The 57,671-nt window shown below is 40.7% G+C and carries 59 protein-coding genes (1 of these 59 running past the window's edge); 35 read left to right on the top strand and 24 right to left on the bottom strand.

The window, feature by feature from the left end; translation table 11 throughout:
- Window positions 1–581: the 5' portion of a glycine--tRNA ligase subunit alpha gene (glyQ, locus tag PVK71_RS05800; protein WP_060993456.1), read on the bottom strand. The gene continues 352 nt to the left of window position 1, outside the view; only the first 581 of its 933 coding nucleotides appear in the window; it begins with the start codon at window positions 579–581; the stop codon falls past the left edge of the window.
- 218 nt (window positions 582–799) lie between these two features.
- Between glyQ and PVK71_RS05795 the strand changes: the two genes are divergently transcribed.
- Window positions 800–2,047: a valine--pyruvate transaminase gene (locus tag PVK71_RS05795; RefSeq protein WP_274420102.1), complete on the top strand. Its 1,248-nt coding sequence runs from the start codon at window positions 800–802 to the stop codon at window positions 2,045–2,047.
- A 187-nt stretch (window positions 2,048–2,234) separates the two neighbouring features.
- On the opposite strand, the gene PVK71_RS05790 is transcribed toward PVK71_RS05795, so the two are convergent.
- The 5 genes from PVK71_RS05790 to dnaA all read right to left on the bottom strand — a co-directional run bounded on the left by PVK71_RS05790 (window position 2,235) and on the right by dnaA (window position 9,164).
- A complete protein-coding gene (locus PVK71_RS05790) occupies window positions 2,235–2,669 on the bottom strand; it encodes an Hsp20 family protein (protein WP_130045771.1) in 435 nt (144 codons plus the stop codon).
- A 425-nt stretch (window positions 2,670–3,094) separates the two neighbouring features.
- Window positions 3,095–5,512 carry a DNA topoisomerase (ATP-hydrolyzing) subunit B gene (gene gyrB / locus PVK71_RS05785; protein ID WP_274420105.1) on the bottom strand — a complete coding sequence of 806 codons (2,418 nt, stop codon included), beginning with the start codon at window positions 5,510–5,512 and terminating at the stop codon, window positions 3,095–3,097.
- Between the two features lie 17 nt (window positions 5,513–5,529).
- Window positions 5,530–6,609 carry a DNA replication/repair protein RecF gene (recF, locus tag PVK71_RS05780; RefSeq protein ID WP_274420107.1) on the bottom strand — a complete coding sequence of 360 codons (1,080 nt, stop codon included), beginning with the start codon at window positions 6,607–6,609 and terminating at the stop codon, window positions 5,530–5,532.
- 13 nt (window positions 6,610–6,622) lie between these two features.
- Window positions 6,623–7,723 carry a DNA polymerase III subunit beta gene (gene dnaN, locus PVK71_RS05775; RefSeq protein WP_274420110.1) on the bottom strand — a complete coding sequence of 367 codons (1,101 nt, stop codon included), beginning with the start codon at window positions 7,721–7,723 and terminating at the stop codon, window positions 6,623–6,625.
- Window positions 7,724–7,754: 31 nt separating this feature from the next.
- Entirely contained in the window at window positions 7,755–9,164 is a 1,410-nt protein-coding gene (gene dnaA, locus PVK71_RS05770) for a chromosomal replication initiator protein DnaA (RefSeq protein ID WP_274420112.1), read from the bottom strand.
- Window positions 9,165–9,458: 294 nt separating this feature from the next.
- On the opposite strand from dnaA, the gene PVK71_RS05765 reads away from it, so the two are divergent.
- The 23 genes from PVK71_RS05765 to glmU all read left to right on the top strand — a co-directional run bounded on the left by PVK71_RS05765 (window position 9,459) and on the right by glmU (window position 29,586).
- Window positions 9,459–10,211 carry an amino acid ABC transporter substrate-binding protein gene (locus PVK71_RS05765; RefSeq protein ID WP_274420114.1) on the top strand — a complete coding sequence of 251 codons (753 nt, stop codon included), beginning with the start codon at window positions 9,459–9,461 and terminating at the stop codon, window positions 10,209–10,211.
- Window positions 10,212–10,345: 134 nt separating this feature from the next.
- Entirely contained in the window at window positions 10,346–11,017 is a 672-nt protein-coding gene (locus PVK71_RS05760; protein WP_130048477.1) for an amino acid ABC transporter permease, read from the top strand.
- A complete protein-coding gene (locus PVK71_RS05755; protein ID WP_274420117.1) occupies window positions 11,014–11,751 on the top strand; it encodes an amino acid ABC transporter ATP-binding protein in 738 nt (245 codons plus the stop codon). The genes PVK71_RS05760 and PVK71_RS05755 overlap by 4 nt, the downstream gene beginning before the upstream one ends.
- A gap of 187 nt (window positions 11,752–11,938) precedes the next feature.
- Window positions 11,939–12,073, top strand: a complete 135-nt coding sequence (gene rpmH / locus PVK71_RS05750) for a 50S ribosomal protein L34 (protein WP_005416778.1) — start codon at window positions 11,939–11,941, stop codon at window positions 12,071–12,073.
- A 15-nt stretch (window positions 12,074–12,088) separates the two neighbouring features.
- Window positions 12,089–12,442, top strand: coding sequence for a ribonuclease P protein component (gene rnpA / locus PVK71_RS05745; protein ID WP_130045763.1), 354 nt, complete (start codon window positions 12,089–12,091; stop codon window positions 12,440–12,442).
- A complete protein-coding gene (gene yidD, locus PVK71_RS05740; protein ID WP_130045762.1) occupies window positions 12,409–12,666 on the top strand; it encodes a membrane protein insertion efficiency factor YidD in 258 nt (85 codons plus the stop codon). Before rnpA ends, yidD begins: the two co-directional genes overlap by 34 nt.
- Before the next feature lie 2 nt (window positions 12,667–12,668).
- On the top strand, window positions 12,669–14,294 hold the full coding sequence (gene yidC / locus PVK71_RS05735; RefSeq protein ID WP_274420122.1) for a membrane protein insertase YidC: 1,626 nt from the start codon (window positions 12,669–12,671) through the stop codon (window positions 14,292–14,294).
- Between the two features lie 98 nt (window positions 14,295–14,392).
- Window positions 14,393–15,760 carry a tRNA uridine-5-carboxymethylaminomethyl(34) synthesis GTPase MnmE gene (mnmE, locus tag PVK71_RS05730; RefSeq protein WP_274420124.1) on the top strand — a complete coding sequence of 456 codons (1,368 nt, stop codon included), beginning with the start codon at window positions 14,393–14,395 and terminating at the stop codon, window positions 15,758–15,760.
- Window positions 15,761–15,819: 59 nt separating this feature from the next.
- Window positions 15,820–16,254, top strand: coding sequence for an FMN-binding protein MioC (gene mioC / locus PVK71_RS05725; protein ID WP_274420125.1), 435 nt, complete (start codon window positions 15,820–15,822; stop codon window positions 16,252–16,254).
- Between the two features lie 423 nt (window positions 16,255–16,677).
- Window positions 16,678–18,567, top strand: coding sequence for a tRNA uridine-5-carboxymethylaminomethyl(34) synthesis enzyme MnmG (mnmG, locus tag PVK71_RS05720; protein WP_274420127.1), 1,890 nt, complete (start codon window positions 16,678–16,680; stop codon window positions 18,565–18,567).
- Between the two features lies 1 nt (window position 18,568).
- The gene (gene rsmG, locus PVK71_RS05715) at window positions 18,569–19,201 is read left to right on the top strand and encodes a 16S rRNA (guanine(527)-N(7))-methyltransferase RsmG (RefSeq protein WP_130048471.1); all 633 of its coding nucleotides are present in this window, start codon (window positions 18,569–18,571) and stop codon (window positions 19,199–19,201) included.
- Between the two features lie 15 nt (window positions 19,202–19,216).
- Window positions 19,217–20,014: a ParA family protein gene (locus PVK71_RS05710; RefSeq protein ID WP_274420130.1), complete on the top strand. Its 798-nt coding sequence runs from the start codon at window positions 19,217–19,219 to the stop codon at window positions 20,012–20,014.
- Window positions 20,007–20,891: a ParB/RepB/Spo0J family partition protein gene (locus tag PVK71_RS05705; RefSeq protein ID WP_274420132.1), complete on the top strand. Its 885-nt coding sequence runs from the start codon at window positions 20,007–20,009 to the stop codon at window positions 20,889–20,891. The genes PVK71_RS05710 and PVK71_RS05705 overlap by 8 nt, the downstream gene beginning before the upstream one ends.
- A 188-nt stretch (window positions 20,892–21,079) precedes the next feature.
- Entirely contained in the window at window positions 21,080–21,469 is a 390-nt protein-coding gene (locus PVK71_RS05700) for a F0F1 ATP synthase subunit I (protein WP_130045754.1), read from the top strand.
- An 8-nt stretch (window positions 21,470–21,477) separates the two neighbouring features.
- The gene (gene atpB / locus PVK71_RS05695; protein ID WP_130045753.1) at window positions 21,478–22,275 is read left to right on the top strand and encodes a F0F1 ATP synthase subunit A; all 798 of its coding nucleotides are present in this window, start codon (window positions 21,478–21,480) and stop codon (window positions 22,273–22,275) included.
- A gap of 47 nt (window positions 22,276–22,322) precedes the next feature.
- Window positions 22,323–22,580 carry a F0F1 ATP synthase subunit C gene (gene atpE / locus PVK71_RS05690; protein ID WP_004411110.1) on the top strand — a complete coding sequence of 86 codons (258 nt, stop codon included), beginning with the start codon at window positions 22,323–22,325 and terminating at the stop codon, window positions 22,578–22,580.
- A gap of 55 nt (window positions 22,581–22,635) precedes the next feature.
- Entirely contained in the window at window positions 22,636–23,106 is a 471-nt protein-coding gene (gene atpF, locus PVK71_RS05685; RefSeq protein WP_274420136.1) for a F0F1 ATP synthase subunit B, read from the top strand.
- A 17-nt stretch (window positions 23,107–23,123) separates the two neighbouring features.
- Window positions 23,124–23,657, top strand: coding sequence for a F0F1 ATP synthase subunit delta (gene atpH, locus PVK71_RS05680; RefSeq protein WP_130048468.1), 534 nt, complete (start codon window positions 23,124–23,126; stop codon window positions 23,655–23,657).
- A gap of 13 nt (window positions 23,658–23,670) precedes the next feature.
- Entirely contained in the window at window positions 23,671–25,212 is a 1,542-nt protein-coding gene (atpA, locus tag PVK71_RS05675) for a F0F1 ATP synthase subunit alpha (RefSeq protein WP_130045751.1), read from the top strand.
- 45 nt (window positions 25,213–25,257) lie between these two features.
- Window positions 25,258–26,124, top strand: a complete 867-nt coding sequence (gene atpG, locus PVK71_RS05670; RefSeq protein ID WP_130045750.1) for a F0F1 ATP synthase subunit gamma — start codon at window positions 25,258–25,260, stop codon at window positions 26,122–26,124.
- A gap of 34 nt (window positions 26,125–26,158) precedes the next feature.
- On the top strand, window positions 26,159–27,562 hold the full coding sequence (gene atpD / locus PVK71_RS05665; protein ID WP_130045749.1) for a F0F1 ATP synthase subunit beta: 1,404 nt from the start codon (window positions 26,159–26,161) through the stop codon (window positions 27,560–27,562).
- 18 nt (window positions 27,563–27,580) lie between these two features.
- Window positions 27,581–28,003, top strand: coding sequence for a F0F1 ATP synthase subunit epsilon (locus PVK71_RS05660; RefSeq protein WP_130045748.1), 423 nt, complete (start codon window positions 27,581–27,583; stop codon window positions 28,001–28,003).
- A gap of 221 nt (window positions 28,004–28,224) precedes the next feature.
- Window positions 28,225–29,586, top strand: a complete 1,362-nt coding sequence (gene glmU / locus PVK71_RS05655; protein ID WP_274420144.1) for a bifunctional UDP-N-acetylglucosamine diphosphorylase/glucosamine-1-phosphate N-acetyltransferase GlmU — start codon at window positions 28,225–28,227, stop codon at window positions 29,584–29,586.
- 128 nt (window positions 29,587–29,714) lie between these two features.
- On the opposite strand, the gene cspE is transcribed toward glmU, so the two are convergent.
- The 5 genes from cspE to ilvG form a co-directional block, all read right to left on the bottom strand.
- A complete protein-coding gene (cspE, locus tag PVK71_RS05650; protein WP_005421580.1) occupies window positions 29,715–29,924 on the bottom strand; it encodes a transcription antiterminator/RNA stability regulator CspE in 210 nt (69 codons plus the stop codon).
- Between the two features lie 277 nt (window positions 29,925–30,201).
- Window positions 30,202–31,734: a threonine ammonia-lyase, biosynthetic gene (gene ilvA / locus PVK71_RS05645; protein ID WP_274420148.1), complete on the bottom strand. Its 1,533-nt coding sequence runs from the start codon at window positions 31,732–31,734 to the stop codon at window positions 30,202–30,204.
- 5 nt (window positions 31,735–31,739) lie between these two features.
- Window positions 31,740–33,596: a dihydroxy-acid dehydratase gene (gene ilvD / locus PVK71_RS05640; RefSeq protein ID WP_274420151.1), complete on the bottom strand. Its 1,857-nt coding sequence runs from the start codon at window positions 33,594–33,596 to the stop codon at window positions 31,740–31,742.
- Between the two features lie 27 nt (window positions 33,597–33,623).
- A complete protein-coding gene (gene ilvM, locus PVK71_RS05635) occupies window positions 33,624–33,869 on the bottom strand; it encodes an acetolactate synthase 2 small subunit (RefSeq protein ID WP_061030392.1) in 246 nt (81 codons plus the stop codon).
- Window positions 33,869–35,515 (bottom strand): acetolactate synthase 2 catalytic subunit, encoded by a 1,647-nt coding sequence (gene ilvG, locus PVK71_RS05630; protein WP_130045743.1) that lies wholly within the window; start codon window positions 35,513–35,515, stop codon window positions 33,869–33,871. Before ilvG ends, ilvM begins: the two co-directional genes overlap by 1 nt.
- 405 nt (window positions 35,516–35,920) lie before the next feature.
- On the opposite strand from ilvG, the gene PVK71_RS05625 reads away from it, so the two are divergent.
- Both PVK71_RS05625 and PVK71_RS05620 read left to right on the top strand, forming a co-directional pair.
- A complete protein-coding gene (locus PVK71_RS05625; protein ID WP_274420155.1) occupies window positions 35,921–37,447 on the top strand; it encodes a YifB family Mg chelatase-like AAA ATPase in 1,527 nt (508 codons plus the stop codon).
- A 98-nt stretch (window positions 37,448–37,545) separates the two neighbouring features.
- Window positions 37,546–38,409, top strand: coding sequence for an acyltransferase (locus PVK71_RS05620; RefSeq protein ID WP_207216144.1), 864 nt, complete (start codon window positions 37,546–37,548; stop codon window positions 38,407–38,409).
- A 36-nt stretch (window positions 38,410–38,445) separates the two neighbouring features.
- Here the strand turns inward: PVK71_RS05620 and PVK71_RS05615 are convergent, their stop codons facing one another.
- The 5 genes from PVK71_RS05615 to PVK71_RS05595 form a co-directional block, all read right to left on the bottom strand.
- A complete protein-coding gene (locus PVK71_RS05615) occupies window positions 38,446–39,045 on the bottom strand; it encodes a thiol:disulfide interchange protein DsbA/DsbL (RefSeq protein WP_208846113.1) in 600 nt (199 codons plus the stop codon).
- A 44-nt stretch (window positions 39,046–39,089) separates the two neighbouring features.
- On the bottom strand, window positions 39,090–40,073 hold the full coding sequence (locus PVK71_RS05610; RefSeq protein WP_274420158.1) for a serine/threonine protein kinase: 984 nt from the start codon (window positions 40,071–40,073) through the stop codon (window positions 39,090–39,092).
- 57 nt (window positions 40,074–40,130) lie between these two features.
- Window positions 40,131–41,549: a cytochrome c oxidase accessory protein CcoG gene (gene ccoG, locus PVK71_RS05605; protein ID WP_274420160.1), complete on the bottom strand. Its 1,419-nt coding sequence runs from the start codon at window positions 41,547–41,549 to the stop codon at window positions 40,131–40,133.
- Between the two features lie 210 nt (window positions 41,550–41,759).
- On the bottom strand, window positions 41,760–42,023 hold the full coding sequence (locus PVK71_RS05600; RefSeq protein ID WP_130045738.1) for a YihD family protein: 264 nt from the start codon (window positions 42,021–42,023) through the stop codon (window positions 41,760–41,762).
- Between the two features lie 127 nt (window positions 42,024–42,150).
- Entirely contained in the window at window positions 42,151–42,318 is a 168-nt protein-coding gene (locus PVK71_RS05595; RefSeq protein ID WP_130045737.1) for a hypothetical protein, read from the bottom strand.
- A gap of 241 nt (window positions 42,319–42,559) precedes the next feature.
- On the opposite strand from PVK71_RS05595, the gene PVK71_RS05590 reads away from it, so the two are divergent.
- The gene (locus tag PVK71_RS05590; RefSeq protein ID WP_274420163.1) at window positions 42,560–43,348 is read left to right on the top strand and encodes a sporulation protein; all 789 of its coding nucleotides are present in this window, start codon (window positions 42,560–42,562) and stop codon (window positions 43,346–43,348) included.
- Window positions 43,349–43,469: 121 nt separating this feature from the next.
- Complete coding sequence (gene trhA, locus PVK71_RS05585; RefSeq protein WP_274420165.1) at window positions 43,470–44,117, top strand: PAQR family membrane homeostasis protein TrhA; 648 nt, start codon at window positions 43,470–43,472, stop codon at window positions 44,115–44,117.
- 78 nt (window positions 44,118–44,195) lie between these two features.
- Here the strand turns inward: trhA and PVK71_RS05580 are convergent, their stop codons facing one another.
- The 5 genes from PVK71_RS05580 to def all read right to left on the bottom strand — a co-directional run bounded on the left by PVK71_RS05580 (window position 44,196) and on the right by def (window position 49,952).
- Window positions 44,196–45,641, bottom strand: a complete 1,446-nt coding sequence (locus PVK71_RS05580) for a TrkH family potassium uptake protein (RefSeq protein WP_274420167.1) — start codon at window positions 45,639–45,641, stop codon at window positions 44,196–44,198.
- Between the two features lie 2 nt (window positions 45,642–45,643).
- Window positions 45,644–47,020 carry a Trk system potassium transporter TrkA gene (trkA, locus tag PVK71_RS05575; RefSeq protein ID WP_130045733.1) on the bottom strand — a complete coding sequence of 459 codons (1,377 nt, stop codon included), beginning with the start codon at window positions 47,018–47,020 and terminating at the stop codon, window positions 45,644–45,646.
- A 24-nt stretch (window positions 47,021–47,044) separates the two neighbouring features.
- On the bottom strand, window positions 47,045–48,325 hold the full coding sequence (gene rsmB / locus PVK71_RS05570) for a 16S rRNA (cytosine(967)-C(5))-methyltransferase RsmB (protein WP_274420169.1): 1,281 nt from the start codon (window positions 48,323–48,325) through the stop codon (window positions 47,045–47,047).
- A gap of 104 nt (window positions 48,326–48,429) precedes the next feature.
- Window positions 48,430–49,377: a methionyl-tRNA formyltransferase gene (gene fmt, locus PVK71_RS05565; RefSeq protein WP_274420171.1), complete on the bottom strand. Its 948-nt coding sequence runs from the start codon at window positions 49,375–49,377 to the stop codon at window positions 48,430–48,432.
- Between the two features lie 65 nt (window positions 49,378–49,442).
- Window positions 49,443–49,952, bottom strand: coding sequence for a peptide deformylase (gene def / locus PVK71_RS05560; RefSeq protein WP_122033472.1), 510 nt, complete (start codon window positions 49,950–49,952; stop codon window positions 49,443–49,445).
- A gap of 117 nt (window positions 49,953–50,069) precedes the next feature.
- Here def and PVK71_RS05555 point away from each other — a divergent pair, with 117 nt between their 5' ends.
- The 4 genes from PVK71_RS05555 to PVK71_RS05540 are packed head-to-tail and all read left to right on the top strand — an operon-like array spanning window position 50,070 to window position 53,304.
- A complete protein-coding gene (locus PVK71_RS05555) occupies window positions 50,070–51,140 on the top strand; it encodes a LysM peptidoglycan-binding domain-containing protein (RefSeq protein WP_274420174.1) in 1,071 nt (356 codons plus the stop codon).
- 14 nt (window positions 51,141–51,154) lie between these two features.
- On the top strand, window positions 51,155–52,258 hold the full coding sequence (dprA, locus tag PVK71_RS05550) for a DNA-processing protein DprA (RefSeq protein WP_274420192.1): 1,104 nt from the start codon (window positions 51,155–51,157) through the stop codon (window positions 52,256–52,258).
- Between the two features lie 2 nt (window positions 52,259–52,260).
- Window positions 52,261–52,734: a DUF494 family protein gene (locus PVK71_RS05545; RefSeq protein WP_130045727.1), complete on the top strand. Its 474-nt coding sequence runs from the start codon at window positions 52,261–52,263 to the stop codon at window positions 52,732–52,734.
- Window positions 52,735–52,743: 9 nt separating this feature from the next.
- Window positions 52,744–53,304, top strand: a complete 561-nt coding sequence (locus PVK71_RS05540) for a DNA topoisomerase family protein (RefSeq protein WP_274420177.1) — start codon at window positions 52,744–52,746, stop codon at window positions 53,302–53,304.
- Window positions 53,305–53,350: 46 nt separating this feature from the next.
- Here the strand turns inward: PVK71_RS05540 and PVK71_RS05535 are convergent, their stop codons facing one another.
- Window positions 53,351–54,463, bottom strand: coding sequence for a 5-(carboxyamino)imidazole ribonucleotide synthase (locus PVK71_RS05535; protein ID WP_274420179.1), 1,113 nt, complete (start codon window positions 54,461–54,463; stop codon window positions 53,351–53,353).
- A 2-nt stretch (window positions 54,464–54,465) separates the two neighbouring features.
- The gene (gene purE / locus PVK71_RS05530) at window positions 54,466–54,951 is read right to left on the bottom strand and encodes a 5-(carboxyamino)imidazole ribonucleotide mutase (RefSeq protein ID WP_005421516.1); all 486 of its coding nucleotides are present in this window, start codon (window positions 54,949–54,951) and stop codon (window positions 54,466–54,468) included.
- Between the two features lie 199 nt (window positions 54,952–55,150).
- On the opposite strand from purE, the gene PVK71_RS05525 reads away from it, so the two are divergent.
- The 3 genes from PVK71_RS05525 (at window position 55,151) to PVK71_RS05515 (ending at window position 56,864) form a co-directional block, all read left to right on the top strand.
- Complete coding sequence (locus PVK71_RS05525) at window positions 55,151–55,708, top strand: Sua5/YciO/YrdC/YwlC family protein (protein WP_274420182.1); 558 nt, start codon at window positions 55,151–55,153, stop codon at window positions 55,706–55,708.
- A gap of 71 nt (window positions 55,709–55,779) precedes the next feature.
- Window positions 55,780–56,601, top strand: a complete 822-nt coding sequence (gene aroE, locus PVK71_RS05520) for a shikimate dehydrogenase (protein WP_130045723.1) — start codon at window positions 55,780–55,782, stop codon at window positions 56,599–56,601.
- Window positions 56,601–56,864 carry a DUF1488 domain-containing protein gene (locus tag PVK71_RS05515; protein ID WP_274420185.1) on the top strand — a complete coding sequence of 88 codons (264 nt, stop codon included), beginning with the start codon at window positions 56,601–56,603 and terminating at the stop codon, window positions 56,862–56,864. The genes aroE and PVK71_RS05515 overlap by 1 nt, the downstream gene beginning before the upstream one ends.
- On the opposite strand, the gene PVK71_RS05510 is transcribed toward PVK71_RS05515, so the two are convergent.
- The gene (locus tag PVK71_RS05510) at window positions 56,857–57,402 is read right to left on the bottom strand and encodes a gamma carbonic anhydrase family protein (RefSeq protein WP_274420187.1); all 546 of its coding nucleotides are present in this window, start codon (window positions 57,400–57,402) and stop codon (window positions 56,857–56,859) included. The genes PVK71_RS05515 and PVK71_RS05510 overlap by 8 nt on opposite strands.
- Window positions 57,403–57,671 lie beyond the last annotated feature (269 nt).

Here is a 57,671-nt window from a genome sequence, read left to right as displayed (position 1 = left end):
GTAACCACACCTTGAGGACCATGGTTCCACACAAGATCGTAAACTGAGTCTACTTCTTGAATGTACATAGCAAGACGCTCAATACCGTAAGTGATTTCACCCGTTACTGGTTTACACTCGAGGCCACCTACTTGTTGGAAGTAAGTAAATTGCGTTACTTCCATGCCGTTTAGCCAGATTTCCCAACCTAGACCCCAAGCACCCAATGTAGGGTTTTCCCAGTTGTCTTCTACGAAACGAATATCATGAACAAGTGGATCGATACCAAGCACTTCTAAAGAACCTAGGTACAGCTCTTGAATGTTATCTGGAGAAGGCTTTAACGCTACCTGAAATTGATAGTAGTGCTGCAGACGGTTAGGGTTTTCACCATAACGGCCATCCGTAGGACGACGAGATGGTTGAACATAAGCGGTAGCCATTGGCTCTGGGCCAAGTGCACGCAGACATGTCATTGGGTGAGACGTACCTGCGCCCACTTCCATATCTAGTGGCTGTACAATCGTACAACCTTGTTGTGCCCAATAATCCTGCAGCGCGAGGATCATTCCCTGGAAGGTTTTGATATCGTATTTTTGCATAATTTAATTCGCGCGATGGTTGATAAATATAACCAAGAAGTATACCTCGCTGCCCTCTTTGGGAGTAGCAAAAATAAGCACTTTCTTAAAATTCACAGTGAGTTTACGGTTTAATCAATAAAATCAGGGCTTATCTTGGCTCTTTATCTCTGTTTGGTGTTGAGGTATGTTGTTAAAACAATCAATACTCAGACTCAACAAATAGCGCGGTAGTCGTAATGAAGTTTACTCAATTTGGCGAAAAATTTACTCGTTACAGTGGGATCACCCAATTAATGGATGATCTAAATGATGGCTTACGTACCCCTGGAGCAATCATGCTCGGTGGTGGTAACCCTGCTGGCATTCCCGCCATGCTCGACTACTTTAAAAGCGCCTCACAAGACATGCTCGATTCAGGTGAACTGGTTGCTGCAATGGCCAATTATGATGGCCCACAAGGTAAAGACTCTTTTGTTAAAGCATTAGCAAAACTATTAAAAGAGACTTACGGTTGGGATATCTCAGAGAAAAATATCTCTCTAACCAATGGGTCTCAAAGTGCTTTCTTTAGTCTATTTAACCTGTTAGCAGGCACTTATGCGGATGGTTCAAAAAAGAGGATTTTACTGCCTCTTGCTCCGGAATATATTGGCTATGCGGACTCTGAACTAGAAGTCGATAGTTTTATTTCTTACCGTCCTGAGATTGAATTACTCGATAACGGTTTGTTTAAATACCACGTTGATTTTAGCCAGTTAACTGTTGACGATTCAGTGGGAGCAATTTGTGTTTCTCGTCCTACCAATCCAACGGGTAATGTCATTACGGATGAAGAAGTGGCAAAACTCGACACATTAGCTCGTGAACATAATATTCCGTTAATTCTTGATAATGCTTATGGTACCCCTTTCCCGAATATTATCTTTGAAGAAGTCACACCATTTTGGAATGAAAACACCATTCTTTGCATGAGCCTTTCAAAGCTTGGTTTACCTGGGTTACGTTGTGGCATTGTGATTGCCAATGAGGAAATGACAGCAGCCATCACTAACCTAAATGGCATTATCAATCTTGCACCGGGAAGTATGGGCCCTGCAATTGGTTTGCACATGATTGAGTCAGGTGACTTATTGCGTTTAAGTGAGGAGGTTATCCAGCCTTTCTATCGCCATAAATCTCAAGCTGCAGTTAAGATGCTACAAACAGCGATTACCGATCCTCGTTTTCGCATTCATAAACCTGAGGGCGCTATTTTCTTGTGGCTATGGTTTGATGAATTACCTATCACGACAATGGAACTCTACAAACGCTTGAAAGCACGTGGTGTATTAATTGTTCCGGGCGAGTACTTCTTTATCGGCCAAGACGACAGTTGGGATCACGCTCATCAATGCTTACGTATGAACTACGTTCAAGATGAAGATATGATGCAAAAAGGCATCAATATCATTGCAGAAGAAGTGTTAAAGGCGTATTCAGAGTAGTTCAATAACTCAAATAATAGCTTGTTGCTTTGGAGTCAGCAATTCTGTTTGTCATCACTAAGCAAGCAACACATACAGATGCCATCTATTGGTAATAGAAAAGCAATAAGTCATAAATGAATAACCTAGCAGACACAAAAAAGGCGCTATCACAGCGCCTTCATTTAAATTTTTTACCAATCTACGATTAGCTTTCCAGTAAGTTATTACCGTTAATTGCAATCTTACGAGGCTGCATCGCTTCTGGAATTTCACGTTCTAAATCAACATGCAGTAAACCATTTTCCATGGTTGCGCCCACCACTTTCACATAATCCGCTAATTGGAATTTACGCTCAAAGTTACGCTCTGCAATACCTTGGTATAGGTACGTTTTCGCTTCATCCGATTCAGGACGCTCACCGCGTACAATCAGCATATTCTCGTGTTGAGTTAAATCGATTTGTTCATCAGCAAAACCCGCCACCGCCATGGTTATACGGTAGTTATGTTCTGATTTTTGCTCGATGTTATAGGGAGGGTAACCACCATTAGTTTTCGCTGAGTGGCTTTCCATTTGATTGAAAAGACGATCAAAACCAATTGCTGAACGGTACAGTGGAGTGAAATCTACATTACGCATAATACTATCCTTTATTTTAAGCAATAGTGAGTACAACTACCCCAAACTTGGGTCCTTAGTTGCCTCTATCAAATTATAAGACTTTCCATATTGGACAAGTCATTTTTCAGAAGACCCTTTCGGCATCCCCTTCATAACTAGATATGTGGTTCAGCTATTTTACTTTCAAGAGATACTGACTATTTATTTTCCGATTTAAACAAAAAAACCGCTAACCCTCTGAACAATAAATAAAAATAAACCCCAAATTCCAGACAAAAAAAAGCACCGCCAACAGCAGTGCTTCTTAATTTTCAACTTAGCATTTATGATTCTAGATGAAGTCAGTTCGTTCTAATTCAAGAAGAAGGCGCGGAGCTTATGAACATAAGTGAGCACCTTCGACGCAGAAGTAGGACTAACTGGCAAAATATAGAATTAAAAATTTATACGTCTAAGTTAGCAACGCGCAATGCGTTCTCTTCAATGAAGTTACGACGCGGCTCAACATGATCACCCATTAGCGTAGTAAACAACTCATCCGCACTTACTGCATCGTTGATAGTTACTTGCATCATACGGCGAGAATCAGGATCCATTGTTGTTTCCCAAAGCTGCTCAGGGTTCATTTCACCCAGACCTTTGTAACGTTGTAAGTAAACACCACGACGAGAGTCTTTAATCAACCATGCAATCGCTTCATCCAGTGTTTGTACTGGTTGCTTACGTTCACCACGTTGTGCATAAGCACCTTCTTCAATTAGCCCATTAAGTGCTTCAGATAAATCAGCAATACGACCGTACTCTTTCGAGTTCAGCAGATCAGCACTTAATACGTATTCATGCTGAACACCGTGAGTACGAACAACAAGCTTAGGCTGGTGAATATTTAACTCTTCGTTAAAATCTAGAGCTGGGTTGTATTGGCTTGCACCAGTTTCATGCTCGTTAAGATCCGCAACTAATGCCTCAGTCCACGCTCGAACTTCTGCTTCGTTTTCACACACTTCCTGAGTTAAACGAGGCGTGTAAACTAAACGATTTAATAGCGCTAATGGGTAACGACGACTCATACGCTCAATTAATTTAACCACACCATTAAACGTGCGAATTAAGTTTTCAAGCTCTTGACCGAAGATAGATTCATTTGAATTAACAAATAACGCAGCATTGTCTAACGCTTGCGTGATTTGGTATTCACCCATCGCTTCTTCATCTTTAATATATTGCTCTTGTTTGCCTTTCTTCACTTTGTAAAGTGGTGGTTGAGCAATGTAGATATAGCCACGTTCAATCAACTCAGGCATTTGACGGTAGAAGAAAGTCAAAAGTAGAGTACGGATGTGAGAACCATCGACATCGGCATCGGTCATGATGATGATGTTATGGTAACGCAGTTTATCTGGGTTATATTCGTCGCGACCAATACCACAACCTAATGCTGTAATTAGTGTTCCTACCTCTTGAGAAGAGATCATTTTATCAAAACGTGCTTTTTCTACGTTTAGAATTTTACCTTTAAGCGGAAGGATCGCTTGGTTTTTACGGTTACGTCCCTGCTTGGCTGAACCGCCAGCAGAGTCCCCTTCCACTATGTATAATTCAGATTGTGAAGGATCTTTTTCCTGACAATCCGCAAGCTTACCTGGAAGACCAGCGATATCTAACGCGCCTTTACGACGAGTCATTTCACGAGCTTTACGAGCCGCTTCACGAGCACGAGCTGCATCAATGATTTTAGAACAAACCATTTTAGCTTCACCTGGATTCTCAGCTAAGAACTCAGACAGTTTCTCACCCATTGCAGATTCAACCGCAGACTTCACTTCAGAAGAAACCAGTTTATCTTTAGTTTGACTTGAGAACTTAGGATCAGGCACTTTAACCGAAACAACCGCCGTTAGGCCTTCACGCGCATCATCACCAGAAGTAGATGCTTTCGCTTTCTTAGAAAAGCCTTCCTTATCCATGAAGGTGTTTAATGTACGAGTTAGCGCAGAACGGAAACCGGCTAAGTGCGTACCACCATCACGTTGTGGGATGTTATTGGTATAACAGAAAATATTTTCTTGGAAAGAATCATTCCATTGCATCGCCACTTCAACAGCAATGCCATCTTCTTCACGAGTGAAATCAAAATGGAATATTTTTTGATGAATAGGTGTTTTATTGCGATTTAGGTGATTAACGAACGCTTGAATACCACCTTCAAACATGAAGTGATCAGATTTATCTTCTTCACGCATGTCTTGTAAAATAATTGACACACCAGAGTTTAAGAAAGACAACTCACGCAGACGTTTCGCTAGAATTTCATACACAAATTCAATGTTTGCGAACGTTTGGTCACTTGGCCAGAAACGGATTTTAGTACCCGTAGTATCTGTAGTACCAACAACAGCTAATGGTGCTTGTGGATCACCGTGATGATATGTTTGTTGGAAGATCTCACCTTTACGGTGAATCGTTAATTCCACTTTTTCAGATAGTGCGTTTACAACTGAAACACCAACACCGTGAAGACCGCCTGATACTTTATAAGAGTTATCATCGAACTTACCACCTGCGTGAAGTACCGTCATGATAACTTCTGCTGCTGATACGCCTTCTTCTGGGTGAATTTCTGTTGGAATACCACGACCATCATCGCTTACTGATACTGAGTTATCTTCGTGTATCGTTACAATAATATCTTTACAGTGACCAGCAAGAGCTTCATCGATTGAGTTATCGACAACCTCAAACACCATGTGGTGAAGACCTGTACCGTCGTCGGTGTCGCCGATATACATACCCGGACGCTTACGTACTGCATCTAGGCCTTTTAGTACTTTAATACTCGATGAATCATAATTTTCTGACATGAGTTACTCTCGCGTTTTTATCCTTGGGCTATTTTGCCATGTTCTATCTCGAACATCTTGCTTTCTTCATCATGCATATCTGCAATCTGTTCAGCAGTAATCGAACTAATAAACACCTGCGCCTTTGTCTGTTTCAAATATTGAGCCAGCAATTGACGGCGATGACTATCCAGTTCAGAAGCAAAATCGTCTATTAAATAGATGCACTGCTTTCCTGTTGCTTCTGTTAAATGTTGCCCCTGCGCTAATCGTAGCGCACATACCATCAACTTTAGTTGACCACGAGACAACACATCTTCAACAGGAGTGCCTGCAACTTTAATTCGTAAGTCGGCTTTATTTGGGCCGCCGACGGTATAACCCAGCTGTTTATCTCGCTCAAAGTTCTTCTTGAGCAAATCTGCGTATGGGGTTTCTCTATCCCAACCGCGATAGTATGACAGCTTTATGTCATATTCTGGTAAGAATGCCTGACATATTTGTTGAGTTGCTTCAGATATGTGATTGATGTAATCCACTCGCCACTGATCTATTTTTTCAGCTAATTGTGCGAGTTCCAAATCCCAGTAGCTTAGCTCTCTATAACTCTGTGCCGTTTTTAATAATGCATTACGTTGCTTGGTTAATCGCTTCACTCGGCTCCATGCTTCATAAAAAGCAGGTTCCACGTGAAACACCCCCCAATCTATAAATGCTCGGCGAAATTTAGGGCCATCAGTAACTAACTCAAACCCTTCAGGGTGAATTAATTGAAGCGGTAAAACCTTAGCTAATTGTGCCAGTTTTTGACCGCTTTCTCCGCCTATTTTAACCTCTGTTGTGCCGTCGCGCTGTTTATTTATACCAATGGGCAGTTCAAAGTTTTCAGGAGTGGTGAAACGACCATGAATAAAAAGCTCGTCACAGTCACGTCTAATGATCCGACCGGTTAATGAGCTCTTAAATGAACGGCCATGCCCGAGCAAATAAATCGCTTCTAGGACACTGGTTTTGCCACTACCATTGGCACCCGTAACAAAATTAAAGCCTGATGATAATTGAATATCACACGTCTTTATATTACGAAAATCATTAATGATTAGGCGTGATAATGGCATTGATAGTTAAAATCTACAGACGGATTGGCATAACAACATATTGCGCTTCATCATTAACGCAATCTTCAACTAACGCACTCGCATTAGCCGTTGTCATCGAAATACGTACACGTTCGCATTTTAAAGTATTCAGCACATCTAATACATAGCTAACGTTAAAACCGATTTCGATATCATCACCTTGGAAATCCACATCAAGGATCTCTTCCGCTTCTTCTTGTTCTGGGTTATTCGCCGTAATACGCATTTGGTTGTTTGCTAAATTAACGCGAACACCACGGAATTTTTCATTCGATAAAATAGCGGCACGAGCGAATGCTTGGCGCAGTTCATCACAATCGGCTTCTAGCGTCTTGTTACTACTTTGCGGCATTACACGTCGATAATCAGGAAAGCGACCATCAACCAGTTTTGACGTAAATACAAAGTTATTCACTTCTGCACGTACATTTGAATTACCAAACTGTAAAGTAACACTCTGATCTGGTGAGTCAAGTAAGCGAACTAGCTCTTGAATACCTTTGCGTGGCATGATCACTTGTTGTTCAGGAAGCTCTGATCCCACCGGCATATTACATACTGCCATTCGGTGACCATCCGTTGCTACAGAACGGAAAATATTCCCTTGAGTTTCAAACATCATACCATTTAAGTAATAGCGCACATCTTGGTTAGCCATAGAGAATTGAGTACTCTCTATTAGCTTGCGGAGTTGTGCTTGAGAAAGCGTGATTTCAACTTCACTCTCCCAACCTTCAATGTTTGGAAAATCATTAGCAGGCAAAGTCGCTAGAGTGAATCGACTGCGTCCAGAACGTACTAAGACTCGATCGCCTTCTAATACGATAGTGATGGTTGCGCTGTCAGGTAAACCACGACAAATATCTAAAAATTTACGAGAAGGAACGGTAATAGCGCCCGCTTCAAAATCACCTTCTAACGTAATCTTACTGATCAATTCTACTTCTAAATCGGTTGCGGTCATTGATAATTGACCATTTTCTACCTGAAGTAAGATATTACCTAAGATAGGTAATGATGGACGGCCACCAAGGGCACCAGATACTTGTTGCAGTGGTTTTAATAACAGACTGCGTTCAATAGAAAATTTCATAATACTCGTTTATTTAAAAGTAGATAATGACTTACGATGACAACGTACGAATGAGGTTAGAGTAGTCTTCTTTTATATCATGACTCTCTTCACGCAATTGCGCTATTTTACGACAAGCATGAAGCACAGTGGTATGGTCTCGACCACCAAATGCGTCGCCGATCTCAGGTAAACTGTGATTGGTTAACTCTTTAGACAATGCCATCGCTAATTGACGTGGACGCGCAACAGAGCGAGAACGGCGTTTAGACAATAAATCCGCCATTTTTATCTTGTAGTACTCAGCAACGGTTTTTTGAATGTTATCAATTGTTACTAGCTTCTCTTGAAGCGCTAATAAGTCACGTAATGCTTCACGTACAAAATCAATCGTAATTGCACGGCCAGTAAAGTTAGCATTTGCAATCACACGGTTAAGCGCCCCTTCTAATTCACGTACATTCGAACGTAAACGTTTTGCAATAAAGAAAGCAACTTCATCCGCAAGATGAATTTGATGATCTTCAGCTTTTTTCATTAAGATAGCAACGCGAGTCTCTAATTCTGGCGGCTCAATCGCAACAGTAAGACCCCAACCAAAGCGAGATTTCAAACGCTCTTCTACCCCATTAATCTCTCTTGGGTATTTATCTGACGTTAAGATTATTTGCTGATTGCCTTCCAATAATGCATTAAAGGTATGGAAGAATTCTTCTTGTGAACGCTCTTTATTCGCAAAGAATTGAATATCATCGATAAGCAAGGCATCAACACTACGGTAATAACGTTTGAATTCTTCAATGGCGTTATTTTGTAGCGCTTTAACCATATCTTGAACAAAGCGTTCGGAATGCATATACACAACTTTAGCGTCAGGCTTGCGCTCAAGAATAGCATTGCCTACGGCTTGCAACAGATGCGTTTTACCTAAACCAGTACCACCATATAAGAATAGTGGATTATACGCCGTTCCCGGATTATCAGACACTTGACGAGCTGCAGCTAAGCCAAGTTGGTTTGATTTACCTTCAACGAAGTTAGTAAATTTATGTTTAGGGTTTACATTCGATCGATGATTCAGATCAGCTGATGTAGGTTCTGAACTCTGAGATTCCCAAGGCTTATTCACTGACTGTAAGGCTTGAAGTTGTGCAGGAGCAGAGGTTGAAGCAGCAACATCCGCTGCCGTTCTCTTTGGTGCTGGGGCTGATGCAGCAGGTTTACTGCCAACTTCAAAACGTAATGTAGGAACATCACTACCACAGAACTCATTTAATAATGAGTTAATGCTATTTAAGTACTTATCTCGAACCCAATCCAACACGAAACGGTTCGGCGCAAATAGCGTAAGGGTATTGTCATTTAATTCAGCTTGCAGGGGTTTAACCCACATACTAAATTCTGCGGAAGGTAATTCTTCTTGAAGGCGCTGTAAACACTGCAGCCAAAGCGATGAAGACACGGACAACCCCACTCATAATTATTTTTAAAAGGTTGTCGATTTTATACTGTGGATAACTTTTGTGCCAGTGTTAGATCGATGATCCGGTGAATAAGATCGAAGTTATTCACACTGATCACGGTTTTTTACCTAGATCGACACACTTTTTACCTGACTTATACCCAAAACCATCAACAATGGGGAGATTATGCCCTTTATTTTACGGTTTAGTTATTACACATAACCAGAGGGTATTTAGAGCTCAATCGCAAAAAACGTATTATCTCAATACTGATGAATTACGGAGTATCAATCATGAAATGGACAAAGAACATTCTTACTGGATTAACACTGACACTAGCAGCCACTCAATTTGCTCAAGCAGCCACTGACGTTAAAGTAGGGATGTCGGGCCGTTATTTCCCATTTACCTTCGTTAAACAGGATCAACTGCAAGGCTTTGAGGTTGATTTATGGGATGAGATTGGTCGCCGTAACGACTATAACGTTGAATACGTAACTGCGAGTTTTTCTGGTTTATTTGGGCTATTAGAAACAGGCCGAATTGATACGATTTCAAATCAAATTACCAAAACCAAAGAACGTGAAGCTAAATACCTATTTGCCGACCCTTATGTTGTTGACGGTGCACAAATTACCGTTCGTAAAGGCAATGACAGCATCAAAAATATTGAAGATTTGGAAGGAAAAACCGTTGCCGTTAACTTAGGTTCTAATTTTGAAAAATTACTGCGAGATAACGATAAATCAGGCCAAATAAACATTAAAACCTACGATACTGGTATTGAGCACGATGTCGCTTTAGGCCGTTCAGATGCGTTTGTGATGGACCGTCTATCAGCAGCTCAACTGATTAAAAAATCAGGATTACCACTGCAACTTGCAGGCGAACCATTTGAAACTATCGAAAATGCATGGCCATTTGTAAAAAATGAAAAAGGCCAAAAGCTACAAAAAGAAGTTAATAAGGCATTAACTGAAATGCGTGCTGACGGCACATTAGCAAAAATATCGCAAAAGTGGTTTGATGCTGACGTAACACAATAAATCAAACTAACTCGGTAAGTACCTACTTCTATTTACAATAAACCCACTATCTGTGACGGAGTGGGTTTTGTGTTTATTACTTATATAAACTCAGTACAGCTCACCACTTTTCAAACTAATTATAGAGAGACATCATGGGATTTGATTTTGCGTATATGATTGAACTCTTACCAATACTGTTTAAGTATTTAGGTACGACATTAGAAATGGCGATATGGGGATTATTCTTTGCTCTTGCTCTGGCGTTAGTGCTCGCTAACTTAAGAGTCTTTAAAGTGCCAGTATTGGATCAACTTAGCCAACTTTACATCAGCTTTTTCCGTGGTACACCGCTGCTGGTTCAATTATTTCTTCTTTATTATGGTTTACCGCAAGTATTCCCTATTTTTATTGGATTAGATGCATTTAGTGCCGCTGTTATTGGTTTAACACTCCATTTCGCCGCTTATATGGCAGAGAGTATTCGAGCTGCTATTATTGGTATTGATCGTAGCCAAATGGAAGCCAGTCTTTCTATTGGTATGACAACATCTCAAGCGATGCGCCGTATTATCCTCCCTCAAGCGACTCGCGTAGCTTTACCTTCACTAATGAATTATTTCATCGATATGATTAAATCCACATCATTAGCCTTTACACTTGGGGTGTCTGAAATAATGGCAAAAGCGCAAATGGAAGCCTCTTCAAGCTTTAAATTCTTTGAAGCATTTTTAGCCGTAGCCCTGATTTATTGGGGTGTTGTTGTCATTCTTACTCGAGTACAAACTTGGGCTGAAGTGAAATTAAATAAGGCGTATGTTCGATGATAAAAATTACCAACCTACATAAAAGTTTTGGTGACACAAACGTACTATCAGGCATTGACCTCGCCATTAATAAAGGGGAGATAATTGCCATTATTGGATCAAGCGGTACAGGCAAGTCTACGTTACTTCGATGCGTCAATTTTCTTGAAATGGCCGATAAAGGCACCATCACAATTGATGATATTAGCGTCGACAGTGAAAAAAATACTAAAGCAGAAATCATCGCATTACGACGGAAAACAGGGTTTATCTTCCAAAACTATGCTCTTTTTTCACATTTAACCGCTCGACAGAATATTGCTGAAGGCCTAATAACTGTCCACAAGTGGAATAAGGCTGATGCCCTTAAAAGAGCACAACAGATTTTAGATGATATTGGGCTTGGTGATAAAGGGGATAACTACCCTTCAGCGCTTTCTGGGGGCCAACAACAGCGCGTTGGTATTGGACGAGCAATGGCCTTAGAAGCAGAACTGCTATTGTTCGATGAACCCACGTCAGCACTTGATCCGGAATGGGTTAATGAAGTGCTAACTTTAATGAAAAAACTAGCCACTCAACATCAAACCATGCTGGTTGTCACTCATGAAATGCAATTTGCCAAAGAAGTCGCTGATAAAGTTATCTATATGGCAGATGGAAAGATCGTGGAACAAGGAACCCCAGAGCAAATTTTTGGTTATCCACAGGATCCTAAATTAAAAAAATTCTTGAATCAGGTCGGGATCGCATAAAGATCCTTGCGCTCTGGCTCACAAAACGTATAATTCACCGTCCGGAAAAATCGTGGAACCTCTTATTGACTATTTTTCTGTCAATGATTACAATTCCGCCTCTTTGTTGAGAGGCGTCGGAATGTACGTCCCACGCCGGGTTTATACAAAAAACCTAAACACTACTGATCAGTAAAAGGTAATACCAATGAAACGCACTTTCCAACCTTCAGTTCTTAAGCGTAAACGCTCTCACGGTTTCCGTGCACGTATGGCTACTAAGAACGGTCGTAACGTAATTAACGCTCGTCGCGCTAAAGGCCGTAAGCGTCTATCTAAGTAATCCTAGATTATTTTGATGAATTACGACTTCTCTCGGGAGTTACGCTTGTTAACTCCCGAAGATTACAAATCTGTTTTCAAGCAAGCTCACCGAGCCGGCTCACCTCACTTCACCATTCTTGCCAGAGAAAATTCACTATCGCACCCTCGTTTAGGCCTTGCTGTTCCTAAAAAGCAAATTAAAACTGCTGTAGGTCGCAATAAGTTCAAACGTATTACGCGTGAAAGTTTCCGCAATAAGCAACATTCATTACCTGCGAAAGACTTTGTGGTTATCGCTAAAAAGAGTGCTCAAGATCTGAGTAACGAAGACTTCAACAAGCTATTAGACAAATTATGGCATCGCCTGTCTCGCCCTTCTCGTGGATAGCAATCGGTCTAATCCGTTTTTATCAACTCGTCATCAGTCCATTGATTGGACCTCGCTGTCGATTTACTCCAACGTGTTCACATTATGCAATTGACGCACTAAAGTCACACGGTTTAGTAAAAGGGTGTTGGCTATCTGGCAAACGTCTATTAAAATGTCATCCTTTGAATGATGGGGGCTATGACCCCGTCCCACCCAAGCAGCATAAAGACAGAGAACAATAACGATGGATACCCAACGTAATATTCTGTTGCTCGCACTGGCTTTAGTTTCTTTTTTACTTTTCCAACAATGGCAAGTAGAAACTAATCCGCAGCAACCAGCTACAGTTAGTACAGTTCAACAAACACAAACGGATGGTGATGTTCCAACTTCTTCAACAGCACATAGTGATACGCCTGCTGATTCAGCGCAATCTGATAAGCTAATCACTATCACAACAGATGTACTTACTTTAAAAGTAGATACATTGGGTGGTGACATCATTGAATCAGTTCTTAATAAATACGACGCTGAATTAGACTCTAAAGCAAAGTTCGTTCTTCTTAAGAACGATTCTACACACAGCTACATAGCTCAAAGTGGTCTTATCGGTCCTCAAGGTATCGATTCAAACACCGGCCGTGCACAATTCACTACGCAAAAAACAGATTATGTTTTAGCTGACGGTCAAAACGAATTACGCGTTCCGCTAACATTAGTGAAAGACGGTATTACTTATACTAAAACACTAATTCTTAAACGTGACAGCTACGCTATCAATGTTGATTATACGGTTGATAACCAATCTTCAGCACCAGCAACAGTAGAAATGTACGCGAACTTAAAGCAAAACTTAATGGATGACGGCGGCAGCTTAACAATGCCTACGTACCGTGGTGGTGCTTACTCTACAGAAGATACTCGTTACAAAAAATACAGCTTTGACGACATGGAAGATAAGAACTTATCTATCGACATGACAAACGGTCAAGGTTGGGCGGGTATGCTACAACATTACTTTGCTTCAGCTTGGATCCCTCGCAACGTAAATGACGCTACACTGACGTCACGTGTAGCGGGCGATTACGGTTACATAGGCGTACGTATGCCTGCCGTAACAATTCCTGCGGGTCAGGAAGCAACGCTTTCAGCAACACTTTGGACAGGTCCAAAGCTGCAGAAAGAAATGGCAGCGACTCAAAAATACCTAGACTTAACAGTTGATTACGGTTGGTTATGGTTTATTGCTTCACCACTTCATAAACTACTGTCTTTCATCCAAGGCATTGTTGTGAACTGGGGTCTAGCTATCATCATCTTAACCTTCATTGTTCGTGGCGCTATGTACCCACTAACAAAAGCACAATACACATCAATGGCTAAAATGCGCATGCTTCAACCTAAGTTGACTGCTATGCGTGAGCGTATTGGCGATGACCGTCAACGTATGAGCCAAGAAATGATGGAGCTTTATAAGAAAGAAAAAGTAAACCCACTAGGTGGTTGTTTACCAATTCTTCTTCAAATGCCAATCTTCATTTCGTTGTACTGGGCACTAATGGAATCTGTTGAGCTTCGTCATGCACCATTCTTTGGTTGGATCACGGATTTATCAGCACAAGACCCATACTACATCCTGCCATTATTAATGGGTGCAAGTATGTTCTTAATCCAGAAGATGAGCCCAACAACAGTAACGGATCCAATGCAACAGAAGATCATGACGTTCATGCCTGTTATGTTCACCGTATTCTTCTTATGGTTCCCTGCTGGCCTAGTTCTTTACTGGTTGGTATCAAACATCGTAACGTTAATTCAGCAGACTCTGATTTATCGTGCACTAGAGAAAAAAGGCTTACACTCTAAGTAAGTTGAATTTCTAAAGAAATAAACAAAAGGCGGCCATTGGTCGCCTTTTTTGTTTTATCGGCTTACAATATGCTCAAGCAATAGACATTAAGAATAATCATGACATTACATACAGACACCATAGTTGCACAAGCAACAGCGCCAGGCCGAGGCGGCGTAGGCATCATTCGAGTATCAGGCCCTAAAGCGAAAGAAGTGGCTTTAGAAGTTATTGGTAAAGAACTGAAACCACGTTACGCCGAATATGCACCATTCAAAGATGAGAATGGTTTAGAGCTTGATCAAGGCATTGCACTCTATTTTCCTAACCCACATTCATTTACGGGTGAAGACGTTTTAGAACTTCAGGGGCATGGTGGCCCTGTTGTCATGGATATGCTAATCAAACGCATCCTAAAAATAGACGGTATCCGTACTGCTCGTCCAGGTGAATTCTCAGAAAGAGCCTTCCTAAACGATAAAATGGATTTAGCACAAGCAGAAGCTATCGCTGATTTGATTGATGCAAGCTCTGAAGAAGCAGCTAAATCAGCCTTAAATTCACTGCAAGGCGTATTTTCAAATAAAATTAATACCTTGGTTGAATCGCTTATTTACCTTCGAATTTACGTTGAAGCTGCCATTGATTTTCCAGAAGAAGAGATCGATTTTCTTGCCGATGGCAAAGTCAGTGGTGATTTACAAGGGATCATTGATAACCTAAATGCGGTTCGCCAAGAAGCGAATCAAGGTGCGATCATGCGTGAAGGCATGAAAGTTGTTATCGCCGGCCGCCCAAATGCAGGCAAGTCTAGCCTTCTTAATGCACTATCGGGTAAAGATACTGCTATCGTTACTGATATTGCAGGAACCACTCGTGACGTGCTTAGAGAGCATATTCATATTGATGGCATGCCTTTACATATCATTGATACAGCAGGCCTTCGCGAAGCCTCTGATGAGGTAGAACGTATTGGTATTGAACGAGCTTGGGACGAAATAGCTCAAGCTGACCGCGTTTTATTTATGGTTGATGGCACAACAATGGATGCAACAGACCCCAAAATAATCTGGCCAGAGTTCCTTGATCGTTTACCTAAAAATATAGGTATGACGGTGATACGAAATAAAGCCGATCAAACCGGTGAAGATCTTGGTATTTGCCACGTAAATGATCCTACTCTAATTCGTCTATCAGCAAAAACAGGTGAAGGGGTTGATGCACTGCGTAATCACTTAAAAGAATGCATGGGCTTCTCTGGTAACCAAGAAGGTGGCTTTATGGCTCGCCGTCGTCATCTAGAAGCATTAGAAAAGGCTGCTCAGCACCTAGATATAGGTCAACAACAACTTGAAGGCTATATGGCTGGTGAAATCCTTGCTGAAGAATTAAGAATAGCTCAACAACATCTCAGTGAAATTACAGGTGAATTTACTTCTGACGACTTACTAGGCCGTATCTTTACTTCTTTTTGTATTGGTAAATAAACTAATAACAAATCACACAATAATGGGCTATTACAGCCCATTTTTTATAGGAAAAATTCATGAAAAATGTATCAATCATTACTGGTAGCACCCTTGGTGGTGCAGAGTACGTTGGCGATCATCTTGCTGATTTATTAGAAGATATGGATTTCACAACAGATATACATAATCAACCTAATCTAGATGAAGTAGATAGTAATAGTCTTTGGCTTTTCGTCGTATCGACTCATGGCGCTGGAGATTATCCAGACAATATCAAACCATTTATTGAACAATTACAAAATAATCCCAATGCTTTATCTATGATAAATTTTGCCATCGTTGCGATTGGTGATTCAAGCTACGATACTTTCTGTGCTGCAGGTAAATCACTACAAAGTACACTTCTTAAACTTGGTGCTACTGAAAAATATCCATCACTAGAAATAGATGTAACTCAAAATAGTATTCCAGAAGAGCCTGCAGAATTATGGCTAAAACAACATTTTTGTTAATAAAAAGTATTATCCGATCAAAAAAGTTATTAAATAGCTGATACCTACTATGTGGATAACTATAGAAAGATCCAGTGATCAAGTTATAGTTATCCATTGAATAAGATCTAACGCCCTCCCCCCTTGTGGATAACAAATGATTTTATCCTCAAGCAGTCCGATCAAAGATCAAAGATTTATCACAAGTTAAGATCTTACTAAAGTACATGATCCTATTGATCATTTACCACTTATCCACAGTGTTCGACGATCTATATAATAGATCTAATAAGAGATCTCTTTAAAAGATCTTATATATATTAAGTGATCTTTAATTTTTGAACTTCGTCACTTTTTCATTTCTTTCCAAGCTAGAAAAAGGGTAAAATAGATCTCTTAAAATTAAATTCTTCTCACTATTTTCATAACACCTAAGGTCAACTCATGTTTTACCAAGAAAACTTTGATGTCATTGTTATTGGCGGTGGTCATGCTGGAACTGAAGCAGCATTAGCAGCTGCAAGAACAGGACAAAAGACACTTCTACTCACACATAACATCGACACATTAGGTCAAATGTCATGTAATCCTGCTATCGGTGGGATCGGCAAAGGCCATTTGGTAAAAGAAGTGGATGCTTTAGGTGGATTAATGGCACAAGCCACTGATCATGCCGGTATTCAATTTAGAACATTAAATGCGTCCAAAGGTCCAGCAGTTCGAGCGACTCGTGCTCAAGCAGATAGAGCACTATACAAAGCATTTGTTCGTTCAGTATTAGAAAACCAACCAAACTTAATGTTATTTCAACAAGCAGTAGATGATCTGATTATTGAAAACGATAAAGTTATCGGTGCTATTACTCAAATGGGCCTTAAATTCCGTGCTAAATCCGTTGTATTGACAGCTGGTACCTTTTTAGGGGGTCAGATACACATTGGTATGGAAAACTTCTCAGGAGGTCGCGCAGGAGATCCTTCTTCGATCACTCTTGCTCAACGTTTACGAGATCGTCCATTTAGGATCGATCGCCTTAAAACAGGTACTCCACCACGTATTGATGCCCGTAGTGTTGATTTTTCAAATTTAGAAGCACAACCAGGTGATAATCCAACGCCTGTTTTCTCATTTATGGGTAATCGTGAACAGCAACCTAAACAAATTAACTGCTTCATCACTCATACCAATGAAAAAACACATGATGTGATTCGTAAGAACCTTGATCGTAGCCCTATGTACGCTGGTGTTATTGAAGGAATTGGTCCTCGTTACTGTCCTTCTATTGAAGATAAAGTAATGCGTTTTGCTGATAAAGACAGCCACCAAATCTTTATTGAACCAGAAGGCTTAACAACACACGAATTATACCCAAATGGTATCTCAACAAGTTTGCCATTTGACGTACAATTACAAATAGTTCGTTCAATGAAAGGGTTTGAAAATGCACACATTGTGCGTCCAGGTTATGCTATTGAGTATGATTTCTTTGATCCTCGTGATTTAAAATCAACGTATGAAACTAAGTTTATTGAAGGCTTATTCTTTGCTGGTCAAATTAACGGTACTACTGGATACGAAGAAGCAGCAGCACAAGGGTTGATGGCAGGTCTTAACGCGAGTTTATTTGCTCAAGGTAAGGAAGGTTGGAGTCCACGCCGTGATGAAGCATACATGGGTGTACTTATTGATGATTTATCAACGCTTGGAACCAAAGAACCATACCGTATGTTTACGTCTCGTGCCGAATATCGCTTATCACTTCGTGAAGATAACGCGGATTTACGCTTAACAGAACAAGGCCGTGAACTTGGTTTAGTTGATGATGCTCGTTGGGCTCGCTTTAACGAGAAAGTAGAAAACATTGAAAAAGAACGTCAACGTTTAAAAGATATTTGGGTGAACCCTAAATCAGAAAATATTGATCAAGTTAACTCGATCTTAAAAACGCCGATCGTTCGTGAAGCAAGTGGTGAAGATCTTCTTCGTCGTCCAGAAGTGAATTATGAGTCATTGATCTCTATTGATGGCTTTGGTCCTGCTATTGAGGATCAACAAGCGTCTGAACAAGTTGAAATTCAAGTAAAATACGCCGGATACATTCAGCGCCAGCGTGATGAAATTGAAAAATCATTACGTCATGAAAATACAAAATTGCCTTTAGAACTTAATTATAAAGAAGTAAAAGGTCTTTCAAATGAAGTGGTTGCGAAACTCACAGACGCTAAGCCTGAAACGATTGGCATAGCATCACGTATTTCTGGTATTACACCAGCTGCAGTTTCTATTCTATTAGTGCATTTAAAGAAACACGGTTTATTAAAAAAAGGTGAGTAACGTGACCGATTTATCTCAGCAATTCGATCGTTTGATTGCTCAAACTGATTTAACTGTCTCTGAATTGCAAAAAGAGCAGTTACTTGGTTATGTAGCGCTACTTCATAAGTGGAATAAAGCGTATAACCTAACGTCAGTTAGAAATCCGAGTGAAATGGTCATTAAGCATATTCTGGATAGCATTGTTGTTAGTCCAAAGTTGTCAGGTGAGCGTTTTATTGATGTTGGTACAGGTCCTGGCTTACCAGGTATCCCATTAGCTATCATGAACCCTGGAAAATCGTTTACTCTATTAGACAGTTTAGGTAAGAGAATCCGCTTTATCAAACAGGTGATTCATGAGTTAAAAATTACCAATGTCACTCCAATCCAAAGCCGTGTTGAAGAGTTTCAGCCTGAAGAAAAGTTTGATGCAGTCCTAAGTCGTGCATTTGCATCAATGACAGACATGGTTAATTGGTGTCATCATCTACCAAAAGAAGAAGATGGTGTGTTTTTGGCGTTAAAAGGGATCTATTCAGAAGATGAAGCTAATGATCTTCCAGAATGGTGCTCAGTCAAAGATGTAGCGACATTGATCGTTCCGGAGTTAGAGGGTGAAAGACATTTAGTCACCTTAACCGGAAAAAAATAATGGAATGAGGTTAGTGTGGGAAAAGTTATCTCTATTGCGAACCAGAAAGGTGGCGTAGGTAAAACAACGACAGCGGTGAACCTTGCCGCTTCAATGGCAGCAACTCATCGAAAAGTATTACTTATCGATTTAGATGCTCAAGGCAATGCGACCATGGCCAGTGGTGTTGATAAATACGATGTCGATGCCACAGCTTATGAACTTCTGGTTGATGAAGTGCCTTTTGAAAAAGTTGTAATAGAGGAAACTTCTGGGGGTTACGATCTTATTGCTGCTAATGGTGATGTTACCGCTGCTGAAATCAAATTGATGGAAGTGTTTGCGCGTGAAGTTCGCTTACGCAATATGATTGCTTCAGTTCGTGGTAACTATGATTTCATCTTTATTGATTGCCCTCCCGCTCTAAATCTCCTTACAATTAACGCCATGGCAGCATCGGATTCTGTATTGGTCCCTATGCAGTGTGAATATTATGCACTGGAGGGGTTAACGGCTTTAATTGATACCATCAGTAAATTAGCCGCTGTAGTGAATGCTGATTTAAAGATCGAAGGGTTATTAAGAACCATGTACGATCCTCGCAATCGCTTAGCTAATGATGTGTCAGATCAATTAAAAAAACATTTTGGGGAAAAAGTGTACCGCACTGTTATTCCTCGAAATGTACGCTTAGCAGAAGCGCCAAGTCATGGTAAACCTGCAATGTATTATGATAAATACTCTAATGGTGCAAAGGCTTATTTAGCCCTTGCCGGAGAGATAATTCGCCGTGACGAAATGGAAAAAGAAAGGGAAACAAAAATTCATGGGTAATAAACGTGGTTTAGGCAAAGGATTAGATGCCCTATTAGCAACAAGCTCTATTGCTCGTGAAAAGCAATCAGCAGCCGAACAAAGTGAATCTATTTCAAAAGATGCTCAATTAATTGAATTGGGTATTCATCAATTAAGTGCTGGCCAATACCAGCCTCGTAAAATAATGGAAGAAGAAGCCTTAGAAGAGCTTTCTGCTTCTATTCGTTCTCAAGGTATCATCCAACCGATTGTTGTTCGTCAAGTTGCTCCTCAACAATATGAAATTATTGCGGGTGAGCGACGTTTTCGTGCTGCTAAAAAAGCAGGTCTAAAACATGTACCCTGTGTGGTTAAATCGGTTGAAGATAAAGCCGTGATTGCAATGGCTTTAATTGAAAATATTCAACGTGAAGATCTGAATGCTATTGAAGAAGCGCAAGCATTAGAGCGCTTACAACAAGAATTTGAATTAACTCATCAACAAATTTCAGATGTTATCGGTAAATCTCGAACTACAGTAACAAACTTACTGCGTTTAAATGCATTGACTGATGAAGTTAAAGGTTTTGTTGAGCAGAAAAAACTTGAGATGGGACATGCTCGTGCATTGTTAGCATTAGAGAGTGAACTGCAAATTGAATTAGCTCATCTTGTGATTAAAAAGAAGCTGACGGTTCGTCAAACTGAACAACAAGTGAAAGCCTTATTATCTCCTAAAGCAGAGAAAGAACCAGTAAAGCAAGATTCAGAGATGATCGAGATATCTAACAAATTGACTTCAGCTCTTGGGTCTAAAGTTGTTATAAATAGAAACTCATTAGGCTCCGGTAAGGTAACGATTACCTTTGACAAGGCTCACAAATTAGAACAACTTATCGCAAAGCTAGAAAGTTAAATGTGATATAAAACAGTATTAGAAAGTAAAATTGTCTTTTACGTCGTAAAAGTTACTGCATTGTTCTCATAAATGTAACTTTTTAATGCTATTTGATTGCATTCATATGGGTGCAACGTATAATTTTTGCAAAATCTTCGCCTTGTGTTGATTTATATCAAGGCAAAGATGCTAAAAAGGAAGAATACATGGTAGTTACGCTAGCTAAACCAGGGCGTTTGCTTGCAAAGCGATTGTTATTGATTCAGCTTAGTGTCACTACAGTTATGACAATAGGGATGAGCATAGCCGTTAGTGCTAGTTGGGGAATGTCAGCATTGGTTGGGGGTAGTATTTTTATTATCGCTAATACGGTGTTTTCAAAATGTGCATTTATGTTCAGTGGGGCAAGAGCGGCTAAAATGGTTGCAGCTTTTTTCTATTTGGGTGAAGTGCTTAAAATTCTTATAACAATCGTCTTATTTTCTATTGTTTACGTGTATACAGAGGTGGAACTTGTTCCCCTCAAACTAACCTATTTGCTGGTACTGGGTAGTAATATCTTTGCACCAGTTTTCTTTATTAACAACAGGAAATAGGAAAAGTTATGTCTGCGTCAACGCCTACTGAATATATTAATCATCACCTGCAAAACCTCTCTTTAGGGAAGTTGGGCATTGTTGATGAATTAAGTTTTTGGAATGTGCATATAGACAGTTTGTTTTTTTCTGTGCTAACAGGGATGTTATTCCTTTGGGTTTTCCGTTCTGTAGCTAAGAAATCGACATCTGGAGTACCAGGTAAATTACAGTGTTTCGTTGAAATGGTGGTTGAATTCGTTGATAGCAACGTTAAGGATACTTTCCATGGAAGAAACCCGCTAGTTGCTCCATTAGCTTTGACCATATTTTGTTGGGTAATTATCATGAACGTCATGGATTTAGTTCCAATTGACTTCTTACCTTACCCTGCTGAACATTGGTTAGGTATCCCTTATCTTAAGGTGGTTCCTACTGCTGATGTAAACATTACTATGGCAATGGCTCTTGGTGTATTTGCTTTAATGATTTACTACAGCATTAAAGTGAAAGGACTTGGCGGTTTTGCAAAAGAATTAGCATTACACCCATTTAACCACTGGATAATGATCCCATTCAACCTACTAATTGAAGTTGTTTCGCTATTAGCTAAGCCTCTTTCTTTAGGTATGCGTTTGTTTGGTAACATGTTTGCTGGTGAAGTGGTATTTATTCTAATCGCTGCAATGCTACCTTGGTATTTACAATGGGTCGGTGCGTTACCTTGGGCTATCTTCCATATTTTGGTTATATTAATCCAAGCATTTGTTTTCATGATGTTAACGATAGTTTATCTATCAATGGCTCATGAAGATGGCGATCATTAATTTTAAAATTTTTAATACAACTCTATCTATTCAATTGGAGAATATAAATGGAAACCGTTCTTAGTTTTTCAGCTATCGCAGTAGCTATTATTGTTGGTCTTTGTGCTGTAGGTACAGCAATTGGTTTTGCTATTCTTGGTGGTAAGTTTCTGGAAGGCGCAGCTCGTCAACCTGAAATGGCTCCAATGCTACAAGTTAAGATGTTCATCATCGCTGGTCTATTGGATGCGGTTCCAATGATCGGTATCGTAATCGCGCTACTATTCACATTTGCTAACCCATTTGTTGGTCAACTAGCAGGCTAATCTAGCCTTTGCTAATTGAATTTTTGTAGCTGATTCTTAACGAGGGGTAGCTGTTGTGAATATGAACGCAACTCTGCTTGGTCAAGCAATCGCTTTCGCACTGTTTGTTTGGTTCTGCATGAAATATGTATGGCCACCAATCATGGAAGCGATCGAGGCACGTCAGAAGCTAATTGCTGACGGTTTATCTGCGGCTGAACGCGCAGCTAAAGACCTTGATTTGGCACAAGCCAATGCTTCTGATCAACTGAAAGAAGCAAAACGCGCTGCAACTGAGATCATCGAACAAGCGAACAAACGTAAGGGTCAAATTTTGGATGAAGCTCGTGAAGAAGCACTGATAGAACGTCAGAAGATTCTTACACAAGGTGAAGCAGAACTTGAGTCTGAGCGCAAACGTGCACACGATGAACTGCGTAAACAAGTTGCAACTCTGGCTGTGATTGGTGCCGAGAAGATCTTAGAACGCTCTATTGATGTAGAAGCGCAAAGAGATATTCTTGATAACATCACTGCGAAATTGTAAGTAAAAGGGGGCAAGATATGTCGACAATGACAACCATCGCACGCCCCTACGCGAAAGCAGCTTTTGACTTTGCGGTCGAAAAAGGCGAATTGGACCAATGGGTTCAAATGCTAACTTTCTGTTCAGAAGTCGCGAAAAATGAAGACGTTGCTCAGTTGCTTGATGGTGCTGTTGCGCCAGAGCAGTTAGCTGAAATCTTTATTTCAATTTGTGGCGAACAACTGAACGAGTTTGGACAAAATCTAATTCATGTTATGGCTGAAAACAGTCGTCTGAAGATTTTACCTGATGTGTTAGAGCAATTTATCTTTTTCAAACATGAACTTGAAAAAGAAATTGATGCTGAAGTTACTTCAGCAATTGAGCTGACAGAGCAGCAGAAAGCTGACATTAGTGCCAAACTTGAAGCTCGTCTAGAGCGTAAAGTGAAGCTGAATTGTAGCGTAGATGAGGCCCTACTAGCTGGGGTCATAATTCGAGCCGGAGACCTAGTCATTGATAACTCAGCACGTGGCCGTTTAAGCCGCCTGAGTGAAACATTGCAGTCTTGATGGGGAATGGAGCATGCAACTTAATTCCACGGAAATTAGCGATCTAATCAAACAACGTATTGAAAAATTCAACGTTGTAAGTGAAGCTCGCAATGAAGGTACAATCGTTTCGGTAAGCGACGGTATCATTCGTATCCACGGCCTTGCAGACGTTATGCAAGGCGAAATGATTGAATTACCGGGTGGCCGTTATGCGCTAGCACTTAACCTTGAGCGTGACTCAGTTGGTGCGGTAGTAATGGGCCCATATGCTGACCTACAGGAAGGCATGAAAGTAACAGGTACTGGTCGTATCCTTGAAGTACCAGTAGGTCCTGAAATGCTAGGTCGTGTTGTAAACACACTTGGTGAGCCAATTGATGGTAAAGGCCCTATTGATGCGAAATTGACTTCTCCAGTAGAAGTGATTGCACCTGGTGTAATCGATCGTAAATCAGTAGACCAACCTGTACAGACTGGCTATAAGTCAGTTGACTCAATGATCCCAATCGGCCGTGGTCAGCGTGAGCTAATCATCGGTGACCGTCAGACTGGTAAAACAGCAATGGCGATCGATGCGATCATTAACCAGAAAAATTCAGGCATTTACTCAATCTATGTTGCGATTGGCCAAAAGGCATCAACAATTGCTAACGTAGTTCGCAAATTAGAAGAGCACGGTGCGCTAGCTAACACTATCGTTGTTGTTGCTTCTGCTTCTGAATCTGCTGCGCTGCAATACCTTGCACCGTACTCAGGTTGTGCGATGGGTGAATACTTCCGTGACCGCGGTGAAGACGCACTGATTGTTTATGATGACCTATCTAAGCAAGCAGTAGCTTATCGTCAAATTTCTCTACTACTGAAACGTCCACCGGGTCGTGAAGCATTCCCTGGTGACGTATTCTATTTACACTCTCGTCTACTAGAGCGTGCTGCTCGTGTAAGCGAAGCGTATGTTGAGAAATTCACTAATGGTGAAGTGAAAGGTAAAACAGGTTCTTTAACTGCCCTACCTATCATCGAAACTCAAGCTGGTGACGTATCTGCATTCGTACCAACCAACGTAATCTCGATTACTGATGGTCAGATCTTCCTACAAACAGAACTGTTCACCGCTGGTGTTCGTCCTGCGGTAGATCCAGGTATCTCTGTATCTCGTGTAGGTGGTGCAGCGCAAACTAAGATCATTAAGAAACTGTCTGGTGGTATTCGTACCGCGCTTGCACAGTATCGTGAACTTGCAGCGTTTGCTCAGTTCTCATCTGATCTTGATGACGCGACTAAAAAGCAACTTGATCATGGTGAAAAAGTAACTGAACTTATGAAACAAAAGCAGTACGCTCCAATGTCTGTTTTTGATCAAGCGTTAGTTATCTTTACAGCTGAGAAAGGCTATTTGAATGATGTTGAGCTTTCTAAGCTTGCAGATTTTGAAGAAGCTCTGCTGTCGTATGCTCGTGGTCAATTTGCCGATCTAGCAACAGAGATCGACTCATCGGGTGCTTGGAATAATGAAATTGAAGCTCAGTTCGTGAAACTGGTTGAAGATTTCAAAGCAACCCAGACCTGGTAATTCGTTGGTGACCTGTTATGGGTCACCCGAAAACGGAGAGTAACGATGGCCGGTGCGAAAGAGATTCGTAACAAGATCGGGAGTGTAAAAAGCACTCAAAAGATCACGAAAGCAATGGAAATGGTAGCCGCTTCTAAAATGCGTCGCTCGCAAGAGTCGATGGCTGCGTCTCGTCCATATGCTGACACAATACGTAAAGTAATCGGTCATTTAGCGCTTGGTAGCCTCGAGTATCGTCATCCGTATCTTGAGGAACGCGAAGCTAAGCGCGTTGGTTACATTGTTATTTCTAGTGATCGTGGTTTGTGTGGTGGCTTAAACATTAACTTGTTTAAGAAAGTCATGACAGAAATGAAAGCATGGTCAAAAGATGGTGTTGAAATTGATTTAGCCGTTATTGGCTCTAAAGCAACAGCATTTTTTAACAGCTATGGCGGTAACGTTATTGCTCAAAACTCTGGCTTAGGTGATAACCCAAGTCTTGAAGAATTGATCGGTAGTGTTGGCGTTATGCTAAAGAAATACGATGAAGGCCAGCTGGATCGCCTATATGTAGTGAACAATAAGTTCATTAACACTATGGTGCAAGAGCCAGCAATTGACCAATTACTTCCTTTGCCTAAATCTGAAGATGAAGCAATGAAACGTACTCATTCTTGGGATTACATTTATGAACCTGAGCCTAAACTACTACTAGATACATTATTGGTTCGATACGTTGAATCACAAGTATATCAAGGTGTAGTTGAAAACTTAGCGTGTGAACATGTAGCGCGAATGATTGCGATGAAAGCAGCGACTGATAACGCTGGTGACATTATTGATGAACTGCAACTTGTGTATAACAAAGCCCGTCAATCGGCGATTACGCAAGAGCTTTCAGAAATTGTTTCAGGCGCATCAGCGGTTTAAGCAATAGGTATTTAAACAGTTTAGAGGATTAACGATGACTACAGGTAAGATCGTACAGATCATCGGTGCGGTAGTCGATGTAGAGTTCCCACAAGGCAATGTACCTCGTGTATACGATGCTTTGAATGTTGTTGATGCAAAAGAACGTCTTGTTCTTGAAGTGCAACAGCAAATCGGTGGCGGCGTAGTGCGCTGTATCGTAATGGGTAGCTCAGATGGTTTACGTCGTGGCTTAACAGTAGAAAATACTGGCGCGCCAATTACTGTTCCAGTGGGTACTAAAACTTTAGGCCGTATCATGAACGTTCTTGGTGACGCTATTGATGAGTGTGGCGAGATTGGTGCTGAAGAGCATTATTCAATTCACCGCGAAGCGCCTAGCTATGAAGAGCAGTCTAACTCGACTGAACTTCTAGAGACGGGTGTTAAGGTAATCGACTTAATTTGTCCATTCGCTAAGGGTGGTAAAATCGGTCTATTCGGTGGTGCTGGTGTAGGTAAGACTGTCAACATGATGGAACTTATCAACAACATCGCACTACAACACTCTGGCCTATCTGTATTTGCAGGTGTAGGTGAGCGTACTCGTGAAGGTAATGATTTCTACTTTGAAATGCAGGAAGCTGGTGTTGTAAACATCGAGAAACCTGAAGAATCAAAAGTAGCAATGGTTTACGGTCAAATGAACGAGCCACCAGGTAACCGTCTACGTGTTGCACTGACTGGTCTAACAATGGCAGAGCGTTTCCGTGACGAAGGTCGTGACGTACTGTTGTTCGTTGATAACATTTACCGTTATACACTAGCAGGTACTGAAGTATCAGCACTGTTAGGTCGTATGCCATCAGCGGTAGGTTACCAACCTACTCTAGCTGAAGAGATGGGTGTTCTTCAGGAGCGTATTACTTCAACTCGTAGTGGTTCTATCACTTCAGTTCAAGCGGTATATGTACCTGCGGATGACTTAACGGATCCATCTCCAGCAACAACGTTTGCTCACTTAGATGCGACAGTTGTACTTAACCGTAATATCGCTTCAATGGGTCTATACCCAGCGATTGACCCGTTAGACTCAACATCTCGTCAACTTGATCCACTTGTTGTTGGTCAAGAGCACTATGATATCGCTCGTGGCGTTCAATCGACACTTCAGCGCTATAAAGAGCTAAAAGACATCATCGCTATCCTAGGTATGGACGAGCTATCTGAAGAAGATAAGCAAGTAGTATCTCGTGCTCGTAAGATTGAGAAATTCTTAACTCAACCTTACCACGTAGCAGAAGTATTCACCGGTGACCCTGGTATTTACGTACCACTTAAAGACACATTAGCTGGCTTTAAAGGTCTATTAGCGGGTGATTACGATGACGTTCCTGAGCAAGCCTTCATGTACTGCGGTAAGATTGAAGACGCGCTTGAGAAGGCGAAGAAGCTATAAGGCTGATTAGGAGGCGATATGGCAGCAATGACCTTTCACCTGGACGTTGTAAGTGCTGAGCAGAAATTATTCTCAGGACTAGTAGAAACGATGCAGGTGACCGGTAGCGAGGGTGAACTTGGTATTTTCCATGGGCACGCACCGCTGCTGACCGCTATCACGCCTGGTATGGTGCGTATTGTTAAACAACATGGTCACGAAGAGTACATTTATGTCTCTGGTGGCATTGTTGAGGTTCAACCTGGTTCGGCTACTGTTCTTGCAGATACCGGTATCCGTGGTGAAGACCTAGACGCAGCTAAGGCAGAAGAAGCTAAACGCAAGGCTGAAGAGAACATCAAAAATCAGCATGGCGACATTAACTTCGCTCAAGCGGCCAGTGATTTGGCTAAAGCGATCGCACAGCTTCGAGTTATCGAGCTGACAAAACGTTCGCGTTAATCAAGCACCATTAGAAAGAAGGCGACCTATTTTGGTCGCCTTTTCTTTATTGAATGTTAATATTCTTATTTATCCACATGTTAATTCCATTAATCATTACTTTGTATTTAACTCAGTAGTCAGTAATGGATTTAGTATTTTGATTTCCACTAGCTAGGTAAATGGTATCGATACAGAGTTAGAGTCGATACCAGTTAGCATAATAATAGAATGGGCTTTTCATGAAATTCAGTGCAGTAATTTTAGCAGCGGGTAAAGGCACTCGCATGTACTCAAACAAACCTAAAGTACTTCATACTTTAGCGGGTAAACCAATGGCGAAGCATGTAATTGATACATGTGAGGGTCTTGGTGCTCAAAACATTCATTTAGTTTATGGTCACGGTGGTGATCAAATGAAAGCTGAGTTGGGTGAAGAGCGTGTTCAATGGGTACTTCAAGCTGAACAATTAGGTACTGGCCATGCTGTAAATCAAGCGGCACCAGAGTTTGCTGATGATGAGAAAGTATTAGTCTTATATGGTGATGTTCCACTTATTAGCACTGAAACCGTTGAGAATTTATTAGAAGCTCAACCAACAGGTGGTATTGCACTACTTACCGTTGTCTTAGATAACCCTATGGGCTATGGACGTATTATTCGTCGTAATGGTCCTGTGATTGCGATTGTAGAGCAGAAAGATGCAACGGAAGAACAGAAGCTTATTAAAGAAATAAACACAGGCGTAATGGTTGCGACTGGCGGTGATTTGAAACGTTGGTTAGCGGCACTTAAAAATGAAAACGCTCAGGGTGAATATTACCTTACCGATATCATTGCTGCAGCTCATGATGAAGGTCGTGCAGTAGAAGCTGTTCATCCAGTAAGCCCTATTGAAGTTGAAGGCGTGAATGATCGTGCTCAATTAGCTCGTTTAGAAAGAGCATTTCAATCAGCACAAGCACAAAAACTATTAGAACAAGGCGTTATGCTTCGCGATCCTAGCCGTTTTGATCTTAGAGGATCATTGCAATGCGGTATGGATATTGAGATCGATGCTAACGTGATCATTGAAGGTAATGTGACGATTGGTGATAACGTCGTTATCGGAGCGGGCTGTGTACTTAAAGATTGTGAGATTGATGATAATACGATTATCCGCCCATACAGTGTGATTGAAGGTGCTACTGTTGGTGAAGATTGTACCGTTGGCCCATTTACTCGCTTACGTCCAGGAGCTGAACTGTGTAATGACGCACACGTTGGTAACTTTGTTGAAGTGAAGAATGTTCGTTTAGGTGAAGGTTCTAAAGCGAACCACTTAACTTATCTTGGTGATGCAGAAATTGGTAAACGTGTAAATGTAGGTGCAGGTGTGATCACATGTAACTACGATGGTGCGAATAAATTTAAGACGATTATTGGTGATGATGTGTTTGTTGGATCTGATAGTCAACTTATTGCGCCTATTACCGTAGCCAATGGTGCAACGGTTGGTGCTGGTTCTACAGTGACTAAAGATGTTGCGGAGAATGAGCTTTATATTAGCCGAGCTAAAGAGCGCCGTATTGCTAATTGGCAGCGTCCAACTAAAAATAATTAATAGGTAACCTATTGATAGTAAAAAGAAGCCATTAGGCTTCTTTTTTATATCTGTCTATAGGCAAAATATAGGCAAAAAAATGCTGACCGAAGTCAGCATTTTTTAAAATTCTATTCGAAAAATTCGAATTAAGCTGGAGTAACGTCTGCAGCTTGTGGGCCTTTTTGACCTTGTTCAACAGTGAAAGTTACCGCTTGGCCTTCTTTCAGAGTTTTGAAACCTTCAGTTGCGATAGCACGGAAGTGAACGAATACGTCAGCGCCGCCGTTATCTTGAGTAATGAAACCGAAACCTTTCTCTTCGTTGAACCACTTAACGATACCAGTTGATTTAGACATAATAAATCCTAATTTTTTTAAAGTAAATAATTCGCATAATGCGAAGTTGTAGCCATAAAGAATTATTTATTTGAGGTAAAACATATGTATAAAAAGCTTCAAGCATAACTGGTAAAGCAGTATAACGAAGGTTTCAAAAGCATAATATTACAGATAAATAGGTCTGTTTACAGGCCGAGAAAAATAATAGCATTTTTTAACCGATTGTATAGTAGAATTTCAAAAATGAATGAAAATAAGGCTAAAAAATTATTAGCCTTATAAATGCCATACGTTATTAAGATAAAAAGAACTGATAAGCAGGGTTATCTGTTTCATCCTTGCATTGGTAGCCTAACTCTTTGAGGTGTTTTGAGAAATCAAAGAGATCGCTATCATCTAGTTCAAAACCACATAAAACACGTCCATAATCAGCCCCGTGATTGCGATAATTGAACAAACTTATATTCCAATGTGTGCCTAAAGTGCTTAAGAATTTAACCAGTGCTCCAGGGTATTCTGGAAATTCAAAACTGTATAAACGCTCTTTTAAGGATTTAGATGGCTTTCCACCAATCATATAACGGATATGCAGTTTAGCCATTTCATTGTCAGAGAGATCAACTACAGGGTAATCGCCTTGTTGTAAATCACTGATGATATTATCGAGCTCTTGCTGCCCTTCTTGTAAGCGAACACCGACAAAAATATTGGCTTGTTTATCGTCATTATAACGGTAGTTGAATTCCGTTACGGCTCTACCTCCAATCAGGTTACAAAACTCAAAGAAAGCGCCTTGACGTTCAGGGATCGTTACCGCTAATAGGCCTTCTCGTTTTTCACCTAATTCACAGCGCTCGGAGACGTAACGTAAACCATGAAAATTGGTATTGGCACCAGAAAGTACCGTCCCTAGTTGTTTATTTTCTAGTTGATGTTTATCGGCAAATTTTTTCAATCCAGCTAATGCTAAAGCACCTGATGGCTCTGCGATTGCGCGAGTGTCTTCAAAAATATCTTTAACCGCCGCACAGATTTCATCACTGGATACCGTAATATGACCATCTAGGTATTTTTGGCATAAACGGAAGGTTTCATCACCAATACGTTTAACCGCCACACCATCAGCAAACATACTGACTTGATTAAGAATGACAGGCTCACCTGCATCTAGTGCCGCCTTTAAACATGCAGAGTCTTCGGGCTCAACGGCAATGACTTTGATATCAGGCATTAATTGTTTAATAAGAACAGCAACCCCTGCTGCTAAACCACCACCACCAACAGGAACAAAGATATAATCGAGATGGCCATTTTGTTGCAGCATCTCCATTCCTATTGTCCCTTGGCCAGCAATGACTAATGGGTGGTCGAACGGAGGAACAAACGTATAACCGTGAAGTTTAGATAAGCGTTCAGCTTCGGCTTTTGCTTCATCAAAGTTACTGCCATGAAGTACGACATTACCACCAAATCCTTTTACGGCTTCAACTTTAATATCTGGGGTGGTTTTAGGCATAACGATAGTCGTTTGAATGCCTAATTTAGTGCCTGATAACGCCATGCCTTGAGCATGATTTCCAGCAGAGGCTGCAATCACTCCGGCTTTTTTTTGTTCTTCAGTTAAGTTCGAGACCATATTATAAGCGCCACGAAGTTTAAAAGAATGAACAGGCTGGCGATCTTCTCGTTTTAGTTGCACTCGGTTATTAATACGTTCAGATAAACGAGGCATATCTTGAAATGGCGTTACTGTGGCAACTTCATAGATAGGCGCTCGTAAGATCTGACGCAGATATTCTGCGCCAGTTTGATTAGAAGGTGTTGTCATAAGCTCTATCCTTCTAATTTAGATTTATCACGTACCGCACCTTTATCTGCACTGGTTGCCATGCTTGCATAGGCTTTTAGTGCAAAAGAGACTTCACGTTGACGATTAACAGGCTTCCAGCCCTGCTCATTTTGTTTCTCACGGCGCTGTTGAAGTTCAGCTTCTGAAACGTCGAGGGTAATTGAGCGGTTTGGAATATCAATGGTAATGATGTCACCGGAATTAACTAAACCAATGGTGCCACCACTTGCAGCTTCTGGAGATACATGGCCAATAGACAGACCTGAAGTGCCACCAGAGAAGCGGCCATCAGTAAGAAGCGCGCACGCTTTACCTAGTCCCATCGATTTAAGATAAGTGGTTGGGTACAGCATTTCTTGCATTCCAGGGCCGCCTTTAGGTCCTTCGTAGCGAATAACCACAACTTCCCCAGCTTTTACTTTTCCGCCTAAGATACCTTCAACTGCACTGTCTTGGCTTTCAAAAACAATCGCAGGGCCTTGAAATTTTAGATTATCTGCATCAACACCAGCGGTTTTTACAATACAGCCATCAACCGCAATATTACCAGAAAGAACCGCTAGGCCACCTTCTTGGCTAAAGGCATTTTCTTTGGTACGAATACAGCCATTTTCGCGATCGTCATCTAGGCGATCCCAACGGCAATCTTGTGAGAAAGCTTTGGTGGTTCGAATGCCAGCAGGACCTGCGCGGAAGAACTTAAGTACCGCTTCATCTTCAGTTTGCATAATGTCGTATTGGGCTAGCTGTTCTTTCATTGTTAAGCCAAGTACGGTATTGGTATCACCATTAAGTAGGCCTGCACGATCTAATTCACCAAGAATAGCCATAACACCACCAGCACGGTGAACGTCTTCCATATGATATTTAGGCGTTGATGGAGCGACTTTACATAGGTGAGGTACACGACGAGACATTTCATCAATGTCACCCATATCAAAATCAATATCGCCCTCTTGAGCTGACGCAAGAAGGTGAAGAACGGTATTACTTGATCCCCCCATTGCAATATCAAGCGCCATCGCATTTTCAAACGCAGCACGGTTCGCAATATTGCGTGGTAATGCGGAATCATCCCCTTGCTCATAATAGCGTTTCGTTAATTCAACGACACGTTTACCGGCATTGATAAACAGTTGTTCACGATCAGCGTGAGTAGCTAGCATTGAGCCATTACCCGGTTGAGATAAACCAAGTGCTTCAGTTAGGCAGTTCATCGAGTTAGCCGTAAACATACCAGAACAAGAACCACAAGTTGGGCATGCAGAGCGCTCTACTTGCTCACTTTGTTCATCAGAGATAGTTGGATCAGCGCCTTGGATCATCGCATCAACAAGATCAAGTTTGATGATTTGATCTGAAAGTTTAGTTTTACCCGCCTCCATTGGGCCACCAGAAACAAAGATCACTGGAATATTAAGACGCATTGCCGCCATCATCATTCCCGGAGTGATTTTGTCACAGTTAGAGATGCAGACCATCGCATCGGCACAGTGTGCATTTACCATGTATTCAACAGAGTCTGCGATCAGTTCACGTGATGGTAGAGAATAAAGCATACCGCCGTGGCCCATCGCAATGCCATCATCAACAGCGATGGTATTAAACTCTTTAGCGATACCGCCGGCTTTTTCAATTTCACCAGCAACTAACTGTCCCATGTCTTTTAAATGAACGTGACCCGGAACAAATTGAGTGAATGAGTTAACAACAGCGATGATTGGTTTGCCAAAATCTTCTTCTTTTACCCCTGTTGCACGCCATAATGCACGTGCGCCAGCCATATTACGGCCATGGGTGGTGGTGGCTGAACGGTATTTATTTTTAGGTGCTGTAGACATGGTCATTAATCCTTTAAATTTTTAATCTTATGCGCGATTCAAGGTAGATACATGAACCGCGGTAATATCCCAAAGTTTTTCAATTTGATTGGTAAGAAGGCTGATTGGACGATCGCTTTCTACGATAATTTCGATAGCCGCAACACCACTGGCTTGGTTTTGAGTCGCTAATACTTGTTTGATAGCAAAACCACGGTGGCGAATAACACGTAATACACGCTCTAGTAATACCGGCTTATCAGTGGCTTCAATTTCTAAAATATAACGTTGCATTATTCACCCTCTACCATGTCTTGATTTGCTGCGCCTGGCGGAACCAATGGCCACACATTTTCTTCTTCAGAGATCAGTACGTGTAATAAATACGCGGTCTTGCTTTCAAGCATCTCTTTTAAGGCTGGCTCAACTTCTTCTTTTGTCGTGATGGTTTTACCTGGAATATCAAATGCTGCAGCCAGTGCAACAAAATCAGGGTTATCATCTAGAATCGTCTCACTGTGGCGACCATCAAAAAATAGTGACTGCCATTGGCGAACCATACCTAGACGTTGGTTATTGAGCAGTACCATTTTTACGGGAATTTGTTTGCGTTTGATGGTTCCAAGTTCTTGAATATTCATCATGAACGAACCATCGCCTGAGATCAGAATGGATTGATCATCGGGACGAGCCACTTTAGCGCCCATTGCCGCAGGTAAGCCAAAACCCATGGTGCCGAGACCAGCAGAAGTTAAGTAATTCTCAGGAGCACGTGGTTGAATATGTTGCGCTGCCCACATTTGGTGCTGGCCAACATCGGTAGCGACAATTGAGCTATCTGGCATCATGTCAGATAACTGCTTTAATAACAGCGGAGCGTAGATTAGTTCACCGGGATGATCATAACGCCATTTAAATTCAGTACGCAGCGCTGATACATGATCTAACCAAGGCGTTAAATCTTGAGAGGTATTTAACTGCGGTAAGATGGCATTAATATCGCCACGTAATGTGGAGTGAGCGTGACGAAGTTTATTGAACTCTGCAGCATCAATATCGATATGAATGACTTTGGCGTGGGGAGCGAAGCTTTCTAGCTTTCCTGTTACACGATCATCAAAACGAGCACCGACAACAAGCAATAGATCGGACTCTTGAACGACAAGGTTAGCAGCCTTAGTTCCGTGCATTCCTACCATGCCTAAATAGTATGGGTCATGACGCTCAATTGACCCTAACCCTTTAAGCGTACTAACAGAAGGCATTGGATTGTGACGTAAAAATTCACGAACAGAATCAGTAGCATGAGCAAGTTGCACACCACCACCAACATATAATACTGGTTTAGCGCTGTTTTTTAGTATCGCTTCAGCAGCTTCAATACTCTCTGGTGACGCAACAGGAATTGCTGGTGGTTGAAAGTGAGGAAGCGTCGTTACAGGCGCTTCAGCAACCTGAACATCTTTTGCTATATCAATAAGAACCGGGCCGGGACGACCTGTTTTAGCCACTTCAAACGCTTCTGCAATAACAGGAGCGAGTTCATTGATATCAGTAACAAGGTAACTGTGCTTAGTACAAGAGAGAGACATCCCGATGACATCCATTTCTTGGAAAGCATCAGTACCGATTAAATGACTGGCAACTTGACCTGTAATAGCGACAAGAGGAATGGAATCAAGCATGGCATCAGCAAGGCCGGTAATGAGGTTAGTAGCTCCTGGTCCAGACGTCGCTAAGCAAACAGCCACGTCTTTTGTTGAGCGAGCCATTCCGATAGCTGCCATTGCTGCACCTTGCTCATGACGGCACAAGATATGTTCTACACCACCATCGTACAGCGCATCATAAATAGGCATTATTGCGCCACCGGGATACCCAAAGACTGTTTTTATTCCTTCATCTCTTAAGGCTTTTACTACTAACTGTGAGCCATTCATACACTATCGCTCCCTGCGTGAGTGGTTGTTTCTCTATTCTTGCACATCATGTGCTCCCATTTCTTCCTGAATCTATAAAAAAACCCCCTTGCTTGTAAGCTTGGGGGTTTTAAGTGTGCGTTGCTATTGCGACTTTTTGCTCACTCATCCCCGCGCGGTGACTAGAATCACCACGAGAATGTTAATAATTAGAATATTCAGTTGAGCAACAAAAGTCATTTAATCTGTCCGTAAGCGTGTTTTTTTTGATAATTCGTTACATTAACTTAGTGGTAACACAGACATGGCTCTCATGACAAGAAAAAACTCTCATTTTATTCACAATTCTCGTTCATTTAGCGCTTATATATAACAAATCAATAAAAAGCGTCGAAATAGTCGCTTTATAAATCATTGGGTAGGGAAATGGGATTAGCAATAATACACAGTCGAGCATGTGTTGGTGTTGAAGCACCAGAGGTAACGGTTGAGGTTCATATCAGTAATGGAATGCCGGGATTTAGTTTAGTTGGATTACCTGAAACCACAGTTAAAGAAGCGAAAGATAGGGTAAGAAGCGCCATTATTAATGCTAACTTTGAATTTCCATCAAAGCGGATCACGGTGAATTTAGCTCCGGCGGATTTACCTAAAGAAGGAGGGCGGTTTGATCTTCCGATTGCGCTTGGCATTCTTGCTGCTTCAGATCAAATACCAGAAACGAAATTGGATGGGTATGAGTTCGTGGGAGAACTTGCTCTTTCTGGTGAGTTGCGTCGAGTAAAAGGCGTGTTACCCGCAGCTTTAGCCTCATTAAAATCTAATCGGTGCTTAGTGGTTCCTGATGAAAATGGTGATCAGGCTGCGTTGGTTGGAAAAGATATCCATAAATCAGCCCCTCATTTGTTATCGGTGTGCGGTTTCCTTTGTGGGCAGCAGCAACTTGGATTATTAACGTCTGAAAAAATAGAACAAGAAGTGGAGGCAATGGAGCGAGATCTACAAGATATTATTGGCCAACAACAAGGTAAACGAGCGTTAGAAATCGCTGCAGCAGGAGGTCATAATTTATTGTATCTCGGTCCTCCTGGGACAGGCAAAACCATGCTGGCTTCTCGCATGAGTGATCTATTACCTGAGATGACCAATGATGAGGCATTAGAAACTGCGGCTGTGGCTTCATTAACTCATCAAAATATTACAGAATCTAATTGGCGATCGCGTCCCTTTCGTTCTCCGCATCACTCTAGCTCTATGGCCGCGTTAGTTGGTGGTGGTTCGATACCAAGACCGGGAGAGATCTCGTTAGCCCATAATGGGATTCTATTTTTAGATGAAATGCCGGAATTTGAGAGAAAAGTGCTCGATTCATTGCGTGAGCCTTTAGAGTCAGGCGAAATTGTCATTTCTCGTGCAGCGAGTAAGACACGGTTTCCTGCTCGTTTTCAATTAGTAGGTGCATTAAATCCAAGTCCTACGGGCTATTACGAAGGTAATCAAACTCGTACTAATCCGCAGCTTATTTTGCGCTACTTAAATCGTATATCAGGTCCGCTGCTTGATCGCTTTGATATGTCTTTAGAGATCCCTTTATTACCTAAAGGAACCTTAACGGAAGGGGGAGATAGAGGAGAATCAACTCAAACCGTGAAAGAAAGAGTGATTTTAGCTCGAATGCGAATGCTTAAACGCAGTAATAAAATTAATGCCTTATTGGGTAGTCGAGAAATAGAACAGTATTGCCCATTACATAAAGATGATGCGGCTTTTTTAGAGAATACGCTACATCAGTTAGGCCTTTCTATTCGTGCTTATCATCGGATCATTAAAGTAGCGAGAACGATTGCTGATTTAGCGAATGAAGAACATATTCAACGTATTCATTTAGCCGAAGCGGTAGGTTATCGCGCCATGGATAGGCTTTTAAAGCAACTGACAGCACAAGCGGTTTAAGGTCACTTATGCTGATACGGATAAAACTTATTAACAATATTAAGTGAGGCTTGTTATTATATGCGCAATTTTCACTCTGTTAATAAATGAAGAACCCTATGTTTGCTAATATTCGACTGGTTATCAGTGTTTTGCTTGTTATGCTTAATACAGCGTTAACCTCTTTAATTATCAGCTTTTTTGCTGTGATTAAGTTACTTCTTCCTGTTGCTATCGTAAAAAAAATCACAGTATCTATGGCAAACAAAACATTATGGGGTTGGGCAACACTAAACCTATGGATGCTTAATATTAACAATACTATAGAGTGGAAAATTGAAGGTGGTGAAAGCTTATCTCAAGATAACTGGTATTTATTGCTTTCGAATCATGTGAGTTGGGCTGATATCGTGATTTTATCTTCAGTAATGAAAGATAAGATCCCAATGACTAAGTTCTTTTTAAAGTATGAATTACTTTATGTCCCTTTTGTCGGTTTGGCGTGTTGGGGGGCTGATATGCCATTCATGCGCCGAGATCCTGAGCGTCGTGAAGATGATTTTAATGCGATAAAGAAGTCGTGTGAAAACTTCCGAGCAGTACCAACAACCGTGGTTAACTTTGTTGAAGGGACTCGTGCAACGCCTGAAAAATTACTGGAAGCTCGAACGCCTTATCAGCATTTATTTAAGCCTAAGATTGGTGGCATTGCTTTTACGTTATCTGCGATGGGAGAATTGTTTGATGGTATTGTTGATGTGACGCTTGCGTATCCAGAGAACCAAAATTCGCCATTTATCGATATGTTGCAAGGGAAATTAACTAAAGTCGTTGTTCGTATTAATTTGCATCCTAATGATGAAAAGGTAAATGGAGACTACTTTGGTGATAAGGCCTTTAAGCGTGGCTTTCATAAGTGGGTAAATGACTTATGGAAAGAGAAGGACGACTATCTACAAGGTGTTCTAAAAAATAAAGAATAAAAAAAGGGAGCGAATTATCGCTCCCTTTTTTGTGTCTTATTTCTTTAGTAGCCAGTTTACTAACTCGTAGTATTCTTCAGCACTTTGAACTTTACCTGTTTCAACAAGGTATTTGTTGTTAACAATAACCGCTGGAACGCCTGTTAATCCGCTGTCTTGAAATGCTTTATCAAAACGGTTAACCATAGAGTTAATTGCAAAACTATTGTAAGTACCATCGAAGTCATTTGCATTTACACCTTCATCTAAGAAGATCTGGCGAATTTCTTTTTCGTTACGTGGTGGCTTATTCATAGTATGAATACGGTTGAAGAAAACAGGAACCATTTTATCTTCTACACCCAGAGATACCATGGTTGCATAGGCTTTACTCATTGATAAACCCATTGGTCCACCCATAAATGAAACGTGAGTTTTCTTAAATGTCGCATTGTCAGGCAGTGTTTTCTTTAAACCCTGAATAAGAGGTTCGAAGCTACTGCAGTGTGGGCAGTAGAAAGAGAAAAATTCATTTACTGTTGGTGTTTTTGACTCAGGTAGGTCAAGAACTCTATAGTAATCACCTTCTGTAAAGTTTGCTGCGTTTACTGAAAAACTCAGTACCAAAGCACCAAACAGTGCCATCATTTTCTTCATCATGTGTAACTCTCTCCAATCCATTTGTGGTTAGTATTATAATTTTACCATTGAGGCATCAGTTCTAAAGGTGCATCATTTAATGCTGCAATTTGCTCTTTAAATCCGAGTACTTGGCTTTCCCAGTATTTTGCGTCGGCAAACCATGGAAATGCAATAGGAAAAGCCGGATCTTTCCAACGTTTTGCAAGCCATGCCATGTAGTGCACCATTCGTAGACCGCGTAAAGGTTCAATTAGTTTCAATTGGTTAGAATCAAAGTCACAAAATTCGGAATAAGACTCTAATAAAATATCTAACTGAATAAGCTTATCTTGTCGTTCGCCATTCAATAACATCCATAAATCTTGTGCTGCTGGCCCATTTCTCGCGTCATCTAAATCAACAAATAATGGACCATCGCTCCATAAAATATTACTTGGGTGACAATCGCCATGCAGACGAATCGCCTTGCTTGGTTGCCAATGTTGTTCGATTTGCTTGATCAACATATCCATATCAGAAAAAAAGCTGTTTTCTAAATGAGAGGGTATGAACGAGCTGTTTTCTAATAGTTTTCTTGGTTGGTATAAATACTCATCCAAACCAATTGTTGGGCGGTGTTGAAACAGTTCAGATTCACCAACTTTATGAATACGGCCTAAAAAGCGCCCAACCCATTCAAGTTGGTCAAAATTATCCACTTCAAATGTACGACCACCCAAGCTATCAAACAAAGCAAACCAGTAACCATTGGCAAAGTGAAGTGTTTTACCATTAATCTCAAGCGGGGCTGCGATAGGGATATCTTGCTGAACTAATTGTCTAGCAAAGAGGTGCTCTTCTAATATTTGGGCTTCAGACCAACGCTGAGGACGATAAAACTTCACGACATAACGGCGTCTTTCTTCATCAGTAAATTGATACACCCGGTTTTCGTAGCTGTTTAAAGCAAGAAACCCTGATTCAGCGCGAATACCAATATCAGCTAACGCATTCCATAATAAATCAGGGGTAAGCGTGCTGAAATTAAAGGCATGTTCAGTCATAGTTATTCTCAAATAAAAAGGGCTCATGGCGAGCCCTTTGATCCAGTAATAGAACGATTATAGCTTTTTAAAGAATCGACTTTCAGCTTTTATCGCTTGGCCATCAGAATTGGTAATTTTAAATTCAATGGTGGTAATGGTTTTGCTTAACTCAGTGTCTTGTGCACCCAAACTCATTGGTAAACTTAATACTTCACCAGCATTGACGTTAACGCTTTGTTCTCCGTACCAAGTCAGGTTGTTAATACCGGTAACTGATAGTTGATATTCTTGGCTCTGTTGAGTCTTATTTATAATTTTCAACGTGTAAGTATTTTCAATTAAACCGGTGCTATTAATGCGAGAAAGTTGGTTTCTATCTCTTAATACATCAAGTCCCATTGGTTCTACAGAGGTTATTTGAGTAAAGAAAAGACCCATCATCAATAGCATGACAAGGCCATAACCGATCAATTTTGGACGCATGATATGAGTCTTATGACCTGCTAATTTATGCTCAGTGGTATAGCTAATAAGATCTTTTTCATAGCCCATTTTATTCATGGTCTCATTACACGCATCAATACAAGCACCACAGTTAATACATTCATATTGTAAGCCGTCACGAATATCTATGCCGGTAGGACAAACTTGAACGCATAAATTACAGTCTATGCAATCACCTAGCCCAAGGTTTTTCGGATCTTTTTTACGAGATCGTGGGCCTCTGGTTTCACCGCGTTTAGGGTCATAACCGACAATATAAGTGTCTTTATCAAACATGGCTGATTGGAATCGTGCGTAAGGACACATATGCAAACAAACGATTGAGCGCATCCATCCTGCATTTCCATAAGTACAACCAGCAAAGAAAATAACCCAAAATGCAGGTAGAAAATCACTATTGAAGGTAAAGAAATCAACAATAAGTTCTTTTACCGGTACAAAATAACCAACAAAAGTGATGCCTGTTGCTATCGCAATGGCTACCCATGCAAAGTGTTTAAGTGCTTTTCGAAGAAACAAGTTTGATGTCATTTTCATTTGGTCTTGTTTGCGACGTTTATTGGCGGGGCCCTCTAGTTTTTCTTCAAACCAGATATACATGAATGTCCAAACGGTTTGTGGGCAGAGGTATCCGCACCAAACTCGGCCTAAAAAGGTGGTAATAAAAAAGAGACTAAAGGCGGCGATAACAAAGAGAAGCGCTAATAATGTCAGATCTTGAGGGAATAAAGTCGTACCAAAAAAGTTAAATTGTTGGCTACCAATATCCAGTAAAATCGCTTGACGATCTCCAAAAGAAATCCACGGAGTAAGAACAAAGAGTGCTAATAAAAACCAAGCGCCATAGCGGCGTAATTTTTGAAATGTCCCTTTACTCTGACGAACGTAAATACCTGAATTGGGATTGAAACGATCACTACTGGATTTATGTGTTTTGGGATTGAACTGTTTTGGAGTCACATCTTTGATGTCGATTTTATCCTGACTCATGATTCTTCCTAGTTATTTTTATGAGGTATCCCAACAATGGTTTTATTGAGCGGAACCATTTCAAGGTTGGTGATATTAAGACATTGCGACTGAATTATAGCTTGATGTGAGTTATGAATACGTTGGAAGGTTCAAAGTTAGTTAAAAAAGTGTGTTTTATTTGATAGGAAATCGATCTGGTTTATTGCAAACCAGATCGAGATAATGAGGTTATAGCAGGCCACGCGCTCTTAATATTGCTGTTTTAAAGTCGTCTTCTTGGTCTTTTGCAAGACCTGGGATCATTTCATCTTTTTCACTATTGCGCATTTTTAGGTGATAGATAAGAACATCATCAGTCAGATCTTCTAGTTTACCTTCGTATTTTGTTTCTTCAGCCAGTTTCGTAATGAACTGCATTAAGTTCAATTCTGGTTCTTTTTGCCATTCTGGGTGAATTAATTCGATAAGTTCATTAACGCGGTGACATTTCATTGAGCATTCTCCTTATTTTTATTAAGGAGAAGTATAGCTAAGTTAGGGTGGGGAATGAAAGTGATATGTCGAAGAGTACATCATGATGCAAAAAGAAAAAGCGCAACCCATAGGCTACGCTTTTAAATTAAGCCGCACATGAAACATCAGCTTGAGTTTCTTTTTTCTCGGAAATTACAAGAGTCATTTCTGGTACGTTCTTTTTCGTTGCAACTACTTTTACAAAGTGGCTGCGACGACGATCCACACTGTGCGTTGAAGCAGAGCGTGAGAACCTGACAGTCATAGGACGCATTGGTTATCTCTATAGTCAGGCACTTCCATGGCCAAATTAATGACCTAACAACTTATGAGTTACATCAAGGTGAACTCTATTTAGCTTTCGCCAATCCAAATAAGTCATCAGGGATATGTGTTCATAAAACACACAGTAAGAGTATCATAAACTGTCAATTAGTCGAGGTACATCTCAACGTAATTATGAATATTACGTAATACTATGTTGATAGATATATGCGTGGCAGAGGAGAGTAACCATGTCCTTTTTTAAGAAAACATTAGCATCGTTAGGTATTGGTTCTGCCAATGTCGATACAATTATTCATCAAGAAGTGTTAATTCCAGGCCAAAAGGTTCAAGTTACTATTGAAGTAACAGGTGGAGCAACAGAGCAGCATATTGATAATATTGATTTGAAATTATGCTGCCAATATAAAAAAGAAGTGAAGCGCAACCGTGATAACGGCTCTCGAACTGAAGTGATAAAACAAGCTCATGTGTTAGCTGATTGGAGCTTACCTTATGCGTTTACTATAGAGCCTAAGCAAGAACGAAAGTTTGAGCTTGAGTTGGATCTTCCGTTAAATACACCTGTCACTATTGGTGATGCCCACGTGTGGGTTCAAACAGGGTTAGATATATCTCTTGGTTTAGACCCAAAAGATAAAGATCCTATTACCGTTCGGCCCGATGATTTATTTGATGGTGTTCTAACGGCATTAGAAACAGAAGGATTACGAATTCGCCAGGTTGAATGTGAATATGTTAAAGGGTTTGAGTTGCCTTTTGTTCAAGAATTTGAGTTCGTCCCGTTCGATGGGCCTTATCACGGTCGCTGGCGAGAGCTTGAAATGATAGCTCACAGAGCCAAGGATGAGCTGCAATTATGGTTTGAGATAGACAGAAGACATCAAGGTGGGGCTTTGGGACTACTATCATCAATGCTTGGACGTGGTGAGTTAAAAAGACAATTAAGCTTATCTACGTGCTTAACTCCGGAAGAGGCGGGAAAGCAAGTTATTGATTTCTTAAATCAAACGACCTAATAGTTTATGCGCTATCAGTGTCACTTGTTATTCAAATAAAAAATGATACATTTAAGCTTACAGTTGTACGCTTAAATGTGTCATACTTATTTCATCGAGCAATCACTCTATGAGATAAATTATGTCCACTTCTGCCACTTATTCAAAAAAAGAAGAATTAGCCAACAGTTTAAGTCATGCATTAGGGATGGTGTTTGGTGTTGTTGCTTTAATATTACTATTAGTAAAAGCAAATGCTGCGGATGCTGATTGGTTAACCATAGCAAGTATGTCTGTTTATGGCGCCAGTATTATTTTACTTTTTCTAGCGTCGACGCTTTACCATTCTATTGCTGCACCAAAAGCGAAAAGGTTATTAAAAACCTTAGATCATTGCGCTATCTTTCTTTTGATTGCCGGTAGTTATACACCTTATTTATTAGTGAGTTTGAGAACACCATTGGCGTACTGGTTAATGGGTGTTATTTGGGCTATTGCGCTTATCGGCATTATTGGAAAAATTGTATTTGTATATCGATTTAAAAAATTGTCGTTAATTACCTATCTCATCATGGGGTGGTTATCAGTGATTGCTGTGTATCAATTGGTTATTCATATCGATATTAATGGCGTTATTTTGTTAGGGCTTGGTGGGGTAATTTACTCTTTAGGGGTTATTTTTTATGTCGCGAAGAAGATCCCATATAACCACGCTATTTGGCATTTGTTTGTGTTAGGTGGCTGTATTACTCAATTTTTATCGATTTATTATTATGTAAAGCCTGTTTAGAAATAAAAATGGCCTAGTAGAAATACTAGGCCATTTTTCATTGTTACTGCGTTATTCGTTAGTGAGTTAAATTTAGTATTAACCCTTCCAAAACGCCGGAAAGAACAGTACAAGCACTGTTAGGATTTCCAGTCGTCCCATTAACATACCAATGCTGAGTATCCATTTGGCACTGTCTGGTAAAGTCGCAAAGTTTCCTGTTGGACCTACAATATGCCCCATTCCCGGCCCTACGTTAGCAACAGCAGTAATGGCACTTGTGATACTGGTAACAGGATCAAGACCTAAGCTACCTAGTAATGCAGAAATAACAATAATGGTGAGGAAGAAGGTAAACACCAAGGCAACGACAGAACGTGCTATATCGTCAGTAACAGGGCGTCCATTGTAGCGCTGAACAAAAATACCTGATGGGTGAATTAGCTTCATCATCTGCTTATTCAGCATTGTCGCTGCAATTTGAAAACGGAAGATTTTTATCCCACCAGCAGTCGAGCCTGAGCAAGCGCCTGCCATCATAACAAAAGCAAAAATAATCGCAGGGAATGCCCCCCACGCCGTAAAATCATCCAAACCAAAGCCTGTTGTGGTTATCACTGAAATGATATTAAACACTGACACGCGTAACGCATCCATAACGGCATAGTCATTATGGAGAACAAGCCAAATCGCAACAGATAAACTGGTAATTAAAACAAGTTTGAGAAAACCAACTACCTGAGCATCTTTAAATAATACTTTTGGGTCTCGTTTCTTCAATACTTGAATAAACAGTAAAAAAGGCAATCCGCCTGCAAACATAAAGAAAGCTGCAACCCAGTGTGTGCTATTAGAGAAACGGTTCATAGAGCTGTCTGATGTTGAATAGCCCCCAGTGGATAGCGTTGTGAAGGCATGATTTATGGCTTCAAATGGCGTCATTCCTGTCACTAAGTAACTTAAGAAACATAATAGGGTTAAACTTAAATACACACTGACGATGTATTTAGCGACGTATTTGGTTCTTGGTGCACTTTTATCTGACCAATCGGACGATTCTGTTTGGAACAGTCGCATACCACCAACATTTAGCATTGGAAGAATAGCAACCGCCATTACAATGAATCCCACTCCGCCAAGCCATTGTAGCGTTGATCGCCATAGTAAAATGCTGGGCGCCATATCATCCAAACCACTGAGAACCGTAGAGCCTGTTGTTGTTATTCCTGACATGGTTTCAAAGTAGGCATCAGTAAAGCTGATATGGTTGATGAAGACAAATGGTAATGCAGCAAAGGCACTGGCAATGGTCCAGACTAATGTGGTGATAAGGAACATATCCCGCACGTTCATTTTAAACTGTTTACTGCGGCCAAAAGTTAAACAAGCAAATGCCACTATATGAGTAATAGCAACCGCTTGTCCAAACTCGATGAAACCGCCGGTACCAGTGAAAAGAGCGACGAGTGTTGGGATATACATAAATAGGGCAAGTTTAGATAAAACAAGCCCTATTACGAATAGGATCGGTTTGTAGTTAACCATAATTATAAGAAGAACGGACTCGGTTGGAATAAGCGTTCGACATCCTGAACGTATTTCTTATCCACAAGGAACATAACAACGTGATCATCCTGTTCTATCACGGTTTTATCATGGGCAATGAGCACTTCTTCACCACGAACAATTGCGCCAATGGTTGTGCCTGGTGGGAGTTTGATGTTTTGAATCTCTTTGCCAACCACTTTCGATGTTGTTTCATCACCATGAGCAATGGCTTCAATCGCTTCTGCTGCACCACGACGAAGAGAAGATACATTTACGATATCAGCACGACGAACGTGTGTTAATAGCGCTGAAATGGTCGCTTGCTGTGGAGAAATGGCGACATCAATCACGCCTCCTTGTACCAAGTCGACATAAGCGCCACGTTGGATCAGGACCATGACTTTTTTTGCCCCCATGCGTTTTGCAAGCATGGCTGACATTATGTTGGCTTCATCTTCATTGGTTACAGCAATAAAGACATCCACTTGGTCGATGTGTTCTTCACTCAATAATTCTTGATCGGCGGCATCACCACAAAAAACGATACTTTCTTCAAGTAACTCAGATAATTCTTCAGCGCGTTTCATATTACGTTCAATCAATTTCACGCTGTAATTGTGCTCTAAACGTCGCGCAAGGCCTGCACCGATGTTACCGCCACCAACGATCATTATTCGTTTGTATGGGCGCTCTAAGCGTTGCAGCTCACTCATTACTGAACGGATATGGTTACTTGCTGCAACAAAGAAAACCTCATCATCGGCTTCGATAACGGTGGTGCCTTGAGGACGAATAGGACGACCTTGTCGGAAAATAGCAGCAACGCGAGTATCAATATGTGGCATATGATCTCGAAGTGCAGATAACGCATTCCCAACGAGAGGGCCACCATAGTAGGCTTTTACTGCCACTAAGCTGACTTTTTTCTCTGCAAAACTAGCCACTTGAAGCGCACCTGGGTATTCAATTAAACGTTCAATATATCCCGTCACTAATTCTTCAGGTGCAATTAAGTGATCAACAGGAATCGCGTCTGATTGGAACAGGCGATCTTTTTCTTTTAAGTATTCAGGTGACCGAATACGAGCAATACGGTTTGGGGTATTAAAGAGCGTAAATGCTATCTGACACGCAATCATATTGGTTTCGTCAGAATTGGTTACCGCAACCAGCATATCGGCATCTTGTGCCCCAGCCTCTCTCAAGGTGTCTGGATGACTGGCAAATCCTTGAACAACACGAAGGTCATATTTATCTTGTAACTCACGCAGTCGCTCCGAACTCTTATCAACAACGGTAATGTCATTGTTTTCGCCCACCAAGTTTTCAGCCAGTGTGCCGCCAACCTGCCCTGCACCTAAGATTATGATTTTCATACCGCTTGCTCGCTCGTATATAGGTTATGCTTTTTGTAGAACAGCGTAGTAGAAGCCGTCCATATTCTCTTCACCAGGAAGAATTTGACGTCCTGGTTTCGCAGGATCGGTATTGTCTACTAAAGAGGCATTTTTTGTGCGCTCTAAAAAGGCTTTTACTTGGTCACAGTTTTCTTGCGGAGTGATTGAACACGTCGCATACACCATGGTGCCGCCAGATTTTAACTGTAGCCACATCGCATCAAAGATTTCACTTTGCAGCTCAGCCAGCGCTTTAATATCTTCAGAACGGCGTAGCCACTTGATGTCTGGGTGACGACGAATAACACCAGTTGCAGAACAAGGCGCATCTAATAAAATGCGGTCAAATTGCTCACCTTTCCACCACTCTTCAGGGTGACGAGCGTCGCCACAAATAACTTGTGCTTTAAGGTTTAAGCGCTCTAAGTTTTCATAAACTCGTTTTAAACGTGTTTCATCACAGTCAATCGCAACCACATTGGTATTTTTTGTGCGCTCTAAAATGTGAGCTGTTTTACCGCCTGGCGCAGCACAACAGTCTAAAATTAACTCGCCATCTTGAGGCTGTAGATATTCTGCCGATAATTGCGCTGCAGCATCTTGCACAGAAACCCAACCTTGCTCAAAGCCTGGTAGTGTATATACATCGCGTGCTTTATCTAATAATAATGCGTCTGTTGCTTGGCTGTGTGGAGTCACTTCAATCTCTTCTTTTTCAAGTAGAGCTATGTACTCATCACGAGTGTGGTGTTGACTGTTAACACGTAACCACATTGGTGCTTTACTGTTATTGGCTTCAACAATATTTTCCCATTGCTCTGGGTAGGCTTGTTGTAGCATTTTCAATAACCAACCAGGGTGACCGTATTTACCAGAATCATGACTTACTGATTTCGCATCCAATTCTTCTTGGCTACGTTGATAGTTACGTAGCACAGCGTTGATCAATCCACTCAGTTTTGGACCTTTTAAATTCTTTGTGCCTTCAACCGTTTCAGCTACAGCTGCGTGTGCAGGAATACGCATGAAACTCAGTTGATAGATACCAACAAGAATTAGATGATGGAATACTCGTTGTTTTCCCTTTAATGGTTTATCCATCAATGATTGAGCAACAGACTCTAAACGAGGAAGAAAGCGCAGTACGCCATAGCAGATCTCTTGCAGTAAAGCCTGATCACGAGGTTTGATCTCAGATTGAGCTTTTGGAAGCGCTGAAGAGAGAGAATGACCCTGATCGACAACTTGATAAATAACTTTGGCTGCCGCAGCACGAACGTTCATGTCATCACCTAAAATATGGTTGGCAAAAATAAAAAGGCAAATATGATATTTGCCATTTAAAAAGTAAGGTGGCAATTATGCCACCTTTTTATATTTTTGAAGAATTAGTTAAGGGTATTACCCACTTCAAACCATTCTTTGCGAGAGTTCAAAATATCTTGAACGCCCATTGCTTTTTTTCCAGGAACTTGCAGTTGTTCAAATACAATGGCATTTGAGCCAGTGGCAACATAAATTCCTGTTTTATCTGCTTGAATGATGGTGCCTGGCGTTGCATTTCCTGCGTATTCTTCAACACGAGATTGCCACACTTTAATGGCTTTATCTTCAACAGAGAAGTGACTCATTGGCCAAGGATTAAAAGCACGAACACAACGTTCAATCGCTTCTGCATCCATTGTCCAATCAATCTTAGCTTCTTCTTTGCTGAGTTTTTTCGCGTAATTAGCCTGTTCATCGTTTTGCTTTTCAGCAACAGCAGTGCCGTCAGCAATCGTCGATAAACATTCAACAAGAGCAACAGGACCAAGTTCAGCCAATTTATTGTACATTGACGCACTGGTATCTGTTGCTTCAATTGGGAGTGTTGCAATGCTTAGCATGTCGCCAGTATCTAAACCAATATCCATTTGCATAATGGTTACGCCTGTTTCAGCATCACCAGCCCAAATGGAGCGTTGAATAGGAGCTGCACCACGCCAGCGAGGAAGAATAGAACCATGAACATTAATGCAACCCTGTCTTGGTGTATCTAACACCGCTTGTGGTAGCAATAAGCCATAAGCAACCACAACCATTAAATCTGCATTTTGGTCAGCCAGTTCTTGCTTTGCTTCGTCACTCTTAAAGTTTTCAGGCTGGAACACTGGGATATTGTGCTCAAGCGCCAATTCTTTAACTGGACTCGCAGTTAGCTTTTTACCACGACCTGCAGGACGATCTGGTTGAGTGTATACGCCTATCACTTCATGGTGAGAGGAGATAAGTGCAGATAAATGGCGAGCGGCAAAATCGGGCGTGCCCGCAAAAATAATGCGTAATGGTTTATTCAAGTTGACCTCGGTATCTCTAATATCAATCCAAATAAATAGCTTAGTAGTTATTTGGATTGTTATGGCTAGTTTTTAGCGTTGAATTTTTTGATCTTCTCTAACTTTTCTTTGATGCGCTTACGCTTTAACGGCGATAAGTAATCAACAAAAAGTTTGCCATCAAGGTGATCTAATTCGTGCTGAACGCAGATAGCTAATAAGTCATCAGCATCAAAGCTAAATTCTTTGCCATCGCGATCAAGAGCCGTTACTGATACTTCTGCAGAACGAGGAACCATTCCTTTTGCGCCAGGAACAGATAAACAACCTTCTTCAATACCATCATCGCCACTTTTTTGTGTGATTACTGGGTTGATCAAAACCATTGGTTCATCGCGTGTGTCAGATACGTCGATCACAACAATACGTTGGTGAAAATCAACTTGTGTCGCAGCAAGGCCAATACCTTCTTCGTCGTACATGGTTTCAATCATGTCGTCGATGAACTTTTGGATTTCAGGTGTTACTGCTTCTACCGGTTTTGCTACGGTGCGTAGACGATCGTCCGGAAACGTTAATACTTCTAATAAAGCCATAATTACTCTAAATGTTGAACTGCGCCGAAAACGGCATAAACCTAATAGCTCCAATTCTAGACATTTTATTGAGCAAATGACAGCATCGGTTGGTATGTCTGACAAGGAAAGCGGACCATGTTAAAAAAAACACTCATTTTTTCATCATTAATTAGCGCTATTTTATTTTCATCACCATCAATATCAAGTGACGATAAACTGGTTTTAAAACAAGATTATCCAGAGCAATATACCGTTAAGAAAGGGGATACTCTCTGGGATATTTCGGCATTATTCTTAGATAGTCCTTGGTTTTGGCCAAAATTATGGAAAATTAACCCCAGTATAAATAATCCTCACTTAATTTACCCAGGGGATGAATTAACCTTAACTTGGCATAATGGAAGCCCAGTATTAAGTCTTAAGCCGCTTAAGAAATTGTCGCCTAAAGTGCGTAAGGTAGTGAAAGAGCCTGTCCCTACATTACCGACTAGCTTAGTCGTGCCCTATTTACAGTCCGATCGTTTGATTGACGACATAAATTATGAAACGTCTTACCGAGTGCTAGGAACTAGTGACGGTCGTAAATTTTTAAGTGCAAGTGAAAGGGTGTACGTGGATGCTGAGTTATCACATAAAGAATGGGGCATATACCGAGTCGTTAATGAGTTTTCGCGTAAGGACGATAAAGCCTCATCTTATGCTCTTCGTCTTGTAGGTGTTGCAGAGTTAGCTGAAAGAAATGAAGGAATGAGCGGGTTAAAAATCATTAAACAGCAGCAAGAAATTGCAATTAACGATGTGGTTTTACCTATTTCTTCTGATGAAATAAAAACAGAATTAACGACAACTTTTTATCCCCAGCCTGCACCAATAGATATTGATGTATCCATATTAGGTTCAATTGATGGTGGAGAATACTTAGCGGTTAATCAAGTCGCGGTGATAGATAAAGGAAGTAATGACGGCTTATTGCAAGGAAGTATGTTTTCTTTGAGAGAGAAAGGAAATATTGTTAATGGTAATAAAGGCGAGTATTACTATGAGACGGATAAAGACACCAAGAAAAAAGGTATTCAACTGCCTCAGACTGAAATTGGTGAGTTAATCGTTATTAGACCTTATGAAAAATTTAGCTTAGCACTCATCACAAAAAGTGAAATGCCAATACACAAAGGCGTTATAGCCGTGTCTCCTAATGAGGAATAAATAAAGTTATGCCCATTTCTGAAGATCATCTATCGGCTTGGTTAACTTTATGCTTTTGTCCTAGAGTAGGTGGGAAGGTAATGTCTCGTTTACTCAGTGTCGATTCAGTTGAAAATATTCTGCAATACAATAATGAGCAGTTACAAGCTTTAGGCTTATCTCTATCTCAAATTACTTATTTAAAACAGATGGGGAATAAGCAAGTTGAGAGCTGTTTGAATTGGCAAGCAAAGAGTTCTGATCATACTATCTTGCCATTAACCGATCCTAGATACCCTAAGTTGTTGTCTGAGATTAGTGCTCCACCTCCTGTACTTTTTGTTAAGGGCGATGCGTTGTGTTTGTCTGAACCACAAGTTGCGATAGTTGGGAGTAGAAATGCCAGTCTTGAAGGATTAGATTGCTCTAAAGAATTTGCTCGCTCAATTGTTCAACATAATTATGTTGTAACCAGTGGTCTTGCGTTAGGTGTGGATGGGTATGCACATCATGGTGCAATAGAAGCAAAAGGAAAAACCATTGCTGTTCTTGGTTCTGGACTAGAAAAGATATACCCAGCTAAGCACCGAGCCTTGGCTCAGCGAGTGAGTGAAAATGGCGCCTTGGTTTCTGAGTTTAGACCTGACACACCACCAAGAGCTGATAATTTCCCCAGGCGAAATAGGATCATTAGTGGACTCTCGACGGGTGTATTGGTTGTTGAAGCTGCTGAGCGTTCAGGATCGCTGATTACAGCAAGGTATGCTAATGAACAAGGTCGAGAAGTCTTTGCACTTCCAGGGTCGATTCAAAACCCTACGGCTCAAGGATCAAATAGCTTAATTAAAGCAGGAGCAAAACTGGTTTCATCTCCAGAAGATATTTTTGATGAAATTGGGGCTTTAACTGAATGTGCAATATCTCACCAACCGTCCTTATTCGATCAAGAAGTTATCACAGAACAATTGCCATTTCCTGAAGTGTTCGCTACCGTAGGCAGTGAGGCGACGCCTGTTGATATAATCGCAGAGCGGTGTCAGATGCCTGTACATGAAATCATGATGCAATTACTTGAATTAGAGTTGCAAGGTTTCATCGCTGCAGTCCCAGGGGGTTACATTAAAAAGCGGAGGGGCTAGCCATGATGGATGTTCTTATGTATCTATTTGAAACATATATCCATAGTGATGTTGAACTAAACGTAGAACAAGAAAAACTTGAAGAAGAATTATTAAAAGCAGGCTTTCACCAAGAGGCTATTTATAAAGCACTTGATTGGTTAGAAGACTTAGCTCGTCTACAAGAATCGGACTCTTATACGCACATAGAACCAAGTACATCAACGTCAATGCGCGTGTATACTCAACAAGAAATTGATGGAATTGACACTGCTTGTCGTGGTTTTTTACTTTTTTTAGAGCAAATTAAAGTACTGACAAGTGAAACGAGAGAAATGGTCATCGAACAGGTAATGGCATTAGAAACAGAGGATCTTTCTTTGGACGATTTGAAATGGGTCGTGCTAATGGTGTTGTTCAATGTTCCAGGTCAAGAGAGTGCTTATACGCAGATGGAAGAGCTGCTTTATACTGCAGATGTAGGCATTACGCATTAAGGTTTTTGAATGTCTGGGAAAATAGATAAGCAATTATTTCAAGCTCACGAACACGCGCTAGAGCATCAAAGTTGTCCGGAATGTAGCGGTGAACTTATGATCCGTTATGGTAAAAGAGGTCCATTTTTGGGGTGCCAAAATTATCCTGAATGCGACTATATTCGCCCATTAAAAAGTAATGATGGTCATATAGTTAAAGAGCTGGGAATCCCATGTCCTGAGTGTGAAAATGAGTTAGTATTAAGGCAGGGTCGATATGGCATGTTTATCGGTTGTTCTACTTATCCCATATGTACGCACATTGAATCGTTAGAGCAGAAAAAGGAAGAGCCAAAAGAGTTGATTGAATGCCCGAGTTGCAAAAAAGGCTTATTGCATGAAAAACAGTCACGTTTTGGTAAATCATTTTATGCGTGTGATGCTTATCCGGCCTGTCGTTTTGCTGTTAATTTAGAACCGCAACAAGGGTGTTGCCAAAAATGTGGTTTTGAATTGCTGCTAAAAAAAGAAACAGCAGTAGGGGTTCGAGTTATTTGTGCAGATAAAAAGTGTGCCGAAGATCAGAGCTAAGCAGAGTAACTTAATCATCAGTATTAAGTTACTCATTATTTAAGATCTAAGAAAGGGCTTTAAAGGCTTGTTTATCTAAAATATTCGCAAGTTTAGAAAGCTCTTTTTGTAGCATATCAGGGGACTCAGCACATACATTGATATGCCCCATCTTCCTACCTGCTCGCTTCTCTTTTCCATACCAATGAATATGACAATTCGGCATTGTTAATATTTCATCTGGTAAGCTATCTTCACCTAAAATATTAATCATCGCTGTTGAGCGAAGTAATTCATTACCCGTTAATGGTAAGTTGCATACTGCTCGAATGTGCATTTCAAATTGGCAAATATCAGTACCTTGCTGAGTCCAATGTCCAGAGTTATGAACTCGTGGAGCGATTTCATTTACAAGTAACTTTCCGCCTACATCGAAAAACTCAATAGCAAGCACTCCGATATAATTAAGCTCATCTGCGATAGCGGTAAACATGCGATCGGCTTGTTCTTGTAACTCACTGGTGCCTTCTAATGCGGTTGATAAAGCCAGAACTCCATCGACATGAACATTTTCCGTCAGTGGGTAAGTCACCATTTGACCGTTTTTATTACGAGCACCAATAAGTGAAACTTCACGGTTAAATGGAATAAATTGTTCAGCAACCATGGCTTGATCTGGAGAGTTTTTGATTAGCTCATCCATTTCTTCCCAAATAGAATCAATTTGAGATAGATCTTTTAAGCGCCATTGACCCTTTCCATCATAACCACCTAAGGCACTTTTCAAAACCATAGGGATCCCGACAGTATCGATAGCATTAAGAAAGTCTTGTTTGGTATTGATGATATGGTATTTGGCGTTTGCAACATGAGCATTGTCTAATAACTTTTTCTCAAGACGACGATCTCCCCCCGCCTTTATTGCATCAGGCGTTGGTTGGAATTTTCCACTAATACTGCAAATATCTAGAATATGATGAGGAATATGTTCAAACTCAGCGGTAATTACATCAACATTGTTTATCGCTTGCTCTAATGATAAATCAATAGTTTGTTGGGTTAATGGATGTACAATTTGTTGGCTATTAACATCATAAGCGATCACATCAATATTCAGTGGAGCACTAGCTAAAGACATCATTCGAGCTAATTGACCTGAACCTAAAATAAGAACATTCATGATTAATCCTCTGATGGATCTGGGTTCTCTAACACCATTTCAGTTTGTTCTTTACGGAAAGCTTCAACCGCAGCCATTACTTCTTCGTTTGATGTTCCAATGATTTGAGCAGCAAGAATACCCGCATTAGCAGCTCCCGCCTCACCTATCGCAAGCGTACCAACAGCAATACCTTTTGGCATTTGCACAATTGAAAGCAATGAATCCATTCCTTTAAGTGCGCGAGATTGTACTGGAACACCTAAAACAGGAACGCTTGTGAATGCAGCTGCCATTCCTGGAAGGTGTGCAGCGCCGCCTGCTCCTGCGATAATTACTTTAATGCCACGATCTTTTGCTTGAGTTGCATAATCGGCAAGTAATTGAGGAGTTCTGTGTGCAGAAACTACTTTTGTCTCATAAGGCACATTAAAGCGGTCAAGCATCTCAGCGGCCAGTTTCATTGTTGGCCAGTCTGATTTTGAACCCATGATAATACCGACTTTCATTGTGAACTCCTTAAATAAAGATATTGGCAATATAGAAAAGTTATCTGCATTATACGGTTATTTTTTATTAAGGAAAACGTTTGCGTAAGGAAATGCTCAACTTATTAATGATTGATGACAATTCAAAAAAGGAAAGCGGTTGTGTGATTTGAGTAGATCAATAGAATAGATACAACATATAGAAGAGAGTGGTATTAATGTGAAGAATCTAAATCAAGTCGTAGAGGCCTTGAACATAGGGAATGTTATCGCTTATCCGACCGAAGGTGTTTTTGGTGTTGGTTGTGATCCTGATAATGAGCAAGCCTTGCTAAAATTGCTAGATGTAAAACAGAGACCAAAAGAAAAAGGGTTAATCTTAATTGCAGCATCTATTGAACAACTATTACCTTATATCGATTTAGAACAATTAACAGAAGATCAAGTCAATGCCATTAAAGCGTCATGGCCTGGTCCTGTCACTTGGATTGTTCCTGTTAAAGAAACCACATTATCTTTAGTTACTGGGCAGTTTAATAGTATTGCTGTCAGAGTAACGGGTCACTCTCAAGTGAAAGCTATTTGTAATGCATTCGGTAAGCCTATTACTTCAACCAGTGCTAACCTTTCAGGATTAGAGCCTTGTCGAAGTGTTGCCGAAGTTGAAGCTCAACTAGGAAATACAGGTGTGGTCATTTTTCAAGGGGAAGTGGGTAATCGCACTCAACCAACCGAAATTCGTGATGCGAAAACAGGTAATACGCTACGCCAGGGGTAATGCATCAATGATAGGTTTAAGGTAAGGTTACTAACATCATTTAGCGCTTTCATTGCAGGGAATATTTTCACATGGATAAGTATGCCGTTTTTGGTAACCCGGTTAAACACAGTAAATCACCTTTTATTCATACCTTATTTGCTCGTCAAACAATGCAGAATTTAGAATATTCAGCAATTGAAGCACCCATAAATGGTTTTGTTGAGTCAGTGACCGCGTTTTTTTCTCAACAAGGGAAAGGCTGTAATGTAACGGTCCCTTTTAAAGAAGAAGCATTTCAGTTTGTCGATCAATTAACCGAAAGAGCAAAACTAGCAGGAGCCGTAAATACACTTAAAAAATTGGATGATGGCATTATTTTAGGTGATAACACAGATGGCGAAGGGTTAGTTCAAGATTTATTGCAGTACCAAGTACCTTTAGAAGATAAACACATTTTATTAATTGGTGCTGGTGGCGCAGCTCGTGGTGTCATTCTTCCTTTATTAAAGCAAAACCCAGCTTCTATTACGCTTGTTAATCGAACTTATGAAAAAGCAAAACAACTTGCAGGGTTGTTTTCTTCTTATGGAAGGATAGAAGCAAAAGAGATGAGTGACATTAATAAGAGTTTTGATGTCATTATTAATTCAACATCTGCAAGTTTATCTGGAGAGCTTCCTCAAATTGATCCTGTTATATTCTCTGGTGGTGCGATTAGCTATGACATGATGTATGGTTCAGGAAAAACCATCTTTAACCAATGGGCATTAGAAAACGATGCTTACCAAGCTTATGATGGGTTAGGTATGTTAGTTGGTCAAGCTGCAGAAAGTTTTACTGTGTGGAGAGGGCTACGTCCAGGCAGCAAACAAATTTTACGCGAATTACGAAAAAACTTAGAAGGTATGTAATGAATCAATCGATTCTATTTTCAGATGATTTAACCGTAGATCTGGATAACCAGTGTGTGCGTTTTTCAGCACAACAAATGGGAAACTTAATTAATTGTTTGGTTTCATTCTCATGGCTTGAAGAAGAAAGCGGAGAACCTGTTTGCAGTCAAGAGAAAGCCTGTGAGATTTTTAATCAGTTGCGTTTTGATATTGAAGATACAGCTGAAGCATTGATCGAAGATGAAGAGTTCAATGCTTCAGGAGAAATTGAAATCAGCTAGTTTCTTCTTCTATGTAGTCGTTTTTAAATACAACGTAATTTGATGCTGATTTTTTAAGTGATGCTATTTCCTCTATAGATAGGGGGCGAACTTGCTTAACTGGGCTACCTATATAAAGGTAGCCACTTTCTAGCCGTTTATTTGGTGGAACCAGACTACCAGCGCCAATCATTACATCCGCTTCAATATAAGCGTTGTCTAGAATAATGCTTCCCATTCCAACAAGAACTCGATCTTCAATTACGCAACCATGCAACATGACTTTATGGCCAATAGTGACATCATTACCAATAAGTAATGGGGCTCCTTTTGGGTTTTCTGTATTTTTATGCGTAACGTGCAGAACTGAACCGTCTTGAATATTAGATCTATCGCCGATAGAGATACTATTTACATCACCTCTAGCTACAACCAAAGGCCAAACACTAGAGTTTTGACCGATAGTGATATCTCCAATTAGAACACATGAAATATCTATATAGGTATTTGATCCAATAGTAGGAAAGGTAGATTTATAGCTTCGTAATGGAGAATTCATATTATATGCCCTTAAAATGATAATCAACTGTTAATAGAATGCGTCTTTAAGGCTAATTTAACACTGAATTGTATGGACTTTAACCATAAAAACATAAAATTGGAATATTATTAAAAAAGCCCTTGCTAATGTGATCGAACTCTCTATAATGCGACCTCACTGACACGGAGAGCCCGTCCCATAAGGGGTTAGCAATCTGGTTCAGGATGATGGTTAAAAATTTAGTTTCAAATAAGTACTTGACACAGGAACTTAAATGGATAAAATGG

This window comes from Aliivibrio sp. S4MY1 (genome assembly GCF_028765545.1).
GTDB lineage: Bacteria > Pseudomonadota > Gammaproteobacteria > Enterobacterales > Vibrionaceae > Aliivibrio.
Note: the sequence above shows the minus strand (reverse complement) of the source record. Positions and strands in the feature narration are given on the sequence as shown.

What these genes read in the sequence shown, in the direction of transcription:
- PVK71_RS05795 (WP_274420102.1), top strand. Translation starts at nt 800, where the DNA reads ATGAAGTTTACTCAATTTGGCGAAAAATTTACTCGTTACAGTGGGATC.
- PVK71_RS05790 (WP_130045771.1), bottom strand. Translation starts at nt 2,669, where the DNA reads ATGCGTAATGTAGATTTCACTCCACTGTACCGTTCAGCAATTGGTTTT.
- gyrB (WP_274420105.1), bottom strand. Translation starts at nt 5,512, where the DNA reads ATGTCAGAAAATTATGATTCATCGAGTATTAAAGTACTAAAAGGCCTA.
- recF (WP_274420107.1), bottom strand. Translation starts at nt 6,609, where the DNA reads ATGCCATTATCACGCCTAATCATTAATGATTTTCGTAATATAAAGACG.
- dnaN (WP_274420110.1), bottom strand. Translation starts at nt 7,723, where the DNA reads ATGAAATTTTCTATTGAACGCAGTCTGTTATTAAAACCACTGCAACAA.
- PVK71_RS05765 (WP_274420114.1), top strand. Translation starts at nt 9,459, where the DNA reads ATGAAATGGACAAAGAACATTCTTACTGGATTAACACTGACACTAGCA.
- PVK71_RS05760 (WP_130048477.1), top strand. Translation starts at nt 10,346, where the DNA reads ATGGGATTTGATTTTGCGTATATGATTGAACTCTTACCAATACTGTTT.
- PVK71_RS05755 (WP_274420117.1), top strand. Translation starts at nt 11,014, where the DNA reads ATGATAAAAATTACCAACCTACATAAAAGTTTTGGTGACACAAACGTA.
- rpmH (WP_005416778.1), top strand. Translation starts at nt 11,939, where the DNA reads ATGAAACGCACTTTCCAACCTTCAGTTCTTAAGCGTAAACGCTCTCAC.
- rnpA (WP_130045763.1), top strand. Translation starts at nt 12,089, where the DNA reads ATGAATTACGACTTCTCTCGGGAGTTACGCTTGTTAACTCCCGAAGAT.
- yidD (WP_130045762.1), top strand. Translation starts at nt 12,409, where the DNA reads ATGGCATCGCCTGTCTCGCCCTTCTCGTGGATAGCAATCGGTCTAATC.
- yidC (WP_274420122.1), top strand. Translation starts at nt 12,669, where the DNA reads ATGGATACCCAACGTAATATTCTGTTGCTCGCACTGGCTTTAGTTTCT.
- mnmE (WP_274420124.1), top strand. Translation starts at nt 14,393, where the DNA reads ATGACATTACATACAGACACCATAGTTGCACAAGCAACAGCGCCAGGC.
- mioC (WP_274420125.1), top strand. Translation starts at nt 15,820, where the DNA reads ATGAAAAATGTATCAATCATTACTGGTAGCACCCTTGGTGGTGCAGAG.
- mnmG (WP_274420127.1), top strand. Translation starts at nt 16,678, where the DNA reads ATGTTTTACCAAGAAAACTTTGATGTCATTGTTATTGGCGGTGGTCAT.
- PVK71_RS05705 (WP_274420132.1), top strand. Translation starts at nt 20,007, where the DNA reads ATGGGTAATAAACGTGGTTTAGGCAAAGGATTAGATGCCCTATTAGCA.
- PVK71_RS05700 (WP_130045754.1), top strand. Translation starts at nt 21,080, where the DNA reads ATGGTAGTTACGCTAGCTAAACCAGGGCGTTTGCTTGCAAAGCGATTG.
- atpB (WP_130045753.1), top strand. Translation starts at nt 21,478, where the DNA reads ATGTCTGCGTCAACGCCTACTGAATATATTAATCATCACCTGCAAAAC.
- atpE (WP_004411110.1), top strand. Translation starts at nt 22,323, where the DNA reads ATGGAAACCGTTCTTAGTTTTTCAGCTATCGCAGTAGCTATTATTGTT.
- atpH (WP_130048468.1), top strand. Translation starts at nt 23,124, where the DNA reads ATGTCGACAATGACAACCATCGCACGCCCCTACGCGAAAGCAGCTTTT.
- atpA (WP_130045751.1), top strand. Translation starts at nt 23,671, where the DNA reads ATGCAACTTAATTCCACGGAAATTAGCGATCTAATCAAACAACGTATT.
- atpG (WP_130045750.1), top strand. Translation starts at nt 25,258, where the DNA reads ATGGCCGGTGCGAAAGAGATTCGTAACAAGATCGGGAGTGTAAAAAGC.
- atpD (WP_130045749.1), top strand. Translation starts at nt 26,159, where the DNA reads ATGACTACAGGTAAGATCGTACAGATCATCGGTGCGGTAGTCGATGTA.
- PVK71_RS05660 (WP_130045748.1), top strand. Translation starts at nt 27,581, where the DNA reads ATGGCAGCAATGACCTTTCACCTGGACGTTGTAAGTGCTGAGCAGAAA.
- glmU (WP_274420144.1), top strand. Translation starts at nt 28,225, where the DNA reads ATGAAATTCAGTGCAGTAATTTTAGCAGCGGGTAAAGGCACTCGCATG.
- cspE (WP_005421580.1), bottom strand. Translation starts at nt 29,924, where the DNA reads ATGTCTAAATCAACTGGTATCGTTAAGTGGTTCAACGAAGAGAAAGGT.
- ilvA (WP_274420148.1), bottom strand. Translation starts at nt 31,734, where the DNA reads ATGACAACACCTTCTAATCAAACTGGCGCAGAATATCTGCGTCAGATC.
- ilvD (WP_274420151.1), bottom strand. Translation starts at nt 33,596, where the DNA reads ATGTCTACAGCACCTAAAAATAAATACCGTTCAGCCACCACCACCCAT.
- ilvM (WP_061030392.1), bottom strand. Translation starts at nt 33,869, where the DNA reads ATGCAACGTTATATTTTAGAAATTGAAGCCACTGATAAGCCGGTATTA.
- ilvG (WP_130045743.1), bottom strand. Translation starts at nt 35,515, where the DNA reads ATGAATGGCTCACAGTTAGTAGTAAAAGCCTTAAGAGATGAAGGAATA.
- PVK71_RS05625 (WP_274420155.1), top strand. Translation starts at nt 35,921, where the DNA reads ATGGGATTAGCAATAATACACAGTCGAGCATGTGTTGGTGTTGAAGCA.
- PVK71_RS05620 (WP_207216144.1), top strand. Translation starts at nt 37,546, where the DNA reads ATGTTTGCTAATATTCGACTGGTTATCAGTGTTTTGCTTGTTATGCTT.
- PVK71_RS05615 (WP_208846113.1), bottom strand. Translation starts at nt 39,045, where the DNA reads ATGAAGAAAATGATGGCACTGTTTGGTGCTTTGGTACTGAGTTTTTCA.
- PVK71_RS05610 (WP_274420158.1), bottom strand. Translation starts at nt 40,073, where the DNA reads ATGACTGAACATGCCTTTAATTTCAGCACGCTTACCCCTGATTTATTA.
- ccoG (WP_274420160.1), bottom strand. Translation starts at nt 41,549, where the DNA reads ATGAGTCAGGATAAAATCGACATCAAAGATGTGACTCCAAAACAGTTC.
- PVK71_RS05600 (WP_130045738.1), bottom strand. Translation starts at nt 42,023, where the DNA reads ATGAAATGTCACCGCGTTAATGAACTTATCGAATTAATTCACCCAGAA.
- PVK71_RS05595 (WP_130045737.1), bottom strand. Translation starts at nt 42,318, where the DNA reads ATGCGTCCTATGACTGTCAGGTTCTCACGCTCTGCTTCAACGCACAGT.
- PVK71_RS05590 (WP_274420163.1), top strand. Translation starts at nt 42,560, where the DNA reads ATGTCCTTTTTTAAGAAAACATTAGCATCGTTAGGTATTGGTTCTGCC.
- trhA (WP_274420165.1), top strand. Translation starts at nt 43,470, where the DNA reads ATGTCCACTTCTGCCACTTATTCAAAAAAAGAAGAATTAGCCAACAGT.
- PVK71_RS05580 (WP_274420167.1), bottom strand. Translation starts at nt 45,641, where the DNA reads ATGGTTAACTACAAACCGATCCTATTCGTAATAGGGCTTGTTTTATCT.
- trkA (WP_130045733.1), bottom strand. Translation starts at nt 47,020, where the DNA reads ATGAAAATCATAATCTTAGGTGCAGGGCAGGTTGGCGGCACACTGGCT.
- rsmB (WP_274420169.1), bottom strand. Translation starts at nt 48,325, where the DNA reads ATGAACGTTCGTGCTGCGGCAGCCAAAGTTATTTATCAAGTTGTCGAT.
- def (WP_122033472.1), bottom strand. Translation starts at nt 49,952, where the DNA reads ATGGCTTTATTAGAAGTATTAACGTTTCCGGACGATCGTCTACGCACC.
- PVK71_RS05555 (WP_274420174.1), top strand. Translation starts at nt 50,070, where the DNA reads ATGTTAAAAAAAACACTCATTTTTTCATCATTAATTAGCGCTATTTTA.
- PVK71_RS05545 (WP_130045727.1), top strand. Translation starts at nt 52,261, where the DNA reads ATGATGGATGTTCTTATGTATCTATTTGAAACATATATCCATAGTGAT.
- PVK71_RS05540 (WP_274420177.1), top strand. Translation starts at nt 52,744, where the DNA reads ATGTCTGGGAAAATAGATAAGCAATTATTTCAAGCTCACGAACACGCG.
- PVK71_RS05535 (WP_274420179.1), bottom strand. Translation starts at nt 54,463, where the DNA reads ATGAATGTTCTTATTTTAGGTTCAGGTCAATTAGCTCGAATGATGTCT.
- purE (WP_005421516.1), bottom strand. Translation starts at nt 54,951, where the DNA reads ATGAAAGTCGGTATTATCATGGGTTCAAAATCAGACTGGCCAACAATG.
- aroE (WP_130045723.1), top strand. Translation starts at nt 55,780, where the DNA reads ATGGATAAGTATGCCGTTTTTGGTAACCCGGTTAAACACAGTAAATCA.
- PVK71_RS05515 (WP_274420185.1), top strand. Translation starts at nt 56,601, where the DNA reads ATGAATCAATCGATTCTATTTTCAGATGATTTAACCGTAGATCTGGAT.
- PVK71_RS05510 (WP_274420187.1), bottom strand. Translation starts at nt 57,402, where the DNA reads ATGAATTCTCCATTACGAAGCTATAAATCTACCTTTCCTACTATTGGA.